This is a genomic window from Bradyrhizobium sp. Kon69, from assembly GCF_055807515.1.
Genome location: NZ_JBVVOS010000028.1, coordinates 1 through 57671, shown reverse-complemented (window position 1 = coordinate 57671; position 57671 = coordinate 1). Strand labels below are relative to the sequence as shown.

Annotated in this window: 44 protein-coding genes and 8 pseudogenes (1 of these 52 running past the window's edge); 21 read left to right on the top strand and 31 right to left on the bottom strand. The window is 57.9% G+C overall.

The genetic code is table 11. From position 1 onward, the window contains the following. The 5 genes from AC0L3U_RS30645 to AC0L3U_RS30625 all read right to left on the bottom strand — a co-directional run. Positions 1-1249, bottom strand: the 5' portion of a protein-coding gene (locus tag AC0L3U_RS30645; RefSeq protein WP_007606797.1) for a hypothetical protein. It extends 143 nt beyond the left edge of the window; the window shows 1249 of its 1392 coding nt (coding positions 1-1249); the start codon lies at positions 1247-1249; its stop codon lies off the left edge, out of view. Then, entirely contained in the window at positions 1246-2520 is a 1275-nt protein-coding gene (locus tag AC0L3U_RS30640) for a glycosyltransferase family 4 protein (protein ID WP_473294080.1), read from the bottom strand. The genes AC0L3U_RS30645 and AC0L3U_RS30640 overlap by 4 nt, the downstream gene beginning before the upstream one ends. A gap of 30 nt (positions 2521-2550) precedes the next feature. After that, complete coding sequence (locus tag AC0L3U_RS30635; protein WP_473294081.1) at positions 2551-3885, bottom strand: hypothetical protein; 1335 nt, start codon at positions 3883-3885, stop codon at positions 2551-2553. After that, positions 3885-5024 carry a glycosyltransferase gene (locus tag AC0L3U_RS30630; RefSeq protein WP_456765705.1) on the bottom strand — a complete coding sequence of 380 codons (1140 nt, stop codon included), beginning with the start codon at positions 5022-5024 and terminating at the stop codon, positions 3885-3887. Before AC0L3U_RS30630 ends, AC0L3U_RS30635 begins: the two co-directional genes overlap by 1 nt. 264 nt (positions 5025-5288) lie before the next feature. Beyond that, a complete protein-coding gene (locus AC0L3U_RS30625) occupies positions 5289-6392 on the bottom strand; it encodes a glycosyltransferase family 4 protein (RefSeq protein WP_473294082.1) in 1104 nt (367 codons plus the stop codon). Between the two features lie 170 nt (positions 6393-6562). Here AC0L3U_RS30625 and AC0L3U_RS30620 point away from each other — a divergent pair, with 170 nt between their 5' ends. Continuing rightward, entirely contained in the window at positions 6563-7456 is an 894-nt protein-coding gene (locus AC0L3U_RS30620; protein WP_473294083.1) for an aldose 1-epimerase family protein, read from the top strand. A gap of 10 nt (positions 7457-7466) precedes the next feature. Here AC0L3U_RS30620 and AC0L3U_RS30615 read toward each other — a convergent pair whose 3' ends face one another. Genes AC0L3U_RS30615 through AC0L3U_RS30600 form a run of 4 tightly spaced genes read right to left on the bottom strand, consistent with a single transcriptional unit; the run spans position 7467 to position 8851 of the window. Continuing rightward, entirely contained in the window at positions 7467-7691 is a 225-nt protein-coding gene (locus AC0L3U_RS30615; protein ID WP_007606806.1) for an MBL fold metallo-hydrolase, read from the bottom strand. 33 nt (positions 7692-7724) lie between these two features. Further along, a complete protein-coding gene (locus AC0L3U_RS30610; protein WP_007606807.1) occupies positions 7725-7946 on the bottom strand; it encodes a hypothetical protein in 222 nt (73 codons plus the stop codon). Continuing rightward, on the bottom strand, positions 7943-8587 hold the full coding sequence (locus AC0L3U_RS30605; RefSeq protein WP_473294085.1) for a hypothetical protein: 645 nt from the start codon (positions 8585-8587) through the stop codon (positions 7943-7945). Before AC0L3U_RS30605 ends, AC0L3U_RS30610 begins: the two co-directional genes overlap by 4 nt. A gap of 12 nt (positions 8588-8599) precedes the next feature. Next, entirely contained in the window at positions 8600-8851 is a 252-nt protein-coding gene (locus AC0L3U_RS30600; RefSeq protein WP_473364283.1) for a hypothetical protein, read from the bottom strand. Between AC0L3U_RS30600 and AC0L3U_RS30595 the strand changes: the two are divergent. Further along, positions 8850-9334 (top strand): annotated as a pseudogene (locus AC0L3U_RS30595) (winged helix-turn-helix domain-containing protein); the annotation flags it as partial. The gene AC0L3U_RS30600 and the pseudogene AC0L3U_RS30595 sit on opposite strands and share 2 nt — an antisense overlap. A gap of 4 nt (positions 9335-9338) precedes the next feature. Here AC0L3U_RS30595 and AC0L3U_RS30590 read toward each other — a convergent pair. The 5 genes and pseudogenes from AC0L3U_RS30590 to AC0L3U_RS30570 all read right to left on the bottom strand — a co-directional run. After that, positions 9339-9702, bottom strand: a pseudogene (locus AC0L3U_RS30590) (transglycosylase SLT domain-containing protein); the annotation flags it as partial. A gap of 16 nt (positions 9703-9718) precedes the next feature. After that, positions 9719-10471: pseudogene (locus AC0L3U_RS30585) on the bottom strand (IS5 family transposase); the annotation flags it as partial. A gap of 66 nt (positions 10472-10537) precedes the next feature. Beyond that, positions 10538-10744 (bottom strand): hypothetical protein, encoded by a 207-nt coding sequence (locus AC0L3U_RS30580; RefSeq protein WP_007606809.1) that lies wholly within the window; start codon positions 10742-10744, stop codon positions 10538-10540. 687 nt (positions 10745-11431) lie between these two features. Next, positions 11432-11746 (bottom strand): peptidoglycan-binding domain-containing protein, encoded by a 315-nt coding sequence (locus AC0L3U_RS30575; protein ID WP_456765701.1) that lies wholly within the window; start codon positions 11744-11746, stop codon positions 11432-11434. 311 nt (positions 11747-12057) lie between these two features. Continuing rightward, positions 12058-12618: pseudogene (locus AC0L3U_RS30570) on the bottom strand (caspase family protein). 1448 nt (positions 12619-14066) lie between these two features. Between AC0L3U_RS30570 and AC0L3U_RS30565 the strand changes: the two are divergent. Continuing rightward, positions 14067-15245 carry a glycosyltransferase family 4 protein gene (locus AC0L3U_RS30565; RefSeq protein ID WP_007606811.1) on the top strand — a complete coding sequence of 393 codons (1179 nt, stop codon included), beginning with the start codon at positions 14067-14069 and terminating at the stop codon, positions 15243-15245. Positions 15246-15312: 67 nt separating this feature from the next. Here AC0L3U_RS30565 and AC0L3U_RS30560 read toward each other — a convergent pair whose 3' ends face one another. Both AC0L3U_RS30560 and AC0L3U_RS30555 read right to left on the bottom strand, forming a co-directional pair. Further along, positions 15313-16170, bottom strand: coding sequence for a thioesterase domain-containing protein (locus AC0L3U_RS30560; protein WP_007606812.1), 858 nt, complete (start codon positions 16168-16170; stop codon positions 15313-15315). Between the two features lie 60 nt (positions 16171-16230). Continuing rightward, complete coding sequence (locus tag AC0L3U_RS30555; RefSeq protein ID WP_473294087.1) at positions 16231-17175, bottom strand: GNAT family N-acetyltransferase; 945 nt, start codon at positions 17173-17175, stop codon at positions 16231-16233. A gap of 663 nt (positions 17176-17838) precedes the next feature. Here AC0L3U_RS30555 and AC0L3U_RS30550 point away from each other — a divergent pair. Then, positions 17839-18609: a metallophosphoesterase family protein gene (locus AC0L3U_RS30550; protein WP_473294088.1), complete on the top strand. Its 771-nt coding sequence runs from the start codon at positions 17839-17841 to the stop codon at positions 18607-18609. 113 nt (positions 18610-18722) lie between these two features. Here AC0L3U_RS30550 and AC0L3U_RS30545 read toward each other — a convergent pair whose 3' ends face one another. Further along, entirely contained in the window at positions 18723-19061 is a 339-nt protein-coding gene (locus tag AC0L3U_RS30545; RefSeq protein ID WP_007606826.1) for an H-NS histone family protein, read from the bottom strand. A gap of 544 nt (positions 19062-19605) precedes the next feature. On the opposite strand from AC0L3U_RS30545, the gene AC0L3U_RS30540 reads away from it, so the two are divergent. After that, positions 19606-19809: a hypothetical protein gene (locus AC0L3U_RS30540; RefSeq protein ID WP_007606827.1), complete on the top strand. Its 204-nt coding sequence runs from the start codon at positions 19606-19608 to the stop codon at positions 19807-19809. Here the strand turns inward: AC0L3U_RS30540 and AC0L3U_RS30535 are convergent. From AC0L3U_RS30535 to AC0L3U_RS30505, 7 genes and pseudogenes are all read right to left on the bottom strand, one after another. Further along, a complete protein-coding gene (locus AC0L3U_RS30535; RefSeq protein WP_473294089.1) occupies positions 19806-21275 on the bottom strand; it encodes an undecaprenyl-phosphate glucose phosphotransferase in 1470 nt (489 codons plus the stop codon). The genes AC0L3U_RS30540 and AC0L3U_RS30535 overlap by 4 nt on opposite strands. A 253-nt stretch (positions 21276-21528) precedes the next feature. Next, positions 21529-23148, bottom strand: a pseudogene (gene tnpC, locus AC0L3U_RS30530) (IS66 family transposase). Between the two features lie 67 nt (positions 23149-23215). Then, positions 23216-23614 (bottom strand): IS66 family insertion sequence element accessory protein TnpB, encoded by a 399-nt coding sequence (gene tnpB, locus AC0L3U_RS30525; RefSeq protein WP_007606829.1) that lies wholly within the window; start codon positions 23612-23614, stop codon positions 23216-23218. Beyond that, the gene (locus AC0L3U_RS30520; protein WP_231171088.1) at positions 23556-23762 is read right to left on the bottom strand and encodes an IS66 family insertion sequence element accessory protein TnpB; all 207 of its coding nucleotides are present in this window, start codon (positions 23760-23762) and stop codon (positions 23556-23558) included. The genes tnpB and AC0L3U_RS30520 overlap by 59 nt, the downstream gene beginning before the upstream one ends. A 491-nt stretch (positions 23763-24253) precedes the next feature. Next, positions 24254-26251, bottom strand: a complete 1998-nt coding sequence (locus AC0L3U_RS30515; RefSeq protein ID WP_473294090.1) for a hypothetical protein — start codon at positions 26249-26251, stop codon at positions 24254-24256. Between the two features lie 111 nt (positions 26252-26362). Next, positions 26363-27568 (bottom strand): polysaccharide biosynthesis/export family protein, encoded by a 1206-nt coding sequence (locus AC0L3U_RS30510; RefSeq protein ID WP_035973828.1) that lies wholly within the window; start codon positions 27566-27568, stop codon positions 26363-26365. 185 nt (positions 27569-27753) lie between these two features. Next, complete coding sequence (locus tag AC0L3U_RS30505) at positions 27754-30069, bottom strand: polysaccharide biosynthesis tyrosine autokinase (protein WP_007606834.1); 2316 nt, start codon at positions 30067-30069, stop codon at positions 27754-27756. Positions 30070-30370: 301 nt separating this feature from the next. Here AC0L3U_RS30505 and AC0L3U_RS30500 point away from each other — a divergent pair, with 301 nt between their 5' ends. Beyond that, positions 30371-30616, top strand: coding sequence for a hypothetical protein (locus tag AC0L3U_RS30500; protein WP_007606836.1), 246 nt, complete (start codon positions 30371-30373; stop codon positions 30614-30616). Between the two features lie 202 nt (positions 30617-30818). On the opposite strand, the gene asnB is transcribed toward AC0L3U_RS30500, so the two are convergent. Beyond that, positions 30819-32567: an asparagine synthase B gene (gene asnB, locus AC0L3U_RS30495; protein ID WP_473294091.1), complete on the bottom strand. Its 1749-nt coding sequence runs from the start codon at positions 32565-32567 to the stop codon at positions 30819-30821. A 677-nt stretch (positions 32568-33244) separates the two neighbouring features. On the opposite strand from asnB, the gene AC0L3U_RS30490 reads away from it, so the two are divergent. Then, positions 33245-34396 carry an acyl-CoA dehydrogenase family protein gene (locus AC0L3U_RS30490; RefSeq protein WP_473294102.1) on the top strand — a complete coding sequence of 384 codons (1152 nt, stop codon included), beginning with the start codon at positions 33245-33247 and terminating at the stop codon, positions 34394-34396. Between the two features lie 152 nt (positions 34397-34548). On the opposite strand, the gene AC0L3U_RS30485 is transcribed toward AC0L3U_RS30490, so the two are convergent. Both AC0L3U_RS30485 and AC0L3U_RS30480 read right to left on the bottom strand, forming a co-directional pair. Beyond that, positions 34549-35472, bottom strand: coding sequence for a thioesterase domain-containing protein (locus AC0L3U_RS30485; RefSeq protein WP_007606839.1), 924 nt, complete (start codon positions 35470-35472; stop codon positions 34549-34551). Beyond that, positions 35472-37406 (bottom strand): non-ribosomal peptide synthetase, encoded by a 1935-nt coding sequence (locus tag AC0L3U_RS30480; RefSeq protein ID WP_473294093.1) that lies wholly within the window; start codon positions 37404-37406, stop codon positions 35472-35474. Before AC0L3U_RS30480 ends, AC0L3U_RS30485 begins: the two co-directional genes overlap by 1 nt. A 370-nt stretch (positions 37407-37776) precedes the next feature. Here AC0L3U_RS30480 and AC0L3U_RS30475 point away from each other — a divergent pair, with 370 nt between their 5' ends. From AC0L3U_RS30475 to AC0L3U_RS30465, 3 genes are all read left to right on the top strand, one after another. Continuing rightward, on the top strand, positions 37777-38613 hold the full coding sequence (locus AC0L3U_RS30475; protein ID WP_007606841.1) for a hypothetical protein: 837 nt from the start codon (positions 37777-37779) through the stop codon (positions 38611-38613). 4 nt (positions 38614-38617) lie between these two features. Next, positions 38618-39064: a hypothetical protein gene (locus tag AC0L3U_RS30470; RefSeq protein ID WP_035973830.1), complete on the top strand. Its 447-nt coding sequence runs from the start codon at positions 38618-38620 to the stop codon at positions 39062-39064. Between the two features lie 164 nt (positions 39065-39228). Continuing rightward, the gene (locus AC0L3U_RS30465) at positions 39229-40134 is read left to right on the top strand and encodes a polysaccharide deacetylase family protein (RefSeq protein WP_473294096.1); all 906 of its coding nucleotides are present in this window, start codon (positions 39229-39231) and stop codon (positions 40132-40134) included. Positions 40135-40192: 58 nt separating this feature from the next. Here AC0L3U_RS30465 and AC0L3U_RS30460 read toward each other — a convergent pair whose 3' ends face one another. Then, positions 40193-41230 (bottom strand): glycosyltransferase family 2 protein, encoded by a 1038-nt coding sequence (locus tag AC0L3U_RS30460; RefSeq protein WP_473364282.1) that lies wholly within the window; start codon positions 41228-41230, stop codon positions 40193-40195. A 458-nt stretch (positions 41231-41688) separates the two neighbouring features. Between AC0L3U_RS30460 and AC0L3U_RS30455 the strand changes: the two genes are divergently transcribed. Next, the gene (locus tag AC0L3U_RS30455) at positions 41689-42831 is read left to right on the top strand and encodes a hypothetical protein (RefSeq protein ID WP_473294098.1); all 1143 of its coding nucleotides are present in this window, start codon (positions 41689-41691) and stop codon (positions 42829-42831) included. Between the two features lie 19 nt (positions 42832-42850). Here AC0L3U_RS30455 and AC0L3U_RS30450 read toward each other — a convergent pair. The 3 genes and pseudogenes from AC0L3U_RS30450 to AC0L3U_RS30440 all read right to left on the bottom strand — a co-directional run. Then, positions 42851-42990 (bottom strand): annotated as a pseudogene (locus AC0L3U_RS30450) (IS481 family transposase); the annotation flags it as partial. Beyond that, positions 42991-43161: pseudogene (locus AC0L3U_RS30445) on the bottom strand (IS481 family transposase); the annotation flags it as partial. A 54-nt stretch (positions 43162-43215) separates the two neighbouring features. Beyond that, on the bottom strand, positions 43216-44178 hold the full coding sequence (locus tag AC0L3U_RS30440; RefSeq protein WP_456765690.1) for a glycosyltransferase family 2 protein: 963 nt from the start codon (positions 44176-44178) through the stop codon (positions 43216-43218). 139 nt (positions 44179-44317) lie between these two features. Between AC0L3U_RS30440 and AC0L3U_RS30435 the strand changes: the two genes are divergently transcribed. The 10 genes and pseudogenes from AC0L3U_RS30435 to AC0L3U_RS30390 all read left to right on the top strand — a co-directional run. Then, entirely contained in the window at positions 44318-45085 is a 768-nt protein-coding gene (locus AC0L3U_RS30435) for a WecB/TagA/CpsF family glycosyltransferase (protein WP_473294099.1), read from the top strand. A gap of 13 nt (positions 45086-45098) precedes the next feature. Continuing rightward, positions 45099-46217 carry a non-hydrolyzing UDP-N-acetylglucosamine 2-epimerase gene (gene wecB, locus AC0L3U_RS30430; protein ID WP_473364281.1) on the top strand — a complete coding sequence of 373 codons (1119 nt, stop codon included), beginning with the start codon at positions 45099-45101 and terminating at the stop codon, positions 46215-46217. Next, the gene (gene wecC, locus AC0L3U_RS30425; protein ID WP_007606849.1) at positions 46210-47487 is read left to right on the top strand and encodes a UDP-N-acetyl-D-mannosamine dehydrogenase; all 1278 of its coding nucleotides are present in this window, start codon (positions 46210-46212) and stop codon (positions 47485-47487) included. Before wecB ends, wecC begins: the two co-directional genes overlap by 8 nt. A 48-nt stretch (positions 47488-47535) precedes the next feature. Then, positions 47536-48993 (top strand): oligosaccharide flippase family protein, encoded by a 1458-nt coding sequence (locus AC0L3U_RS30420; protein ID WP_007606850.1) that lies wholly within the window; start codon positions 47536-47538, stop codon positions 48991-48993. An 86-nt stretch (positions 48994-49079) separates the two neighbouring features. Beyond that, a complete protein-coding gene (locus AC0L3U_RS30415; RefSeq protein ID WP_456765688.1) occupies positions 49080-50195 on the top strand; it encodes an acyltransferase family protein in 1116 nt (371 codons plus the stop codon). 31 nt (positions 50196-50226) lie between these two features. Then, entirely contained in the window at positions 50227-50889 is a 663-nt protein-coding gene (locus AC0L3U_RS30410) for a class I SAM-dependent methyltransferase (protein WP_007606852.1), read from the top strand. A gap of 223 nt (positions 50890-51112) precedes the next feature. Then, complete coding sequence (locus AC0L3U_RS30405) at positions 51113-52150, top strand: hypothetical protein (protein WP_473294100.1); 1038 nt, start codon at positions 51113-51115, stop codon at positions 52148-52150. A 640-nt stretch (positions 52151-52790) separates the two neighbouring features. Then, positions 52791-54071, top strand: coding sequence for a hypothetical protein (locus tag AC0L3U_RS30400; RefSeq protein WP_157234066.1), 1281 nt, complete (start codon positions 52791-52793; stop codon positions 54069-54071). A 72-nt stretch (positions 54072-54143) separates the two neighbouring features. After that, the gene (locus tag AC0L3U_RS30395) at positions 54144-54926 is read left to right on the top strand and encodes a YdcF family protein (RefSeq protein WP_473364280.1); all 783 of its coding nucleotides are present in this window, start codon (positions 54144-54146) and stop codon (positions 54924-54926) included. A gap of 678 nt (positions 54927-55604) precedes the next feature. Further along, positions 55605-57671: pseudogene (locus AC0L3U_RS30390) on the top strand (hypothetical protein); the annotation flags it as partial.

Here is a 57671-nt window from a genome sequence, read left to right as displayed (position 1 = left end):
CAAGGGCCTGCATGACCAACGACAAGCGCGGGAATGCCTCGAACCGCAGGGTCGGACCAAGCGCGATCAGGATCGTGGCGAGGGTAGCGAGCGCAGCGCAGCCGACGGCCTGCTGCGGCGACAGTCCGGCCCATACCGCCGCCAGCGCGACGGCCGCGACGATCGCGAGCTGACCGGCCGCGACGACCACAAGCCGGGTCGCGAGCTTCTCCAGGTGTGGAACCACTGCGACGGTCGCTTGGAGATGCGTGTGCAGGAAATAGAAGGCGGCCACCGCGGGGGCCGTCGCCAGGAACCCGTCAAGGCTCTCCCGCGGCACCAGGATACGGGCCGCATCCGGAATGAAGCCGACCAGGCCGCCGAGCAGCACGAGGGTCGTGCAGATCATGAATTCGAACATCCGCCGGGCCGATTGAACCGACTTCATGACGGTCCCGTGTTCGAAGTCCTTGACGACATCGGGATAGCTCACGGTGTGGATCGCGGCGTTGAGGACCCAGAACGGACGTTGCAGCAGGTCGAGCGCCATCGAAAATCCGGCACCTGCCCCGGTCGCGCCCAGGCGGCCGATGATGATGACACGGAGCAGCACAGGTACCGACAAATGGATGACGGAGGCGCCTGCCGCGAGCATGCCGTAGCCGGCGAAAGTCTTCCAGTCAGCCAGCATCGCCTGCAAAGAGGCGCGCTCCAGCGGCGTGCGGTATGCGACGAGCCCGGCGACGAGGCCCAGCAAGTGGCCCGACGCAATCCCGAGCAGCGCTGCTTCAGCCGTCCCCGAAATCACGCCTCCCGCCGCTGCCCCCGCCAGAAGTGCGGTGGCACGCAGCGCAAGGAGAGAGGATGCGACGCCGAGCCGGTCGGACAGACGGACCGACAGGAAGTAGAGATCTGCCAGGCCCTGAAGCACGGATATGCCCAGGCCCAACGCGATGATTCCTGCCGGGAGCGCACTCGCCAGGGACGCGCAGCTTCCGACCACAACGAGCGCGGCCGCGCTCGAAAGGCCTGCTGCAAACAGCGACCATCTCAGCCGCGCCGCCTCGTTGTCCCCGGCTGCGGCGAGAAAACGAAGTCCGGCCAGCTGCAGCCACTCGAACATCAGGACGCAGAGCAATTGGCTCGAGGCCAGCGCGAGCGAAAAGTTGGTGTAGTCGGCGGCGGGCAGCAGATGGCTGATCGCGAAGATCAGGATGACCGCCGCGGCGCTTTGATAGACATAGCCCGCCATCGCGAGGAGGCGTGTCATCTCGGAATGAGGCGCTCCTTGCCGACGGACCGCCCTTGTGGCGCGTCGGACGTTACAGCACGCACGCGCGACATTCGCTGCTCGCGCAATTGCTCATACAAGCTCTTGTATGAAGATAGCACGTCGGAGAAGATCCACTTGTTGGTATCGGCGATGAGCCGCCGGCTGATCTCGTCGATCTTGTGCGGATCTGCTGCGACCGCGAGCATGCTTTTGGCGAGGGCTTGCTGATCGGCTTCGGTCAGCCAGCCGGTCACTCCGTGCTCGATTACCTCGGGCATGCCGCCGAAGCGCGTTCCCAGCAGCGGCCTGCCGGCCGCCTTGGCATCTGCGACGACCAGCGGACCGGGATCGTGCCAGATGGAGGGCGCGACCACCACGTCGACCTGCTTGTAGAAATCGTCGGGCGCCACGAAGCCCATGAACTCTATTCGTGCATCCGGCGCGAGCGTCCTGAGGCGCCGTTGCTCCTCGTCACTGACCCGGCCGGCGATCAACATGCGGATGCGATCCCGGGGCAGCAGGGCCAGGGCCCGCATCAGGTTCTCGATGCCCTTTTCTTCCGTGAGGCGGCCGATGAATCCGAACGTCACCTCCGTGGTGCAGATCGGACGCGGATAGGGCTCGCGCGGCGGCTCGGTCGAGGCGTTGCGGATCACGGTGCGGATCGGCGTCTCCGAGAACATGCCCATGTCGGTATGAATCGACAGGACGCGCTCGCTGACGCCGACCACGGCACTGAGCCAGTGCGTGGCCCGCTTGCGATGAAAGCTCAGGATTCCGCAGCTCGTGCAGGTGTGCTCGCAGGACCGTCCGTTCTCGAAGCGCGAGCAGCGCGGACAGGTCAGGTAATAGTCGTGAAGCGTGTGGAGCACGGGAACCCCGAGCTGGGCGGCAACGCGCCAGACCGCGGTGGTGAGACCCGACAGATTGTTGGAGTGCAGCACGTCCGGCTTGAAGGCCCGGATGCGTTCCGCGATCAGGGGGGCCTGCATCTGCCAGTCGTCGACCGCGTGCCAGATGCTGCGCAATGCGACGTTTTTCTGCTCCGTGAAGGGCAGGTACACGTTCCGCACCGGCGCGGAATGGACGTTGATGCCGTCGCAGGTTTCCGGAGCTTGCCCGGGCGTAGATGCGGCCCGGATCACTTCCACCTCGTCACCGCGCTGCACCAGCCCTTCGGCGAAGCGTCGGGCGAAGATCTCGGCGCCGCCGACGATCTTTGGGGCCTGAGGCGTCGGATAAAGCGTGGACGTCAAAAGAACTTTCATCGCGTCAACCTCATGTCTGCAAAATCGCGTCTACCGCGCCGGCCTTATCTCCAGGGCGGGAACGGCACTGTCATTGGCTGCAATCAGGACCGGTGTGCTCGAGACGGGGATCCAGACCCCGGATGCAGGCTTTGCCGCCTGATCGCACGGCATCGCAAAGCTTGCGCCCTGTTGATCGCCCTTGAGCCGGATTTCGTAACGCCGGTCCGGGGCCTCGGACCAGACTGCAATTCTGCTGCCAGAATTCGTCGATGCATTGATCGACACGACGCCATTGGCGAGTTCGCGTCGCTCGGCACTCAGGGTGGGGCGAATGAAAACCCAGGCCCCCTGGACCGCGCAGGCGACGGGCTTGGGCGAATTGTCGAAACGATAGAGTCCGAAATTATCCTCCAGCTCCGACGGGTTCTTTCCACTGTCCTTGAGCTCGTAGAGCCACATGCCCTTGAACCAGCGCGTCGCAGTGGACGCCCACAGGATCAGCTGCGCGGTATTGTCGGCCTGGGCCTGCTCGCTGACGCCGCATTTGTTGCTGGCCGTGGTCCAGCCCGTCTCCGTGACATAGATCGGGAAGTCGGGGTTTCCGCTGGCCTGGGCGACGAGACGGTGAAACGCCGTGAGCCGGTCGATGATCTCGGCCGAGGTGCGTTTGCTCGGGCCCATGCAGAAATTGTAGAGATGGATCGAAGCGCCGTCGGCATATTGAAGGATGCCGGTCCGCAGCATCTTCTCCGTCCATGTCCAGCCCGGATCGTCGCCGAGCGCTCCGACCAGGAAAGGTGCATTCGGTGCAACCCGCTTCACCGCCGGTCGCGCGACTTGCGCGAGCGCCAGGTAGTTCTCCGGCGAGAACGCCGGATCCTTCTTCGCCGCCAGATTCCATTCGTTCCAGAGCTCGAAGACCGGGTGCTGCGCCACGACCGATTGCGCCGCCGCCGCGGCATAGTCTGCGAACCGCTGCCGCGCCTCATCGGTGGTCGGCGGCGAGGAATTCGGAACCAGATGATGACCGAAGGCCAGGATCAGGAGGGGGCGCGCGACGCCGGACCTGACCTGCGCTTCGAGCCTGCCGAGCCTGGGCGTGAAGCCCATCCGGCGTCCCCCGACCTCGAAATCGGACCAGGGAAAATCATCGCGGAAGGCATTGAGGCCGAGTTGCTTGATCTGCGCGACGTTCTCCGAAGGCACGTATCCGCGCGCGCTCACCGGGCCACCCAGCCCCTGATGGGTGCCGACCCCCAGCAGGAATCGGGCATCGAGCGGTTGAGCCTGCTGTGCGCAGACAGAGACCGGTAGAAAAATGGATGCGATGAGGCCCGCGAGGCGCAGGCCGCCGCGAACCAAGGTGCGTGGGAGCGGAGCCATCAGAAATTCTTGGAGAGGTCCGATTGCAGCCCCGCCTTCGCGTCGACCGGTGCCCGATCGTCCTGCAGGAGCTCGGCATAGACCTGCTGCAATTGCCCATGCGTCTTCTGGACGTCGTAAAACTGCTTGAACCGGTCGTAGCCGCGCTGTCCCAGCACCTTGAGATCGAGATCGAGTGCTCGGCGGAAGCCGTCGACGAGCGGCTGGACCGCAACGGGCTCGCAAAGCACGCCGGTCACGCCATCGACGACGATCTCGGGCAATGCTCCGCTGCGGAACGCCAAGATGGGTTTGGCCGCGCGCATCGCCTCGAGCGCAACGAGGCCGAAGGCTTCCCATCGTGACGGGATCACGACGAGGTCGGCGGCCTCGAGCTGAGTCTCGATGGTCGGCCGGTCGAGCCAGCCCAGCAGGGACACGTTGGGCGGGACGCTCGGGCCTTCGTATTTGTTGACGACGGAGGCGCCGATCATGCGGATATCAAGCACATCCTCGAGCGAGCGTGCCGCTTCGATCAGGAGGTCGAAGCCCTTCTGGCGGTCCAGGCGTCCGATGAACAGGACCTTGACCTTCTTGGACGTCCAGTCGGCCGCGACAGGCTGCGGTGTGCGGCTCTTCGAGATGCCATTGTGGACGAGGGTGAGGCGCTCGGCGGGAATCCCGGCGCGGACGGCTTCGTTGAACTCGTCGCCGGAGATGCAGATGATTCGGTCCGACGTGCGCGCAAGGAGGTTCTCCGCCGCCTTCGTCACGAGATGACTGAGGCGGCCGGTCTCGCGTGAAAACGCCCAGCCGTGCGGGCAATAGACGACGCGCGGACCGTCCGAGCGGGCCGCCAGCGCCGGGCGCAGCACGAGGCCGGCAAACGAGGAATGCAGGTGGACGACGTCCGGACGGAAGGCATCCAGCGCTTGCATGCTTGCGCGCAACATCTGGAACAGTCCGGCAACGCCGCGGCCGGAGCGTTCGAACGTCGTAATCTGGTTGTCATCGATCGCTGGAAGATCGCGACGATGATCCGACGGCACGACGTAATGCACGTTCCCGGTGCCGAAGCTCGCCTGTTGCTGTGGGTGCAACTCGTTCAGGTAGCTCGCAATCCCGCCGCGGATCGTCTCGGCGATGTGCAACACTTTCATCGTTTGCCTTCCGTAGGACCGCGTTGGAGAGCCGGACATCGTGAGTCCCTGCTCCGAGTTCGCTAGTGCGAAACACAGTTCCTCGAATCCGTAGCGATATTGGGGCAGCGATGTGGTGATGTTGCGCCAAGCTCTTTGCGCGCACGATTGTCACTCGAAGAACAGAAAGGTTTGGCGGAACCATGCGCATGTGCGCGCGTTGCAGCCAGTTGCAAATTGTTTGTGCGAAAACCGATGCGCGCAATGAGCGAACTGCATCGAACTTCAAGCAGCGCTGGCAATGTTTGCCGGTGGTGCAAGATGATCGAGCAACGACTTCGCCGACTTCTGCCACGAAAAGAACGCAACGCGTTCCTGCTGCCGCTGGCGTTCCTGATCGGAGATGGCGCCGATTGCCAATCTTTCGAGCATGAGTTGCTGCAATGCTTCGGCATCATTGGCGTCAAAATACGCAGCGGCGTCGGCGCACGTCTCGACGACCGCTTCGGCTGTCGAGGCAATGACCGGGCAGCCGAAGATCATGGCTTCGAGCGGCGGCACGCCGAAGCCTTCATAGAGCGAGGGAAATACGAATGCCGATGCATGCGCGTAGAGCGCTGCGATCTCGCTGTCCGTCAGACGCCCGGCCAGCAACAGGCCGGAAACCCCTTCGCTCGAATTGTCTTGGAAGACCTTGCTGTTGTCGCCGCCGACGATGACCAGGGGAACGTCAGTTCTGTTGAGCAGCTCGATCGCCCGGATCGCGACGGAAAGATTCTTGTTCTTGGTCCTGGAGCCGACATAGAGGAAAAATTGCTGCGGCTGAATCCCGAGACGGGCAATGATGCCGGGATCCGGCTTCGTCCTGGCGAAGTGTTCTGCGCTATTGGGGAAGATCGGGATCGCTGTTGCCGACAGATTCAGCACCTCGGTAAGCTCTTTGCGCGAAAAGCCCGAAACGGTTGCGATACTTGCGTGCCGGGCGAGCAGCCGGCCCATGGTTCGGTGAACCGCCAGATAGCGCCAGTTGAAGAAGTCGGGCCTGCGAAAGACCTGTGCGTCGTGGATCACGACAATGTGGTCGTGATGGAACACCGGGCCGGAATTGGCGAGACTGATCAAGCGGCCTCCCGCAGCGGCGCGCGCCAGGTCGATTTGATCCCAGGCGTGCCCGCGCAAGCGGCCGACGGCGCGAATATTGATTCGCTCCAGCTGAAGCTGCTCGCTTGCATCCACGGGCGTCAGCAACTGCCAGTCTGCGTTCCGCAGCGAGGCGGGCGTTTGCTCCGACGCCAAAAGCACGTCGATCGCCTTGACGATCTCGGCAGCATAACGCTGAACGCCGGTGAGCTTTTGCGACAGAAAGCGGCCGTTGATGAAGAATTTCAATTGGCTACCACGATGGTTGATCGGAGTCCGGGCCGACCCGGCGGGGGACGAAACGCAAAGGAGCAACCATTAGGTACGGAAATATGACGCAGCCCTGCACGGTGGAGGAGCTCTACCTGCATGGCTGGCGCTGCCTTGCTGCGTGTGAGGTCGCGGTGTAGATGTCGGCCATGAGTGACGATACCCACTCCCTTCGCAGCGGCTCCCTCACCGCGACGGTCAAAGCGCACGGCGCCGAGCTCTGCTCGCTCAGGGACGATGCCGGCACCGAATTCGTCTGGCAGGCCGGGCCGGAATGGCCGCGCCATGCGCCGCTGCTGTTTCCGATCGTGGGGCGCCTTGCCGGGGACGAATTGCGGCACCGGGGCGAGACATACCGGATGACCCAGCACGGCTTTGCGCGCGACAGCCGCTTTGCATGGGCGGAGCGCGGCGAGAGCCGCTGCAAGCTGGTGCTCGAAGACAGCGAGGCGACCCGCGCGCTCTATCCGTTCGCGTTCCGTCTGACAGCGATCTTCGCGCTTGACGCCGCCGGCCTCGATCTGACGCTCACGATCGCCAACACCGGCAAGGAGACATTGCCGGCTTCGACCGGCGGCCATCCGGCGTTCAACTGGCCGCTCAAACCCGAAAGCGCGAAAGAGGATTACGCGCTGACCTTTGCGAAGGCGGAAGCCTCTCCTGTCCGCCGTCTCGATGGCGGGCTGCTGCGCGCCGCCGCGGAGCCTTGTCCCGTCAAGGGCATGCAGCTCCCCTTGTCCGAATCCCTGTTCGCCGATGACGCCATCATCTTCGACCGGATCGAGAGCGATGCGGTCCGCTATGCTGCGTCCACCGGCCCCTGGCTGAAAATGTCATGGCGCGGCTTTCGCGAGCTCGGGGTCTGGTCGAAGCCGTCGGGCGCGCCGTTCCTCTGCATCGAGCCCTGGCGCGGCTACGCCAGTCCTGCCGGTTTCGACGGCGAGTTCACGGACAAGCCGGGCCTGATGCATGTCGCGCCGGGTGCGGAAGAGCGACTGTCGTTCCGGATCGAGGTCGGATCGTCCCCAGTCGGAGGCGACTGATCGTTGGCGCTTAGACCTCGATGCGCGTGAGATCCTCGCCGAGCACAACCGGCCCCGCATAATCCTGCCTGACATCCGCAAGTACCATGACGCCGCGGCCTGCGTCGAACAGGATGTTCTCGTCGCGGAGCCTGATCAGCGTGGTCGTTGCCATGCGGCGCGGGTCCGGGCGCGGGCCGCCGGTGCCGAGCAGTATGACCTCGATGGTGCCGACTCCAGCGTCAGGAGTCTCCACAGTAGAGATTAAAACGGCAATGAAGCAAGCCGGTCAGCGCATGCCGGCCGCGGTGGCAGTAATGGCCGGCTGGAGGGTCGACCGGTCCGATCCCGCGGATGTCAGGCGGTGCGCCAGGTCCTGTGCGCGCCGTTCGACCAGATGCCATGTCGCGCGTGCGACGAGATAGCTCAGCGCGGCAGTGACGACATAGGCGATGAACAGCGAGACCAGTCCCTCGGCGACCGGCCAGAGCTGACGCAGGCCGTAGATCACCGCGAAGTGACAGGTACATCGAATAGGAATTGCGGCCGAGCGCTTCGAGCGGCTGGAAGCGGATCGCAAGCTTGATGCAGCCGGCAACCAGCGCGCCGAGCACGAGGTTGATCATCAGATAGTTGAATTCGTGCGAGCCGGTGACGCGATTGGCGACAAAGGACAGCGCGATGAAGACCGCATAGATCGCAGCGTCCGACTTGGCAAATCCGTCGCGCAGCGAGAAGAACAGCGCGCATCCGACCAGGAAGACCGGCAACTGATTCAGGAAGCTGATGTGCAGCGTGGTCCAGACAAATGCCGGGGCCGTAATAGGCGGAGAACAGCGCGAAGGCCCACGGCTTGAACAGGCAGACATTGACGAGATGCAGCACGATCGCCAGCGCGACATAGAGATGGCGGCGCGATCCGAACGCGGTGATCAGAAGCGGAAAGACGAGATAGAAGGTCATCTCGGCCGCGATCGACCAGTCGCCGGGCACCACGCTGTTGACGCTGTCCGGCCAGAAGCCGTGCAGGAACGTCGCGGTCAGGATCACTTGAACAGGGCCGATGCCGTTGGGCGCGTTGTCGCTCGGCCCGGCGCCGTTGATGACCAGGTAAACCGGGATCGCGAGCCAGAACAGTGGCGCGATGCGCAAGGCACGGCGGATCTAGAACTTGCGCGTCGGACCGGTTTCGACGCGCTTCGTCCACATCAGGCACATCGTCATGGCGCTGACGAAGTAGAACACGTTGACGCCGGTCCATCCGCACATGAAGGCATAGTCGACGGCGTGGATATGCGACGGAAAAAATTGCGAGACGTGGATCGCCATCACGCCGGCGATGGCGAGGCCGCGCAGGACATCGAGCGTGTGCGAACGGCCGAATGGCGTTGTGCCTTGCTCGCTTCGACCGGGCAACGCGGGCATCATCTTCGTGACGCGCCGCGACACCGACGTCGATCGCATCCTCGGTCTCGAGATCGCCGGCGACCATTACGTCACCAAGCCGATCAATCTGCGCGACCTGCTCGCGCGCGCCCGCAGTGTGCTGCGGCGGCGTTCGCTCGACCGCAAGGCGGCCCGCAACCACAATTCGATCGCCTTCGGCGACTGGATCATCGACCTGACCCGGCGCGAATTGCTCGGCGGCGACGGCAAGCCGGTGGCGCTGACGCGCGCCGAATTCGATCTGCTCGCGGCGCTGGTCGGCGCCGATGGTCGGCCGCTCAGCCGCGACTATCTGATCGAGGTCGTCAGCAACCGCCAGGCCACGAGGTCGACATCCGCACCGTCGATGCGCTGGTAGCGCGGCTGCGGCGCAAGCTCGTCGGCAGCGGCACGCCCGTGATTACGACGGTCACCGGCGTCGGCTACAAGCTCGCGCTCAGCGAACGGCTGTAAAGAATCAACGCGACGCCATGCGCTTCCATCGTGCTTCGATGCGCGCCTTGATCTGGCTGACCCTGGCCTCGTGCGCGGCCCAAAAGGCGCGGCTGGCGGCCGCGGTGCCCTGACGATTGTGGGCATAGACCGTTTTCGGCTGCGCCGACAGCTTCGGGCGGCTCGCCGGTTTGGCCGGAGCTACAGCCGCAACCGCGAGGCGCCGGATCCGGAACAGCCGCCACTTCAGTCCCCACCGAGGTCGAGTTCATGGCGACAAGACGGTTACGGGCGCGGTTGCAATAGACCTGCGACCGCGGGGTCATCGTGTCCTCGCCATGACCCGCCCGGTATTTCATGACGGCGCGGCAGATGTCCCCGCCGCCTATAGGCCGTGGACTCAAACCTAGCCCATAGGCGTGTTGCAGCCAAAAGGACGGCTGCGAGGAAGTTTTGGGCGGTCTTTTCATAGCGGGTGGCGACGCGGCGGAAGTGTTTTAGCTTGTTGAAGAAGCGTTCGACGAGATTGCGTTGTCGATAGATGGCGAGGTCGACCGAACGCTGAACCTTGCGGTCTCTGCTGGTGGGGATGTGGGCCCGGCCGCCACGACGTTCAACCAGATCGACAATAACGCAGGCGTCATAGCCGCGGTCGGCGACGAGGTCGCGATCCGGCTTGAGCCCTTCGATCAGCATCGGCGCGATAGTTTTGTCGGCTGATTGGCCCTGCAACAGCACGATCCGTACCGGTAGTCCCTGGTGGTCAACAACGGCATTGATCTTGGTGCTTAGTCCTCTACGAGAACGGCCAATGGCGTGATCCGGACCCCCTTTTTACCACATGCGGCGAGCTGGTGGGCGCGGATGATGAAACTATCGATCAGTTGCAGCGACTGGGGTGATTTCGCTGCCAAGCCTCGAATATCCGAAGCCAAACTCCAGCCTTCGCCCAGCGATTGAACCGATTATAGACCGTGGTGTAGGGGCCGTAGCGCTCTGGCAAGTCGCGCCACGGCGTGCCGGTACGCAATACAAAGAAGATGCCGTTGAGTACTTTGCGATCGTCCGGCCGCGGCCGGCCGTTCTTTTGCCTTCCGCTCCCGGCAACAGCGGACAGATGATTGACCACTCGGCGTCTGTCAAATCGAAGCGTGCCATCAAAGCCTCCATTTGGGGCCTTGAATCACTCCGCGTCTTCAACCTCAAGGGGTTTGGGCACAGAACCTAGGAGTTTCGGAAACGGCGATAACGCTGCTGGCGTTCTTCTTGCTTCTGCAGGCTCTCATTCCCGAGAATTAGCGGGACTAGTTCGTCCTTGACGACACGCTCCATCAGCAGTCGAACGAGCCTTGTGCGTGACACCCCACGATGTTTGGCGGCCTGTTGGAGATACTCAATTTCCAAAGGTATCACGATGTTCTTAATTGTCATCCGATCGTTTCCGCTCCCTATCCTTTCACTACCTGAGTCGTCTCAAAGTTTGTTGAGAATTAGTTCCGCGCGCGGCTTAGCCCGTCAAAGGTGAGGCGATTTGTGGCCTCTTGGACTTAAAGAATCAAACCGTATTAATTGGCGCCTGCCGGTCTGCTCCAACGGACGTGGAAAAAATGACGCTGGCAAAATGGTGCTGCAATGGCCATCGGAGACCATGACGATTTCCCTGGATCGCATTCGCGTCGAAGCCGATGATCCGTATTCGATCAGCTCGGCCTACCGTATAAACACGGGCGATGCAGTTGCGGATCTTGTGGTGGGCCGCGGGTCGCGTAGCTCCTTGGAGTGAGTCCCTTCACTGCGGTGACTTGCAGCCGGTCTCGACGCTACCCTGGACGTGACGCCTTACACGACCGAATCATCGCGCAAGCGATGGTTCTGGTACCTTGCTCAAACTGGCTTAGCGGAAGAGCTGCGCTAGGCATCCGTATGCCTTGTTGCGCGTCGAGTATCTATCGCGCTGTCCAACTCGGATTCGACACGGATGATCCTCTCGCCTCGTTGTTGGGGTTTTTGCGCCAACACTATTTGAATTTCACGACGCAGGTGCAGAACCTCTCGCAGAGATAGTTTGTCTACATCAATCATCATGGCCCAACCTCTCTTTTTGGCTTTTCGGACACTTCAACGGCGACCGAACATGCCGCCCATCATGTTACCGAAGAAGGCGTCGGGGCCACCCATGCCGCCACCGCCGCCATGAGCACGGCGTCCGCCACCGCCGGAGGAGCGGCGACGTGCGGGCTCGTCCGACTCGTCGGAAGCGACGCGGGTGGAAACGATCTCGGACTGCAGCGCCTTTTGCTGGAGCTTGTTGAGGTAGCCGGCCGCAGGATGGCCGCGGACAGCCTGCCAGCGCATGATGGCCGAGCGGATGTCCTCGTCGAACTTACCGGTCGCCTCAACGTCGAAGCCAAGGCCGGTCAGGCGGCGCTGCACGTCGCGGCGCTGGCTCTTGTCGAGACCGATCTGGTCCTCGGTGGTCTGGTCGGCGGTATCAGTGAAGGACCTGGGATCGACGCCGGCCGTGGAGTTACGGGTCGTCGTGGAGGGACCGTCCTGGATCGCGGCGATTCGGGCCAGCGCCAGCGACTTGAAGGTGCCATTCGGATAGTTGATGAGATAGGCGTTGAGTTCCTCGACCTTGTTGGAGTCCTTGATCGAGCGCCAGAACTCGAGCTCGACCTCGCCAGCCTGGGCAACGACGGGAGTGGAAACAACAGCGTCCGTCCCGGTCGCAGCGGCCGGGTTCAGGTAAACCGGGCCGAGAGATTGGTGTGGCCCCAGGGCAGGTGCGCCGTGTTGGTCTCATCGTTGACCTGGGCGCGAACCCTGGTCATCGCCTGCTGAATCTCGAGGCCCGGCTGCGCAACGTCGGCGACGAGTGCGCGGGTAAACGGGCTGTTGGTCCGGCTTCGCCGTCGAGCGCGGTCAGGCCGGGCCGGTGGCGAACGCGATCAGCGTGCCCTCGCCCGATTTCATCTCGGCAAGACCGCTCGTAACGGTCACCGACCGTATCGCCTTGGCCGAACGGATCCTGGCCACGAGGGATTGTCACGGCAGGCATCGAGGAACACCAGCTTCACCTTGGCGTCGGCCATGGTCTGTTCGAGCGTGAGATCGACATTGATCGCCGCGCCGAGCTTGACGTCCATCTCGGCATCGACAAGCAGCAGGTAATTGGTGCCGTTCACCCCGATGCCGTGGCCGGCATGGAAGAACAGCGCGACATCGGCGCCCTCGCTCTTCTTTCCGAACTCGAGCAGCTTCGCCGTCATGGCGTCGCGGGTGAGATTGGCACCCTCGACCATCTCGAAGCCGACATCGCGCAGCACCCGCGTCATCGTATGCGCTCTCAATGTGAACGGGCAGGTGGGAGAAGCGCTGGAAGTCAAATGTGACGCGCGTCACATTTCCATCGATTATCGCGAGCGACCAGCGCCTTGAGCGGCAACCGACGTCTTTTGAACCCAAAAACAAGGCCGGTTTAATGCTCCCCGAGTTAGGTTGGAAAATAAAGTAAATTAAATAAAATCAAAGGGAAGGCGCGCGGGCCCCAGTGGGTAAAACTGTGGCCCTACTGGACTTTGATGCCAGCGACGGGCGACTAGCCAAACCGAACAAAATGGTTAATATATACCCGCTTTCCAACAAAGCCTTAGGTAGGCTGCACCCATTATTTCAGGGAGCGCCGTGGTTGTCGCCAACGCGGTTGAGTGGAGTTCTTTACGGGTTGCGTATGGATTATTCAGATTTCACAACGCCGAGCCTTCTGATGATGTACGAGGCCGCTCGCGGCGCTCTTGCAGCAGAGGAGCAAGGCAAGGAGCCAAAATTCAAAGTGCGTACGACGATGGGCTGGAAACAACATTCACAGAGGGTCGAACTCGAGCTGTCGAGGCGTCGTATCGTGTTTCAGCCGATCAGTCTAAGCGAAAGTCAGTGGTAGCAAAAAGCCGGTCGCGGGACGTTCGGCTCGGCTCCAATGAATGTTCGTCGTTGAATTCTCGCCACCGCGGTGGCGCACGGCACGACCATCTCCGTGTCTTGTTCCAATTCATTCGAGATTTGATTTCGCGCGGGCTACGGCTAACGACGAGCGTTTGCGAGAAGAACAGTCCCGCTGCATGGCTCGCTCGTCGGCCGTGGCGGTTTGGGGCGAGGCGTCTCAAGACGTAAACTGTTTGATTTGGCCGCTCGATTGCGCCGCCGCTGTCGTCACGAACCGCGCTGTCCATCAATCGCTGGTTTGTCGGTAACCGATATCGAACGCACCAAGCAGATACTCTTCACTTACCGACATCTCGGTTGGCACCCGCGCGACTAAAGTGAAAACAGCGTTCGGCCATTATAGGCTTGAGTGATCGTCACAAAGCCAAATGTGTACGTGTATCAGCCCGGTTTGGTGACATAGCCAATCTTGTCCCAAGTAGCTTTGTTGACGCGCAATTTGATTGCTTTCCATAATAAAGGGAGATTTGCAGTTGCTTTGCGCTAATTTAAACAGAAGCGTGGGGGTGTCACGCTCAAATCCATGGTCGCAGGTCCATTCTGAAGCACTGGAATCCTGTTGGTGCATAGTGGTGAAATATTGATGGTTATCGCCCAGCTCGGCGAACGGAGGTTGCCTTGCCAGAGGTGCGATTCACGAACAGATACGCCAAGACTATTGTTATCTAAGTAAACGCACCAGAGTAATTTTCGCTGCTGGGCAGATCAACTAAAAGTTTATTGAAAGAATAGGCAAGGGGATTTGGGTATGGCCTGCACGAAGTATTCGCGCCTTCCGTCATTGCGAATCCTCCACTACATGCCGACGAATTTCGGGATGACCGGCGTGGAGACATTCATACTCCAACTTTGCGTTGCGCAAAAGAGGTTAGGATTTCTGTCCACTATTGCAATTGATCTTCGCTCCCGGGAGGAAGTGGGCAGGATCGCCAATGAGAATGGAATAGCTGTCTTTGATCTCTCGGAGGGCGAGACATTGACGAGTGGCCGGCAGGGAAAATGGACGCAACTATTGACGCGCCTGCGTCGTGTACGGGCTCTTGGGAAATTGCAGCGGCTCCATGACGTCATGCATATTCACGCTGTCGGGATAGCAGGCCTTGAAGGGTTTCTCGCCAGTTGGTCCTCTCCACTTATAATCACGCATCACGCGACGCTAAGCTGGTATTCGAAATATTGGAATTTGGTGTCCTCCATTACCTTCTGGCTGGAAAGGCGATACGCGGATCGAGTTGTATTCCCTTATTCGACTGCAGCCGAGGAAATGATCGGGCGCGGTATTTCAAGAAGCCAAATGACTGTCATTCCGTTCTGCGTCGATGAAGCTGCGTTCGAGGGCGTCGCACTGAAGCCCCTGCCGGGACAGTTAACGTTGATCATGTCGGCGCGCATGTTTGGAGGCAAAGGCCATATGGAATTGCTGGGCGCCATGGGGCAGCTCCATTCCCAATACCCAATGCTTCGCGCAATCCTGATCGGTGACGGGCCGACGCGGCCAGAAATTGAGGCGGAGATCCTTCGCTTGGATTTGAGCGAGGTGGTCGAGTGTCTAGGACGGGTCGACCATCGGCAAGTTCCGGCGGTTATGCGGTCGGGACACGTGGTGGTATTGCCAAGTTATATGGAGGGAGAAATGTTTCCGCTTTGCCTGTTGGAAGGCATGGCGCTTGGTCTTCCCGCAATCGGCACTCGGATTGCCGGAATTCCGGACATCATCGCTGACGGCGAAACCGGAATTTTGGTCGAGCCACGTGATCTGACGGGCCTCGCACGCGCCATCGAGAAATTTATCGTTGACACCGACTTTCTTGAGCGCGCACGAATGAGTGCCCAAGTTCGATTCCGATCGCGCTATGGTGCGGGTGCAGTGGCTCGTGCCTACGCCGAAGCATACAAGTTGGCGCAAATGGGCTCAAAACGGATCTAACAAGATCCATTTGTTGCACGCGGTGAAGCGAAGCGAACTCTCCGGGTGATCGGCAGCGGTGCCAGCCTTAGTGCAAACTTCTAATTTCTTGGACCAGGTGAACGTCTAGCTTTTCGGCCACGGAAGATATTGATGGTTCTCTCATCATGTCGACGTGTCTTCCTGGAACGAGGTGAATAGCGACGCCAGCTGTCGCGCACGTACCCCATCCCATGGTCGGATCAAGATCGTGTTCCGGGCCACGATCTTGGGCGCGAAAGCAGACGACGCTCATCGGATGGGGCTTCGGAACGTAAGCGTGCCAAGCATTTATAAAGCCAGGATCGTCGCCTCTCAGCTTGGTGGGCAGCGGCCTTCCGATAGTCCGAAATGCTTTCTTGATCCAGGGTGTTAGCAATCCTCTGCTGCGGGAGCTAAGAAAGACGAGCCCGCGGTTGAGGAAGGTCTTGATATTGCCCTTTATCAAGTCACGGCCGTACTTTGTGAGCCGGTCATTTACATAGGTTTTTCGATAAGCCGTCGCATCCGCTTCCGGTAAGGCGGCAAGTTGGGCGGGATTCGGCGCGTCGAGCAGAGCCACCAGGCTCGCTCTGTCGCCCTCTATTGCTAATTGCGAGGCCATTTCATAGGCGACTAGCCCACCAAACGAGTACCCGCAGAACTGGTATGGACCGCTCGGTTGAACGGCTTTGACAGCACGAAGGTAGAAGGAAGCGATCTGCTCTACGGAGAAATGTTCCGTAAGATCGCATAACCATTCCATGTCGAGCCCGTAAACGGGCTGCGCTTGCGGTAACGCTGCAGCCAGGTCCCGGAAAATCCTCACATCGCCGCCTGAACCAGGAAGGCAGAACAAGGGCGGCCTGGCGCCGGAAGCTCGCAGCGATATAAGATATTGGCGGGGATTTTCGGCGCCGTCGAACATTCCGTAGCCTTACCTAGCGTCGCTTAAGACGACTTTCAGCGCTGCACGCGAAGAATATCATCAAGTGAAAAAATTGCTCTCGTTGCCGGAATACTGCGCCTTCACGTATTGGAGCGCGCTGTAGGGCATCCGGCTGCGCCGGACGACGAGACGCGTTTTCAGCTTGCCACCAAAGTTGGCCAAGAAGCGAGCGGTTCCGCTTGAGTAGATGCCGTCGAGGTCGAGAAAGAGCCCTAGCTCGTGTGCCCTCTTGATTGCTGACCATAACAACAGACTGATTGCGCCGGAGTCATGGGAATGACGGGAGCGCGTAGAGAGCAGGTAGTACATGGTGCCGTGGCCCCACACCAAAAAAGTCATTGCGATGGGCTCATCGTTTTCATTGAACAGCGACAGAATAATTCCACACTCGCGGGCGCGGCACTCTGAGAAAAGGACCGGAAAATTGTCAAAACCTATCCGGCTGGTCCGGCCGAAGGCGGTGAGATTCTTCAAGTAGAAATCGATAAAGACTTCCGGTTGGTCCAGTGAACGAACGTGATAGGCCTTTTCGGCGCGGCGTATGTGCTGCCGGGTCTTCAGATCCAGAGCGGCCAGGAGATCGTCCAGGCTTCGCCGGCAGTCGATTTCGAAGGTAAACTGAGGCGCAACCGAACACTTGCGGTCCTGGAAGGCAAGACCGTCAATCTTCGCCAAACCATCATCCAAAGATGGATCCAAGCAGAATTTGAGCTCTGATGTTGACGGCAATTGGTCGATTAGCTGCTGGGTAATTGCCAGTCGTCTGGTGAGACGCGTTTGCGGCTTTCCGTCTCCGGAATCGACGACGGGGCCAAGCACATGTGTGAATGCTGGCATGCGAAGCAGACGAAAGGGGCCCTTGCGCGCGAAGACGTAAGGCAATCGGCCAACCACATCGTTCCCGCGTTTGACAACGGATTCGTGAACGAGGCCGCCACTCACAGCGGACAACCACCACGGTTCGTGAAATACTGTGATCTTCAAAGTGAGTTCTTATTTGTTGCTGAAAAAAGTACGTGCCGACATCTGCCAATAATGCAGGAAGATTATAGCATCCCCGGTGTTTTTTTGACGCGTAGCGACGTTGCGCGACTTTTCGACGCAGGAATATCCTGTTTGGGCTGTTAACCAAACGATTGTCTATTTAGTTGCTCGCGCGCTTGTGAGGTCGACGTCCAGCCTAAAATGGGGGCGCAAGTTGCATGTTCTTCCCGTCACGCGTTGGGCCGGGCAATTTGGCGGGATAGATATTGGCTTTTCGCTGTGTTATGGCTCGTTTTCGCCGTGGTGTGGCTCGTTGGCAAGTCTAAGGTGAATGCGAGGTAAATCATGTCGGCGCTCAACTTTGCTAGATGGCTTGTGAGGGGAGCATTCGTGGGAGCGGTTGCCGCCGCATCTATCCCTGAACCGATACGGGCTGCGGACGCAGCTCTCCCAATTCGGACGTCGAGGGTCGATCGTGTTGCTGGATACGAAGTACGGTATCCGGCCGGTAGGCACCGTCACGGGTGTCCTGACGGATACTCTTGCTACGCCCTTTATGGCGCCTATGGACCTTATGGCGGGCCGGCATTCTGGGGTGCGTACTCAGGCTCATTTCGCTAACGCCCCAGTGCGACCGGCATCTGAGCGGTTCGATAAGCTTCCATGTTGCTGACGACTTTTTTTTCTCGTTTCGATAGGCGCGCGCGCCTGCCAAAAGGGGTCCGCATCTACGCAGTGGGCGATCTTCACGGCTGCGCTGATCTGCTGGCCGGTGCATTTGATCTCATCGATGCTGACTTGGCTCGTTCCAGGCCAGAACAGGCAATCCAAGTCTTTCTCGGAGACTATATCGATCGAGGCCCCGATGCGAAGCGCACAATCGACCTTCTCATTGACCGAGGGCAGCGGCACGAGACCGTTTTTGTTAGAGGCAATCACGAGGCCCTATTGTTAAGGCTGCTGGACGACCCAAAGATGCTTCCTAACTGGATTAAACTGGGGGGCATGACGACGCTGATGTCCTACGGAATAACGATCTCCGCCAGAGACGTGCTGCAGAGAGGACGGGAAGTTAGCGTCGCCTTGGCCGCCGCAATTCCTTCCGCTCACACTGACTTCCTGGCGAACCTCGTTCCTTTTTTCAGCTGCGGAGATTACTTCTTTGTTCATGCTGGCGTGCGGCCTGGCGTTCCGCTCGATAAGCAAAGCGAAGAGGATCTGATGTGGATTCGCGAGCCGTTTCTCAGTAGCGACCGAGATTTCGGCAAGGTAGTGGTTCATGGCCATACTCCAAGCCTGGAACCCGAGATTAGAAGCCATCGCATCAACATCGACACAGGAGCGTACGCAACAGGGTTACTCACGGTGTTGTCGATCCAAGATGATAAAGTCGAATTCCATTCGAGCAGTCGGTCGCGCCCGCCAAGATCTTAATAGTACGATTATTTTGCGATTGTACGCTCTGCCTGCCGGCCTCTCGGCATCGTGCAACAACCGTTGCAACGTGCACATTTTGTCAGCTGGCCAACTGATGCCGCCTGAACGATTCAGCTATCAGACTTCTCGGCGGCTTCGATCCTGAAGTCCTCAAGTTTCCGGCCGGCTTGAAGCGCGGCGACCAACCATCGAGGCATTTTGCCTCTGCCCGACCATTTCTCGTTAGGAGCTGACGGATTGTAGTATTTCGGCAAGACCTTGGGATACTTCCGCCGCCGCGGTTGCGTCTCCTGGCTCTCGCCAAGATCCGCACCATTGAGCTGCGCCAATCTTTTGTCCAGTTCCAGCTTTTCTGAAGTGATCTTGTCCGAGAGGATCTTTGTGAGCCGCTCGTGCAAGATCCAGAGCTCGTCAAAATTCATCGCTTCCAAAAAAGCCAGCTTGGTCATGCGATCTGAATCCAGCAAAGATGCGCCCTGTGTCAAAAAATTTGCTTTCCCGAAGAAACAGAGGTTTGGGCGACTTTTAAAACAGAACCAAAATCAAAGAGATTTTACTTAATTTTTTGCACATTAAAAGGTCTTAGTTTTATTTAATCGGCAATTTTTGCGCGCGATTTCAATTAGGATAAGGATTAAACGTCCGGCCATCCGCACGTAAAGGTAGTCCTTTGATTGATTCTAGCGCAACTTAAGGGCGGCCCAGATAATATCCTCCTGAACCTGGGGCACCGATGACGTCGCTCGGGCCACATCTGACTTTCGACAAGCGCGATGCTGTCGGGCCGGCACCGGCCGAAAGCGGCGCGCTTGCGTAACTTAAGTTCTGGGAGTGCGGCGGAAGCCGCATAATGCGCCCTGGTCTTCGGCCCGGCGAGATAAGGATAGGGAACTCGCGGGGGGTTATTTGGTCCTTAACCACGCGACCGACTTTGTTTTTCAAAGGTCGATAGGCCGGAGTAGCTTCATTACCGATGCATATCGGGAAATTGCTATGAGCCAGGATTGGGAACGCATCGAGCGAGAGTTGGCCGAGGCGATGCCGGGCGTCGCCCCTTCGATCGATCAGTTGAATTTTCTCACCGACAAAAACTCAATGAGAGACGCGCGTTGCCCGTCTCTGCAGGCTAGAGAAGCAGTGCTAGAGCACATCGCACAGGCTCTTGAGGATGGAAGGATCGAGGCGCGGGTCGATTAGTAGGCGTTCCGGCCACGTAACACTTCGTACGGAGTTCGAAGAAGGATCCAGATATCCAACTTGAAACTCCAATTCTCTATATACCAAAGATCACATTCCACCCTGCGCTCGATCAACTCGGTTGTGGGCGTTGGTCCGCGGTAACCGTGTATCTGAGCCCAGCCGGTCAACCCAGGTTTGACGCACTGGCGAAAGCCATAGTTCCTTACGAGCTTGTCAAATTGATTGTCGTGCGCGACCGCGTGCGGCCGGGGACCAATAAGCGACATGCTACCATGCAGCACGTTGAAGAGCTGCGGTAGCTCGTCAAGACTTGTGCGGCGAAGCCACTTTCCAACACCTGTAACTCTGTTATCGACGGCGCGCGCCTGGATCACCGCGGGTCCGTCTTCGAGCACTGTCATCGTTCGGAATTTGCAGATCTGGAAGGTTCGGCCGTTGAATCCCATCCTGTGCTGTCTGAACAGAATTGGGCCCCGCGAGGTAAGCTTGATCGCCACCGCGATGAAGACAAGCATCGGCGCTATGAGGATCAGCATCAATCCCGCACCAAAGAGGTCAACGCACCGCTTTGCGGTACATTCGGCGGCACTGAGGGGGCCTCGTTGCAGCTCAATGCTCACCAAGTCGCCAAGATCCCTGGAGGGACGCTTGAAAGCCTCAGCGGCCGGGCCGGTTGGAACGAATGTTACGGGAAAGGGCAGTACCCTGAGCTCAGCCGCGAAGTCGCGGAGTTCGGGCCATTGGTTCGTATCGGCCGCAACGACCACCGCTTCGATGTCAGAGCCCCTGATACGCTCAATCACGTTGGCAGCAAGCCTTCGGCGAATGTTCGAGTTCACGCCTGGTCGAGGCAGCGCAAAGCTTTCCTTGATGTCGAGACCAACCGCGGCCAAGGTATCGAAAAAATCAAGACCAGAAGCTTCGTGCCCGGAGATCAACACAACCTTGAGCCCGGAGAAACGTCGCTCGGCGAGCCCCTTTGTAAGGAGGCCTTTTGCGAGCATTCGATTGGCCAGCAGTGCCACAAGGCCTAGTCCCGCGAAAAGCATGCTTGTGCCGCGCGACAGCTCACTACCAATTTTCAGCGCGAAAACTATGCCGGACAGAAGCAGAAAAACGCCCGCCCACGTGGCAAAAATCATTCGGGCCTGGCGACGCCAGGCGAGAAGCGCTGTGGGCTCGTAGAGGCCCTGCGATTTCAGGCACAACGTAAAAAGCGTTGCGACAAGAATGGCAGAACCGATCGGCTGCCCCAGGTCGACGCGCATGCCTTCATGGACATGATGTGCACAGGTCGCCAAGACGCTCGCCAAGGCAATCGTTGCGACATCGAACAGGATCGTTGCTGCCTCGATGGAATGATAGCGAATGGGCCATTTCCGAATCGGAACCGGGGGAACGTCGCGGCCCTGAAAGGCCGAGCTCCGTAGTTCGGCATGGAGGCGTTGGTCAATGAAATTCATTGGATTAAAGCCTTCCAACTAGATTAATTAACCAAAAATTAATGAATGAAGGAAATAACTCATACTGGCGCGGCAGTCAAATTAATTAAACTGGGAACGAAGACCCGAGCTAGGCTAATCAACCAGCTTTGGGGATTTCGAATCCGCGAGAATACTCTGAAATTGCCCGAGCAGAGATGCAATTATAAGTTGCTCATGTCCTCATCGGATTGGTAGCAGGGTAAGCATTCGGTGAGAACCACGGCAGGACCACTCAGGCGGCCTGATCGACGCGCCGGATCGTGTCGCACCAATTCCACGGCAGGAGTTCGTCGAGCCGGTGGCGGGATGCTCTGCGATGCGGTCCAGAACGAAACCCAACCAGGTTTGCGGGCCGATGTCATTCATCTTGGCGGTGACGATCAGGCTGTACATCAGCGCGGCGCGATCGCCGCCGCGGTCGAGCCGCGGAAAAGCCAGGACTTCCTGCCGAGCGCGATGCCGCGGAGTGCCCGTTCTGCTGCGTTGTTGGATAGACAGATACGGCCGTCGTCGAGGAAGCGGGTGAACGCGCTCCAACGCTTGAGCATGGAGTCCATCGCCTTGGCGACGTCGTTGCCGCGCGACAGCTTGGCACGTTGCTCACGCATCCAGCGTTCCAGATCGGCAACAAGCGGTGCGCTCAGCTCCTGCCGCACGGCCCGGCGCCGTTCCTGCGTCTCGCCATTCTTCCGCGCTCGATCTCGAACAGAGCATCGATCCGGCGCACGGCTTCAAGCGCCAGGGGAGAGATCACCGCCGGCTTCTTGCCGCCTTGCGCCTTGCGGCGTGCGTTCTCGGCCAGGTCGGCCAGCACGAACAACGGCCGCCGAGCGTGGACCCAGCAGGCGGCTTCCAGTATTGGACCCGCATTGCGGCAGCCTGCCATAGCCGCCATAGGCGTCGGCCTGGAAGATCCCGCTGTAGCTCGCCAGATGCGCCTGCGGATGCTCGCCGGCGCGATCGCGTGAGTAGTAAAACACAGCCCCTGGCGGGGCCTGTCCGCCGAACGGCTTGTCGTCCCGGACATAGACCCAGATCCGGCCAGTCGAGGTCTTGCCCTTGGCCAGAACCGGCACCGTGGTGTCGTCGCCGTGCAAGCGCTCGGCGGCGAGCACATGGGCTTCGAGGCGATTGAACAGCGGCATCAGCGCGAGCGTGCAGCCGCCGGCCTGGTCGGCAAGCGTCGAAGGCTGACTGGCACGTCTTCCCGGGCGCAGCGCTCGGCCTGCCGGTTCAGCGGCTGGTGCTGGCCAAACTTCTCGAACAGCACCATCGCCAGGAAGCTCGGGCCGGCCCAGCCGCGGGCGATGACGTGGAACGGCGCCGGCGCCTGGCTGATCTTCTCGCAGTCCCGGCAGCTGAACTTCTCCCGGACGTGCTGGATCCCCTTCCAGGATTTCGGAACCACCTCCAGCGTCTCGGTAATGTCTTCGCCGAGCTTCGACAGCCGCATCCCGCCGCAGCAGGCGCACGCCATGGGTCCCGGTACGACCACGCGTTCGCGAGGCAGATGATCGGGGAACGGCTTGCGCGATGGCGCTTGCGGCTGAACGACGCCACAGTCGTCGTCCCGTTCGCAGTCTTTGTCGCGGCCATTTCGTCTGTCAGTTCGTCCTCGGTCGCAGAGGTCTCGAGTTCCTCCAGCGTCAGCTCAAACTGATCCAGCAGACGTGCGGTGCGCTCCGAGCGTGAACCATGCCGATCGCGGTTCAGCCTTTCGATCTGCAGCTTCAGATGCGCGATCAGCGCCAGGTCGTCCGCGCGCACGATGGCGAGTTCGGCGCGCGCCGCAAAGCAACGCCGCGTGCAGCGCTTCGATGTCGTCCGGCAGCTTTTCGAGGCCGTCTTCCATGCCTCAATGGAATCATAAAAGCTGCTTGGCGCCGGCTTTTTACAATCTCAGAGGATTTTTGCGCAGCCTATCCAGCGCTCTGCGGACGCCAGCTGTGTTGCGGATTGGGCCAGTCGATCGCTTCCAACAGATAGCCCAGCTGGGCCGCGGTCAACGCCACCACGCCGTCCACCGCCGATGGCCAGATGAAGCGACCTCGGTCCGGCCGCTTGGCGCAAAGCGACAAACCGATCCCGTCGTGCCACAACGCCTTAATCAAAGTGCAGGCGCGACCGAACACGAAGACGTCCCCGGCAAACGGATCACGCCCGAAGCCTTCCTGCACCAGGAGCGCCAGCCCTGCATACCTTTGCACATGTCGGTATGCCCGGTCGCGATCCAGATCCGCGCGCCTGCTGCGACCGGGATCATCGGCGCTCCAAAATGCCGAGCACCCGCGACAACGCGGCCGCGTCGACGTCAACATCGACGATGATCCGGCGATCATTGCCCAGCTCGATCACCATCCGGCCGCTCGCCCGCGTGGCAACTTGTATCGGCAGCGCATTCGGCGATGCTGCCGCGCTCACCACGACCGCTGGCACAAACGCCGGCTTGGGCTGCTCGGTAGCCACACCACTACCCCAGCGAACAGCCGACGCCACGTCAGCAGCAACGACCGCGATATCCCGCGCCGCCGCGCCGTCGACGAAATCGCCCGCGGCGCGTGCATGCTCTCAAGCAATCTTCAGCTTCTCGTCGTCCGTCCAATGACGGCGACGGCCGGTCTCGACCATCTCGAGACGCTCAACCTGAGTACTGAACTTATGGCTGTCCATAAATGCTGTTACAAAGCAATCCGCTCAGCCCCACAAGACCGCCCCCACCGGAGGCAGACGTAGCAGGGCTATGTTTCCGCGTTGAGACGCTCCTGCTTTTGGCGTTGTTCACGTTCGCAGAAGCGCTTTGTTGGGGCGCGTCGAACGGCGTCTATGCTGCTTTTCTCTGGGGATTAGCCGCGGAGGCCTTCCTTCAAATTGGCTATGTCACCGGGATGTGTGTTCGAGCCAAACTCCAGCGCGCAGGGCTCGTGCACGTTGAGCCCTCGAGGAGAGAGGCATAACGTTCACCGCGGCCGCATTTCCTTCAGAAAGACCGGGTCAGTCTCGGCGATTTGTCGTTCGGCAAGGCGCCGTCCGTCAACACTTGCCGAAGCATAAGCTTCGACGAGTGTCGGCCTCAGAGCCGGCAGTCGGCTTACAATGAGACTGACGTCCCGCTTGATCATGTCCTGAAGCTCGAGATCGGCAACCGCGCCGCTCAAGCGCAGCGCAAGCTTAATCCTCGCTGGTACGAGTTCAACGTCGTTGGGAGCCGTGTAGTACGCCATCTTAAGCAGTGCGCCTGGATCATAGGCGCCCCACTTATGCTGGTCCGCCAGCAACGCGAATGTCAGCCAAACATCACTTCGGTATGGAGAAAATCTCAAGGCTTTGAGAAGATCATGACGCACAGCTTCATCAGAAGTTCGTGTCGGCGTCCCTTGCAACAGCGCCGCGCCTGCAAAACCGTATTCTGCCCACAGATCGCCACGAGCGATGGCAATCGATGCAGCATTCGCAAGGCTATTCTTTTCACGGACCGAGACCGGCGGATACGTCGCTCCAAAGGCGACCGTCTTGGTTCCCAACAGGAAGTACGTTGGAAGCAATACCCAGGTTGCCTGCGCTGCCAGCAATAGTCCGAACAGGGCGCAGCATGACCGCATCAAGGGTCTATCAACGGTCAGCCCGGCAACAACTGGATGCGTTCTGTCGACGTCGCGAGTTCGCAGCGATGAAACGACGTTCTCAATTGCGCTTCGGCTTTGGGCATACGACAGGCCGATGCATGCGCTGATGATCAGCAGCGCTGAAAAGCTCAAGGCGTCGCTGTTAATGAACGCCGTCATCGCGGTCGTCACTAAGACGCCAGCGCCCGCAGCGGCGTAAACGTAATCCCTGCTGCGAGCCAACGACCCCTTCGCAAGAACAATGGCCGCTGCAGCCATAACGAGGATCGCAGCGAGCAGGAAGGTCCGGCCCATCTCTACCGCGACGATCGTCGCCGCGGTTTCGGAGACGTGGCGAGTAACGTCGCCAACGTCACGGTAGACCGGAAGTATGTCCTCGAAGGCGCCCGCTCCATAGCCAAATGGCCTTGCATCTGACAGCAGCAGGTCTGTCGCACTCCAGCTTTTTTGGGGGGACATCAATTTTGTGATGTCCACGTCCGTTTTGAGCGGCGCGATGGCCACGAAACCAAGAAGAGCAACCACGCCGGTGGTCAAAACCCCCGCCTTGCCCCATCTTCCCCAGCGCCATTTTCGAACGATATAGATGCTGACCGGGGCGCTCATCCCAAAAATCGCTGCGAAAGCCAGCGTCAGCTCTCCCAGCATCATCATTGAAAATGTCCCCAGGGCGAATGCTGCGGTCGCTACCCCAAGGCCCACGACCGCGTGCAACCTGGATTTTGGCTGGCGACGTTTGCTGGAATATTGTTCCCGGACGTTAAGTACCGAAGCGCACGACAGGATGATCCCGATCGTAGAAACGAGGACGGCTCCCGCGGCGTCGGTATCGAGGCTGTGAACGTAGCCGAGCTCGGAAGCGAGCTGCAGTCCTGCGACAAACGCTGCAATGGCAGTCAGGAGGTAGAGAAAATTCTCCGCAGATTGTCGATCCACGGTTGCGGCGCTGACCGCAATCCCTGTTGCGATGACAACGCAATACCGGGCAAATGACAGGAGTGTCGCTCCGGTGTCGATCGATATCGTCCCGTCGATCGGCATTCTCAGCGCGCTGGATGCTGTTGACCAGATGGCGTCAGACGGCCAAGGTGAGGGAGCCGGTACGACTTGGAGCAATATCCATAAGCCCGGGACGATCAGCGCAATGAGCGCAGCCGGGCGCATGTTGCGGCACAACCTGTCGATGGCACCCAAGCGTGAACTTAAGGCGAGGCGGATAAGAGCGACCGCCATCATGGCGCAACCGAAGCCAGTTGCACCTTCGGCTCGAACCGCACTGAACGCCACGGCGAAGGCAACGAAAATTGCCGAGAAGTAAAGCCAAATGAACATACTGCTGCCTCGAGAGCCGGAGGCCGACATCGCCTCCCTGCGATCAATGTCGCAGGAAAAGGGCCTCGTGGCTGTGCTCGATGAGATCCGTCGCCATCACAATGGCCAACTTCAGTGAATCGGTGTGGGCGTTGTGATGACCGTTGCCGAGCCAGTACCCTGAATGGTGTTCCTGAGGATAAGTCCGTTCGTCGCGTAGGTGATGGGGTCGTTCGCGGTAGCCATGATGGTCCGCAGGAAAGTCAGGAATTTCGTCGTCTCAACCGACGCGGCGTTCGATGTGTAAATCACGTCCTTGTTCCTCATTTCGAAATTTTGTGCGAGGAAATACCCCGACGGATCGCGAAGATTGACATTATAAACGATAGGTATGATTGGGCCGGCAAACTTCGTACAATCCACGCCAAGTCGCGCCGCAACTTCGCGCGTTTCGCCTCTATACAAAAACACCCAGCTTGGATCGGCGAGGGAGTCGTTAAGGCCGCCCTGCTTGCCGACAGCTTCCGCGAGCGAAAGTCTCCACGCGTCAAACTTGTAGAGGCCCTGACCGGCAGAGGCCGATGCGCCAGCAGCACCCACCGCGACGAATGTCTGTGGCTGGCCGAACACATAGATCACGTCGCTCGGGAGCACGTAGATGTTGTTCGTGGGTTCGTACAAGAGAGCGCCAAAAGGCACGCTGGCGCGATGACCCGATCGCTCAAGCGAGACCCACATATCGTAGCCTTGAGTGCCTGGACCGCCGGCTCTCGCAATTGCGTCAAGGATGCGTTCACCCGAAGGGCTTGCAGGGAAGCGGCCAGCTGTGCGCACATCCCCCAGAACGCTGATAAGTGATGTGTTTTGCTGGGCGACTGAGACCACCACCTGCGGTTCAAGCGCACGTGCCTTGAGCTTGCCGACAATGTCCGCTTGAACCTCGGTAGGCGAGCGGCCTTTTGCCCGCACCTCTCCGGCGTACGGAACAGCGATGTTCCCGTTCTCGTCGACCGCCTGATTGGGGACTGTCACAAAGTTTCCAGCCCGCACGCCATTCTCGGACGTGAACAGCCCACCGGCCGCGGCCTCGAAAATAGTCACGCTGACGATATCACCGATGCCGAAGCGAAATGCCTTCGGCGGCGACCGGTCGGCAAATGCCGTCGACAACCTCGGTATATATTGACCGAGCGTCTGAACGACTTCGGGGGTGACCTTTACAAGCGCGTAAGGAACGCTAACTGGCTGTCCGCCCTCTGATTTGTTGAGTACATCGACCCCCTGCGGTCCAGTCGTCGGCACGATCGAACACCCGGCGCAAAACAGCACTAGGAGCATGGCAGTTCGTTTCACCGTCATTTGCGCAATGGTAAACAGGAGATCCCCCGCACGCTCGTCGGAAAGTCAGCGCTGGGGAGAATGCCATTTTGTATGGAATCTGGACAGGCCGTCGTGACAGCCCCAGCAACTCGGTGCGAGAATGTTGCCAAAATGCAACAAACGCAAAGCGCGCAAAAATAGTGTTAAGCGTCGGTAAGACCGTAGTGCACGTAGTGGTCGTCGCTATAGTAGTCGCTTCTGTGGGAATCGTACTGGAGCATCGCCCGAATGTCTGTCTTGTTGAGAACGACGCCAATCAGGTTCTCATAGACATTTGGTGCCGTGTGCAGGGCGTGTTGCACCACATCGATTTTGGTTTTCCCCCACTCGACGACAAGCATAAAGCAGTCGACCAGCGTCGCCGTGGCGCGGACGTCGACGATGGGCGTCAGAGGGGGCAGGTCGACAATCACATAGTCATAGGTAGTTCGTAAGCGAGCGAACAACTTGCGCATGTGTTCGGTTGCCAGAAGCTCGCTGCTATGAAGCAGCGGCCGAATCTTAACCACCGGCAAAAAGGCCAAATTCGTCTTTGGCTCCTGCCAGATCGCCTCTTCCAAAGAGCATTTTTCGAAAATGACCTCAAGCAAACCGACGCTCGCATCCGGCGCGAGGGCCTTTGATAGAGACGGGTTTCTGAGATCACAGTCGACGAGGATTACGCTCTTTCCCCCCTGTCCGATCAGTTGGGCAAGAGACGCCGCGATCGTCGACTTGCCCTCATGGGGCAGTGAAGACGTTATGCCAATGACCTTGTTTGTCGTTTGCGTCGGATTGAGGTCAATGCCCAATTTGATTGAGCGAATCGATTCCGCAAACCGCGACAGCGGCATATTCATCACGGCCCAATGCAAAGGCGAATGCGTGGAAACCGTCCTCCTGCCGGTTTCCCGATCCGGCAGTAGGCTGGCTTTCAGTTTCCGAAGCCTGGCCGCTTGCAGAAGTGGAACGACGGAAAGGCAGGGGAGGCGCAGAGCTGCCTCGAGCTGATCCGGCGTCCGGAACACCCGGTCCATCGTTTCTCTGAGCAAGCCCAGTCCAACGCCAAGACCAAGACCTCCGAACAAGGCGATCGCAAGTATGATTGTCGTCTTGGGCTTGCTTTTGCTCTGAGGAATGGAGGCGGGATAGATGACCCTGGCATCCGAAATAGGGAAGGATTCTTGCTGCGCCGATCCCATATATCGCTGCAGGAACGTGTCGTAGAGCGTTCGATAGCCTTTGGCTCGGCTTTCGAGCTCCCGCAGAGTGACTTCCGCCGAATTCGTCGCCCGTGACACCGAAACGGCCTCTGACAACTGCTTTTCGAGATCTTGCTGGCGTTGCTTGGAAACCTCGTAGTCGCTCCGGCTCGTTTCTGCCAGGCGGCGGACTTCGTCGAGTACGGACGCTCGAATTTCGCGCATTCGAGCGCGCAGGTTGACGACACTGAGGTGGTCCTTGCCGAACCGCGCCGACCATTCGCTTTCCCGCCTGACCAGCTCGAGGTATTGTTGGCGCAGACTGTTGATAATAGGGCTCGCCAGCGCATCCGATCCAGAGGCGTCGAGTGTGCCGATTGACTCCCCCTTAGAGGGATTCTCCTTGAGAATACTTTCATAGCGGTTTAGGCGCGCGAGCAATTCCGCCGTTTGAGCCCGGGCCGCTACGATGCGGCTATTCACCTGAGTGACTTGCTGCTCGTCGATAGGTTTTCCTTCCGTCGAGAAAATGTTGTTTTGAGATCTGTAGGCGTTGACCGCGCGCTCAGCGGTTTCAGCCTGATCTCCCAGCGCCTTTATTCTTTGTTGCAGCCAGAGAGTTGCCGTTCGATTGGCCTCGAATTTTGCATTGAGCTGATCTGCGATGTACGCGTCGGCAATTGCGTTGGCGATCTGGGCCGCACGCGCCGCATCATTCCAGCTGAAAGTCAGTTCGATCACGTTGCTCAAGTTCACGCGCGCTGCTGTAAGCCGCTCTTGGAACGCCGTCATAACGTCGCCAGCCAGTCGCGCCTGTGACTCGCTTTCATCGGGGCCTGGTGTGCCACCAAACCACTTGCGAAGGCGGCGTCCCATTAATGTCAATGGAGAGTCCGTGTTCCTCGTCAGGTCGGCCGTGAGGTCGAGTTTGTCGATGACATCGCTTGCGATAGCCTTGGATCTGAGAATTTGCAGCTGGGTTTCTATTTCCCTCGGGTCAAAGGACGGTTCGGCAACGGCAGACTGTTGCTGAATGAACTGCGCCTTTTGATTTCCCAACAGGATGCGCACTTGAGCTGTGTAAGTTGGTGGCGTGATGCGAAGGTAGATCAGACCAGCAGCCAGGGCGAGGACCGCGCCAAAAATTACGATGGCGTACTGACGACGCAAAAATCCACGTGCCAAATTCACCAGCGGACCGATTCCGGTCGCGCCCCCCGGCGGCGGGCCGTCGGCATTGCCGAGCGCAGTCCTCGATCTGTCGGTGTTCTGCAGCATCCGGTCTTTCCCGCGTTCCGTGACAGGCCGGCCAAGACACCCGCAAGTTTAAAGCTTGCGCGAAATCCGGACAGGCCCGTTCAAACCATATCGATAAGTTAGTGCACGTCAAAATTTAAATCGACGAGAGGCGAAATTAATCGTGAATCAAGTGGTCGGATTATGAAAAACTGGAACCCTAAGTCACGGATTGCATTTGATAATAAATGCGATCAAATGCCGCGGTGTGTTTAATTTTCAGGTGTCGGATGTATATTTGTGTTAGAAGATCAGAATTATAACAGGTGACGGGAAGCTGAACATGTCCGCAATTTTGAAGATTGTCTTAGTTCTGTTAGCCGTGTCGGGTACCGCAACCAGCGGCTATGTTTTCTACAACGCTGCTCTTTCGTCTAACGACTGGGTCTACGGCGGAAGATCTCCCACCAATTGGGCCAATGGTGGGGTGCATGGCGCTCCGGGGCCCATCGCCGGTGCGGGTATTCCGCTCGCGGCCGCGGCATACGGCGTTTATTGGCTGATGAAGCGACGTCGCAAGCAGGACTGAGCAACCAAAGTCGCTCGGTACTCGAACGCGAACGGTTCATTGGAATCAGCACGATCATCGCTGTTTAGCCCTTGACGAAAGGGAGACCGAAGGCAGATGCATTCGGTTTCCCCATTTCGACATTGCCGATCCTTTAGCGGTCTCCTAAGCCACTCTCGTCGAGCCTCCGGGCGGTAATTTTGCCGCGACGCTCCAGGGACAATCAGACCGACTCTGTTGCCTGAAGGTGCACGCTCCGCACAGCCCTTCCTGAAGGATCATCCATTTTCGCAAATTCCTGCGACCAGCGAAATGCGGTGGGCGTCGAACAAGCGATCGACGGGCCTACCGGAACCGTGAGGCAGGCGGTCGGATTTTGGAAAATGCGATCGAAGATGGTCCTGTACAGATAGCCCTCCTTCGAAGTTGGCGTCTGGTTCGGAAATGTCCGCTCCACGATTGACATCATTTCATCAGTGACCTTGCTGTTCGCGTAGTCCTTCAGGGAATCGATCCAGCCATAGCCGACACCGTCCGAAAACTGCTCCTTTTGACGCCACAGAATCTCATCGGGTAGAAGGTCGGGAAAGGCTTCTCGCAAAATGCTTTTTTCGATTTTTTTTCCCGGGCACATCTTGTCCGCGGGGTCTATTGACATGGCGTAGTCCAGAAATTCCTTGTCCAGAAATGGTACGCGCGTCTCGAGCCCCCAGGCGGCTGTGGCCTTGTTAGCGCGACAGCAGTCGTATTTGCTCAAGGCGAACAGCTTTCGAACAGTCTCTTCGTGAAATTCTTGTGCATTCGGGGCCATGTGAAAATACAGATATCCGCCGAACACTTCATCCGCGCCTTCTCCCGAAAGCACCATCTTGATGCCCGTCGACCGTATCTTACGCGCCATCAGATACATGGGCGTTGCCGCTCGAATTGACGTAACGTCAAACGTCTCGAGATGACGGATGACATCCGCCACTGCATCAAGCCCTTCTTGGATCGTGAAGACAATCTCGTGGTGAACCGTTCCGATGTGCTCGGCCACCTTACGCGCGAAGCGCATATCCGGAGCGCCTTCAAGCCCGACGGAAAAGGAGTGAAGGCGAGGCCACCAAGCTTCCTCGGTATCGCCTGATTCTATTCGTTTGAACCGGTGTTGCGCGGCGATGGCGGCGATGAGAGACGAATCCAGGCCGCCGGATATCAAAACGCCGTAGGGAACGTCGCACATGAGTTGCTGCTTGACCGCAGTCTCAAGTGCCGTCCGGAGTTTCTGAAGCGAAACCTTTTCCGTCGGCGCTTGGTGCTCCCAGGATGGATTGTACCATTTGACGAAAGTCCTGTCCCGCCCAGTATAGTAATGGCCTGGCGGAAATTCCTGGATCGTTTCGCAGGTGGCGTCCAGAGCCTTCATCTCGCTCGCGACGTAGGTTGCCCCGGCACGATCCCACCCGATGTAAAGCGGAATGATGCCGATGTGGTCTCGCGCGACAAAAAAGTCACGCTTCTTTTCATCGAACAAAGCAAACGCAAAAATCCCGCTGAGCATATTGCACACGGCGGGGCCATATTCGTCATAAAGATAGAGGATGACCTCGCAGTCGGATTTCGTTTTCCAGGCGTGATGTTGCTTCAGCTTCTCTCGAAGCGAAACATGGTTGTAGATCTCGCCATTTACGGCCAGCGCCCGACCCGCCATTTCGTCTATCAGGGGTTGGGCCCCGTGCTCCACATCGACGATTGAAAGTCGCTCATGAGCAAGCACTGCGCCTTCATTCGAGTAGACGCCGCTCCAATCTGGTCCGCGATGTCTGATCATCTTGGACATTTCCAAAGCGCGGTTACGCGCCGTTTCGAGTGGTTCCTTGAACTCGAAAATGCCAACAAAGCCGCACAATGCAATTACTCCACTATGGAAAATGCCTGCCGTGGTGGTGTAAAATTCACTATCAGCCGCAAGCAGGAAACGGCGGGTCATATTAAATCGGGTTTATTTTATTATATATAAAACAAAAATTTGCAATATGATTTATTATTTTGCTTTGCGTTATGCGTTAAAGTCATTGGCCATTCGGAGCACTTCGATACGGGTCGCTGCGACGGGGGCGGACCGCTTTTACTGCTCGCTCCGAGCGAATAGGGGCGCACTACCAGTTTCGTTAATGACAATCCTGGCGCCGAGCCCCTTTTTGCCAAGTCGGTCGACCTGGGATTCTGTCCCGGCCTCGCAGGAGACCGAAAGATAGGGGTTCGGGTTGACCAAACCGGCGGTCTACCGAATGCCGTTGCCGTCGGTTGGAGGTCGGACGGCCGCACTCACGCGACGGACGTGCTCGGCACAATGCAATCGTCTGTCTTGCTTGAAGACGCATGCCTGTCACGGAACGCAAGTGGGTCGAGGTTGACCGAATGTGTCGATCGGAATGATCGCAATGCGTGATTTGGCAAAGGGCCATGCGATTACGTCGGGCCAGTCTTAAATCCCCGATCAGGAGGCAAGCCATCGTCCCGCCACGCGGCGTCTTGCTCCGAATTGGCTCTCTCTGTTGTTACTATCTGCCTTGACCGATTCAAGAAATGGCGCCTGCGCCCCTTGCCAAACGCTTGGCCGATGCTGCATCGTTGGTGTGCACGATCCGAATGTGAGTTGAGATGATGATGCCGACACGTCCTGAATCGCCTTGGATGAGCGATGAGACAAGGATCTTTCAGAACTCGGTTCGACAGTTTATCGAAGCGGAGCTTGTCCCAAACCATGCGCGTTGGTCCGAACGTGGCTTCCCCGACGCTTCGGCTTGGCTCAAGGCAGGTCAGGTTGGATTGTTACTTCCGGACGTACCTGAGAAGTATGGAGGGGGAGGTGGGACCTTCGCCTATGAGGCCGTTATCATCGAACAGCTTGCTCGGAGCGGTGTCCACTTCGGCTTCAACATTCAGAGCATAGTTGCACATTATATCCTCGCCTATGGAAACGAAGAGCAGAAACTTCGATGGCTGCCGCGAATGGCCGCTGGCGAACTTGTTGGTGCGGTCGGATTGACGGAACCCAGTTCGGGATCGGATCTCCAGAGCACCAGAACCACAGCGCAAAGAGATGGCGATCATTATGTGATCAATGGATCAAAGACGTTCATCACAAACGGCTGGCAGGCCGGTCTTGTTTGTCTCGCGGTCCGGACTGATCCCAGAGTGTCCGGGCCGAGGGCCCTCTCACTGCTTGTGATTGAGACCAAAGATCTCCCGGGATATCGGGTAGGCGAGCCACTCGAGAAGGTCGGTCGGCACGCTCAAGACACTTGTGAATTGTTTTTCGACGAAGTGCGTGTTCCCGTCGGTAGCCTGCTTGGCCCGAGCGAGGGGCGCGGCCTGTTTCAAATGATGGATCAGTTTCGATACGAGCGGCTGTCGATCGGACTGAGCGCGGTCGCGGCAGCGGAGCGCGCCATCGAAATCACCACCGCATACGTAAAGGAACGTAAGGCATTCGGCAAACCTCTGCTGGACCTGCAGAACACGCGCTTCAAGCTCGCCGAATGCAGGACCGAGGCGCATGTCGGTCGGGTGTTCGTGGATAATTGCATCCAGCAGTTTATCAATGGTCAGTTCGATACCGTTACCGCGGCCATGGCCAAATACTGGCTCACTGATAGCCAGTGTCGGATCATAGACGAGTGCGTGCAGTTGCACGGCGGCTACGGCTACATGCAGGAATCCGCAATTGCGCGCTTGTGGACCGATAGCCGGGTCCAGCGCATATACGGAGGTGCGAACGAGGTGTTAAAGGAAGTGATCGGCTCCTCGCTTTGAGCCAAATCGGGCCGTTCGACGCGGGTGGCATCCAGGCTGCCATCACAATCGTCTTGACCTGGTGCTGCCGTTGCCAAATTCTTGCAGTGCGCCCGGAATGGGGATCGGCCGGGACCTTGGCGGCTTCTCGCCGCCAAGCGCGTATCGGAGCCTCAGGCGCCGATCTGGTTTAGCCGCTCTTGCATTGCGCCGGCGAGGACGCCGACGTGCTCGCCGATCAATAGATCATTGACCTCAAACTTCTCAAGATGGTGTTCGCTGACCGAACGAGCAAACGGCTTCCAAAGGTGTGCGCGATGCCACCAGTCGGCTGTAATGAAGAGGTCGACATGGCCGTCATAAACCCGCGGCGTATAGTTGTGGACCGCCGCGACTGTTGCATTCTCTACCCGGCTTCTGGCGGCGAGATTGCTGGCTCCCACGAGTTCCACGCCCTTCTGTCGTTCGAGCCTCAATTGAAGGCGGCGTTTGAACGCGCTCGGGGTCAGCACTTTCAGGTAGCTGGAAAGGCGTACGAGCAACAGCGATGTTGGATTGAACATCGTCGGATACGCACTGCCTATGAGCGCAAGCAGGGCCACTTTCTGTCCCATTGCTGTGAGCTGTTGCGCGACCTCGAAGGCTAAAGCTCCGCCTGCACAGTGCCCTGCAATCAGATAGGGGCCTTCCGGACGGTACTTGCGGATTTGCTGGACTTCATAACGTGCGAGATCTTGGACCGTTGAGAGCGGCTCACTGCCATCGAGACCAGGCGGTTGAATGCCGACCATCGGCTGCTCCGCGTGCAGGTGTCGCGCTAACGGAAGCATACAAAAGATGTCGCCGCCGTGGCCAGAAACTGCAAATATCGGAGGCCTCGATCCATCTGGCTTGATAGGCACGATCGAGGTTCGTTCGATATTCCGGGCTTCGGCTTGCCGGAGAATTGTCATGATCGATTGCTTGCGGCTGGCAAGCGCCTGCTTTAGCTCATCATCCAACGCCCCTACCGGGGCGCTGCACTTCAATTGCGTATCCTCGATCCACAGGCGGACGTCGCGGGCGCGAAGCGTCGAAAGGAGGGCTGCATCATCCATCACAGATTGAACTCTTCACGAGCGCCTGGAGAAGTACTGGTGCTCTGGTTGGTGATCACGAGCATATCGATCGCCTCCGAAAGTCCGGCGATCGTCGGTCGCTCGAACAGAACAGCAATCTCGAGGTTGATATTGAAGAGCGCGCGCAGTCTCGCAACAAGACCGACGGCAGTCATAGACTGCCCGCCAAGATCAAAGAAATCATCCTGAATGCCGATCCCTTCCGTCCGCAACAGCTCGTGCCAGACAGCGGCAATGGCCTTTTGAGTCTCGGTTCGTGGGGGGCCGCCCTCGCCCCTGCTGGCAGCAAGAGGCGCGGGGAGAGCCTTTCGGTCGACCTTCCCGTTCTGGGTGAGCGGGAGGGCTTCGAGCAGCATGAATTGCGAAGGGACCATGTATTCGGGCAGGCGGGTTCCCAACGATTCCTTTAGCTCGTTCATGTCCAGCGCACCGAAACGGGGGACGATGTATCCCACGAGCTGACGGTTTCCTGGCTCGTCCTCGCGAGCAATCACGGCGCACGCTTGCACGTTGGGTTCGGCCGCGAGATTGGCTTCGATCTCACCGAGCTCGATGCGGTAGCCGCGAATTTTCACCTGATCATCCGCTCGGCCGAGATACTCCAGGATGCCGTCGTTGCGAAAACGAGCCAGGTCTCCGCTTCGATAGAGGCGCGCGTCTGTTTCAGTGCTGAATGGGTCCGACAGGAATCGTTCCGCGGTCAATTCGGCCCGGTTCAAGTAACCGAGGCCAACGCCAGTCCCACCGATAAACAGCTCGCCCGCCACTCCGGGCGCGACCGGCTTCATGTTCTCCTCCAGAACGTAGAGCTGTGTATTGGCGATTGGACGTCCGATGCAGACAGAGCCGCTTGTCGGATCACCAATTTGAACCTCGTGCACGCAGCAGCCGACGACTGTTTCGGTCGGACCGTACTCGTTGAACAAACGCGTCGCAGGCGCATGTTCGCGCCAGAGGCGGAGAGTTTCGGCAACGAGGTTTTCCCCGCCGATCACAAATGCGCTGGCTGCATCTGCGGCCTGCTCGGGCGCGATTTGTGCGTTAAGCAACTCGAGATGCGCGGGCGTGATCTTGACGAGACCTCGCTTTCCGGGGGCTTTGAGGGCTGCCATGAGCCCTTGAGCGCCAACATCCTCTGGCAAAAGTTCAACGGTCCCGCCGCCCAAAAGGGTGGTGTAGAGACTTGTAACCGTCAAATCGAACGATATCGATGTGTGAACCGGTACGGCAAACCCTGCAGCCACGGGGTAAGTCTTGATCGCCCACCACAGGTAATTGACCAGGCCCCGATGCACGATCATCGCCCCCTTCGGCCTGCCCGTCGAGCCGGACGTGTACATGACGTAGGCCAGATTTGAGGGGATCGTTGCCGACGGGGGATTAGCCTTGGACTCGCCGCTCAAGATTGGCGAATCGACATCCAGGCAGATGACCTTGTCTACAGGCGTCGTTAAGAGCGACAGGCACCCTTGTTGCGTTAGAAGGACGAGCGGGTTCGCGTCCTCGATCATGAAGGACAACCGCTCCTTAGGATAGGCCGGATCAAGGGGAACGTATGCTCCGCCTGCTTTCCAAACGGCCAACAAGGCCACGATCAGTTCGGGAGAGCGCTCGAAGCAAACACCCACCAGAGTGTTGGGACCAACCCCACGCTTGCGGAGATAGTGAGCGACACTGTTGGCTCGCTCGTTTAGATCGCTATAGCTTAAGCGGCGCTCTCCGAATGTAAGCGCAATTGCGTCCGGCGTGCGCTCGACCTGAGCCTCGAACAATTCTTGCGCGCAAACTTGCGGAAAATCAGCCTGAGTGTCGTTCCACGCGCGCAGTTGCGCTCGCTCCTTGTCGGACAAGGTGCCCCAAATGTCGGAGCGATATTCCTTCGATGGATTTGGCAACGCTTCTATCAATGACACAAATCGCCTCCCGGTAGTTCGCAACCGTACAAACTGTTTGCCCGCGTAAAAAGCTTCCCAGCTGTGCCCGCGTCCCGGAAACGCGTCCGCCAGGTCCCTAAATAATCATAGAGCGTTTCCAAATTTAATTAAATAGCATTGCTATGGTAAATTATTTCAAGGGGGAAAAGAGCAATAAAATCAGTATGGAGAAGCGCTGCATGAGCGTCACGCTTTTTTGTCGCTATTTAATTTTATTGTTTTGAAGTGGGTCTTTCAGCTATTCTGGAAGTCGGACTTGGTCCGCAACTGGCACTCGGAAGCAAGATGAGTTTCCTTGGCCGCGGGGCGCGCCTGGAATTTGAAGTCCAGGAGCAGGTCATCGAGCGAAATGGCTGAAGATATGACCGCCATCTTGAAATATTGCCCGACCCGCGGCGAGCTCTATGCGGGGGTATTCATAATCGGTTGCATCAACGGCTTGGCCGCGAAAGCCATTTCGTCGGTGCATCGGATCGGATGGCAGGATGCCGTTTTGGGCACGTTCGATGTGAGCGCCGTGGTTATCGCGGCATGCTTTGCAGGAATTTCGCTGGTCCTGTCCGACAGAACTGAGCTGGCGCGTGCCGTCGACGTTGCCCTTGCGGCCATTCTCTTGCTGGTCATCGCACTTCCCATTGGCGCGGCTAGTTGGATCGCTGTTGCCATGCTGAGCATCTACGTGTTGTCGACCCAGCAGGTATCCGAACCATTGCGTCGCGGGGCAGTCATTCTCCTGGCCACCACGGTTCCTATGCTGTGGAGCCGCCTCATCTTTGATATGTTCGCAAAATATGTGCTGGCAATCGATGCGTGGCTTGTCGGATGGATGCTGGGAACGGATCGGCACGCCAATATGGTCGAGTTTGCTGATCACTCGGGAACACTCGCGATCTTCCCGTCGTGTTCGTCGCTCGCAAATGTATCGCTCGGCCTGCTGTGTTGGATCGCGATCAGCGAAATGACAGGCCACAGAAGGCGCCCGCAAGACATCCTCTGGTGCGGACTTGTATGCGCATGCGTCATCGCAGTGAACGTCCTTCGTATGAGCCTCATGGGGCTGAGCTACGCGCATTACGCGATGCTTCACAGCCCGCTATCCGAGTTGGCTGTGAACGTCATTATTCTGATCCTCGTCGCTGCAATCAGCATGCTAGGCGTTAGACGTGACATATTCTCCCGCGCTTAAGTGGATGCTCATCGTTTTGATCCCGCTGACGATCGGGTGGAAATTGATGTTGAAGCCGGAAGATCCGGTCGAGATACAAAATGCGATTGCTGTGTTTCTGGCCGAGCAGAAGTTTGAAGTCGTCGTCAGCGACGAGAACCTCGAATACATGCATATCGTGGATGCAAGATCACCCTCGTGCCATTTGCGGGTAGCCAGGGTCTCGCCGCTTGGCCACGAGGCGGATCTCATTCGCAGGTTGAACGAGCTGAACGGTCGTACGTATTTTGTGTTCAGAAGAGTGGTCTACTCGGACCAACCAGTCTACCTGACGGTTGTCAACTATATCTGGTTCAGGTTTCTTCGCGAACTCGGCTTCGTGTCCCGGGTTCCCCCCGTCCTCGCTGTCGTTGCCTCTTGTGAGACGGACCAATTGCCATGGAGCATGCTGCGTTCGCTCGAGCCGACCTGAGGTATGAGCGTCAGATGCCTCGGTTTGACGGCCCCTCCGGCGCGCGCGGCTGAAGAGTGTTAAAGCTTACTTCCAGGACAATTGACCTCCCTTATTTTTTGACTCGGAGCCTAATTCCAGGCGGTTGGAGCAATCTTTTTACTGATCTCATGATATGGAGTAGCATGAACTTTCATCAATTTCTTAAGTGCCGCACGATGAGAGCGATAGAATTTCGCCGGTACGTGAAGATCCTGATCAGCCTGAGTTATTATGCTGGTCGCACGATCTTGCGTTTCATCTTGGGGCGGTCGTCCGCGCAGCGCCTTACCGTACTTTACTACCACGGTATCTCGGCTGAAGACCGGCCAGCGTTCGAGCGTCAGATTGATGCTCTTCACCGCAGAGCCCAGGTGGTGCCGGCCTCACACCGCGGCCCCCTCCCTGAAGGCAAGAAATGCGTTGCAATCACGTTCGACGACGCGTTCGTCAGCGTCGCCCAAAATGCCCTTCCCAAGCTTGCTGAGTATGCGTTCCACTCCACCATATTCGTACCCGTGGGCTGGCTTGGGCGCGCGCCGGGATGGGTTATGAACGAGATCGAAGGCGCAATCGGTACCGGCGGAAGTTCGGAGGCCCAGGAGGTGGTTATGTCCCGCGAGCAATTGCAGGCTCTTAGTGCCTCGCTGGTCTCGCTCGGGTCACATACGATAAGCCATCCGTTAATGCCATCTCTCGGTCGGAAGCAGCTGCGGGAGGAGCTTGAGGACTCGAAAGTTCGATTGATGCAATTGAACAGGGGACCAATTCTCGATTTCTCATTTCCCTACGGAGAGTATGACGTTGGTATGCTCGCCGATTGTAGGGCGGCCGGCTATGAAACGGTGTACTCAATATCTTCGCAAGAGATCGATACAACGGCTCCTGATATGTTGCGTGGACGGACAAAGGTGGATCCGTCCGATGGCCCGCTGGAGTTCTTTTTGAAGTTCAACGGCGCCTATCAGTGGACGAGATTGACAACCCCACTCAAGCGGTTCTTGGGATCAATGAAGGGTGGGGGGGCGCGCGACCAAGTCACGTCCCGATGAATGGGGCGCCGAAACCCGTGTCCCTCTCATATCGCTGCAGCGAACGTGGCGAACGTATTCACTTATCGTGAAACTGCGGCTGGCCTGTTTCGCCTCGTATCCCCGCGAACAAACCTCTCGCAGCCGCTTCGAAGTTTCTTGGCGAGCGCGCGACGAGATACATCATCGCGTGAATGCAACCAAACAATCCTGCTAGCAAAACGTAGCGGGGCCAGTGCATCCGGACGAAAGTGAGATTATTGCGGCTTTCAAGGTAGACCGAAAGGTAGGATCTTTGTGCTCGACGACGGGCCGATCCGATTGTCGTGCCCCCTTTGTGCGGTACAATCGAGTCCGGCGCGTATCCAAGACCGTGCTTTTTTGCTCGCTTTGACCAATCGGCGTCCTCGTAGAATAGGAAGAAGCGTTCATCCATGGGGCCAATGTCCTCGAGGCAGCGCCTCGTAACATACATCGATCCACCCGCGATGCAGTCGAGATCAGCCTCTATCGACTTGAGGTCCACAGGAGTGTTGATGGGCTCTCCGAGGCCGATCAGCGCGAGATCTGCTCGAAACTTGCGCCATCGATGACCGGCGCGGCAATGAACATACGTGCTGTGGACATCAGGCACGATAGTGCTGCCGACCATCCCCTTGTTGCCAGCCGAAGAGCGATCCACCAGAGCTTTTAAAGCGTCCGGTTCGGGTTCCGAGTCCGGATTGAGCACCCATACTCCATCCCACTCTGGATTTGGCAACACGCGATGAATCCAGACGTTGGTGCCTCCGGCGTACCCCAAGTTTTGCGTTGCGCAGCCAACCCACACACGGGTGCTGCGCCCCTTGAGCGCAAACCGGGCGATCTCGATCTGTCGGGAAGGAACGGCCGGCGGTGCTTCCGGGGGCGGATCCGAGCCTCTGGTGCAGGGCCCTCCCGGCCCGATCAGTGTGTCGCACAGCAGAACGAACGCTTCATCTCCGCCGTTCTCGCAAATGAAGACGTCAAAGTGCGGTTCATCCGTCGAGCGCGACAGCGCGGCGAGGCAAGCCCGTACGTCTTCGGGGTTGCGGAAGCCTACAATGATGATCGCAATGCGGTGCTGATCCAGGGCCATTTACCTTCACTCAAAGAATCCTATCGAGAACAGATTGATGCGTTAGAGCCAATGCAAGCCGATGCCAGGAACGCCGGATGGAGACATCTGGGCGTCTGGATCATCGGCATTAGAGAGATATTTCACCGAACTGCAACTCCTGTTCCGACTCTTTGCGGCGTCCCGCGCAGGGGGTGAACTGGCTTTGTAGGACCGCGCCGTGCCGTGAACAATCTTTGCGTCGCGCTTGCTTGAAGTGCTGGTAAACGTACGTTCGGGACTTGCCCCCTCGCCCACAGCATGACCAACCGGCTCCTGTGGGCATCGCGCCAGAACGGCGGGGCGCCGATACGAGCCTGAGCAATTGCGATGTATCAGTAAAATGCCTCGCTTGATTTGCCTTTTCGGATAAGTCGGCTAAATAATCGATGTGCAAGAGGTCGACGCAATCAATATCGTTAATTTTTAGCGGGTCCATTATGAATGTCCGAGATGCTTTGACACCGGCAAATTCTCCGCTGGTGGATTATGCCCTGAAAGGTCTGGATCGATGCTGGTTCGGCGAAAGCGGTCGCTGGTCTCATATCTATCATTTGGACGGGCGCAGCGAGCCAAATGAATCGGTTCCTCAAAGCGATGTATTCTATACTCTCAATGTGCTCCTTGGGATGACGCGAGTACCATCAGTCCCCGCTCACGTTAACCTGCGCGAGATCTTCTTGCGCAATGCGCGACAGTTGAAGGCGCTCCCCGTTTCCAAATACGCGTTAGGCGTGGCACTCTGGACTTCAGCGGAGCTAGGCGTGGCGTTGCCCGACGATATTCTTCGCCATATTGAAGGGCTCGTTGCCGACCGGAACCAGTGGCGGTCCTTTCGTGCGCAAGATCTTGGCATGATCATCGCCGGTGTGGTGGCGCAAGCGAAGATCGATAGAAAGTGGACGTCGAGGGCTGCTGAGCTGGTTCAATTTTTGCGTGATCGATACCATTCGCCATCAGGTCTATTTTTCGACGCGGCTCAGGGACCAAGGCGTCGGTTTGCGTCTTTTGCGACCCAAACTTATCTGCTTCTTGCTTGCTACACTTATGGCGAGCTGACAAATGACAGCCGGCTCATAGAGATCGCCAACGCGACCACCCGAAAGCTGATCGGCCTTCAGGGCCCAGCTGGCGAATGGCCGTGGTTCTTCGATGCAGCAAGCGGAAGGGTGCTCGACTTCTACGAGGTGTACTCGGTTCACCAATACGGTATGGCTCCGGCGTTTCTTGAAATGGCCGAGCAACACGGCGTACAAGAGGCGCGCGATGCGATCTGCAAGGGATTTCGGTGGGTCCTGGGCCAAAACCAGCTCTCCAAGTCGATGCTTGTGCCCGACTTGCACTTGAGCATCCGCTCGCAAGTTCGACGAGGGGAACTGAAATCAAAGGGGCCGAGAGTCATGCGTTCGATTAGCAATGCGTTACTCCAGCACGACGCCTCGCTGATTGATCCTTCAGAAATTGAACTTCGCCTCGAGTGTCGAAGCTATGAGCTTGGTTGGATTCTCTGGTCGTTTGGAAGTCGTTCTGACCTGCCGGAATTGACACATCATGCAGCTTTCACACGGGCTAACCAGACCTAATATGCCTGTCGTTCTAGGACTAGGTGTTCAGTTCCGAGGTCAAGTGGATGGGATCGAGCCGAAAGCGGTCTGGCTCGTTACCCAAGCTGTACAGATGGCCTCGTAGGGTGTGAGGCCGCGTAGTGTCTTCAGCCGCTTGGCGAGGTTGTAGCCGTCGATCTTCGGACCCATCGGCGCATCGTGAACAAAGGTCCGCTTGCGCCACTTGGAGACTGTTTTCTGATTAAGGGCGTGCCGGGCGGCTAGATCTTTGAGCGGAGCTTTCGATAGCTGTATTGCCGCTCGGTTGGCGTGCGTGGTCGTGGCGCTGCCGTGAAGTATCTGTCCCATAACTCCTCCCGGAATGAGGGATCAGCTTGGCTGGTTTCCCCCACGACCAGACACCTAGCCATGGTGGGGCTTGCGATTCCATTCGACCTCTCTGCGCGAAATCAGGAGGTGGAGCATCTTGTACGCCCGGTATGCCCGCACGATTACCAGCACCAGTAGAGCCTTCGCCTTCGCCATTACACCGTCGACGCGGTCGCTGGCAAAAATCTTGACCCAATCGAGGGCGGGGGAGAGCAGTACGGCTGCAGCTCGCAACAGCCATAAAGCTTGCCATTTTGCTGTGTGTCTTCCGGCGTTTACCGCGTGCTGGATATGCCGATCCCATTTGACAAGCAGTTCGTGCAGAGTTTCTCGGGCCGGATGAAAGACAATCATACCGGAAACGTAGTTGAACGTGTACCCGGCAGAACAGGCGCGTTGTCCCCAGTCGATATCTTCGGCGATATCAATTCCACGAAACGGGCCGATCCGCCCAAAATCCGATCTTCTGACGACCAAATTGCCGGTGCCGCAAAACCCGTGCTGCTCGATGTAGAGCTTGAAGCGGTACGCGAACACGCTTTCATACGCTTCGAGAGCGGTAATCGGCAGATTTGGCTCTCGCCATATCCTCACGTCGCCGCCTAAAATTGTTTGCGCTGGCGCCCGGTCCAAGGTTTCGAAGGCGCACCCGAGCCAATCCTTGTGCGCGCGGCAATCAGCATCAATGAAAGCAAGTATCTCGCCGCTGGCGGCGTCAACCCCCCTATTGCGAGCCGGTCCGGGACCGGGTTTGGCTTCTTGTAGAAGAAGAGTTCCCGGATATCGCTCGATGACCTGCCAAGGAAGCGAGGCGGAGCCGTTATCGACGACGATGATTTCGAATGAGGTTCGATCCAGGCTTTGCGCACTCAGGCTTGCAAGACATGCCGCCAGTTGGTCAGGCTGGTTGAGGTGAGGAATGATGACGGAGATAGAGGGTTTAGGGGGCTTCATCGTCTGCTTTCTCCGGGCACCATCCAAAACGTGGGCATTCAAGGCCTGCTATCAATTTTAACCGAAAAATTATTATCGCTGTTGACAAGATAATAATATAATTAAATAAATGAGCACGGATTATTATTGAAATCAGTTGGTGCGCCAACGGCGCGTTTTTTAATCGATTTAGGAGCCTAGCATGCGGGCAGATCTGCTGGGATGTTCCGTCGACATTTTAACCATGACCGAAACCGTCGAGCGAGTGCAGGAGGCAATGCGCGATCGGCGGCGCCTCCATCATGTCGCGTTGAACGTCGCAAAATTCGTAAATATGCGTTCGGATAACATCCTCCGTTCAGACGTGCTGGGCAGCGACCTGATCGGCATCGACGGCATGGGCATCGTCCTCGCGCTCCGGATGCTCGGGGTTCCGGTCCAGGAGCGTGTCACCGGCATCGATCTATGCTGGCAGGTGCTCTCGGTTTGCGCGCGCGACGGGTTCCGGCCATTCCTGCTGGGTGCGACCCCTGATGTCTTGCATCGTGCTGCCGGTGTCATTGAGAAGCAGTTTCCGTCGCTCCAGATCGCCGGCTCGAGGGATGGCTACTTCCGTACCGATCAAGAGGAAGAGGTCGTCCAGCAGATTATCGACAGCAAGGCCGACTGTCTGTTCATCGCTATGCCGACGCCACGCAAGGAGCGGTTTCTTTCCGCACATAAGGACCGGCTCTCTGTGCCGTTTATTATGGGCGTTGGGGGCTCGCTCGACGTCATCGCGGGACATGTGCGGCGAGCCCCGCCTCTCATGCAGTCAATGGGACTTGAATGGCTCTATCGGGTCTATCAGGAGCCGCGTCGAATGTGGTGGCGATACACCAAGACCAACGTCATGTTCGCGGCAATACTGGTTCGCGCCTTCCTCAGCCAGCAAAGCATTGGCCCTGGTCGACTGTCTCGTTCTGGTTGAGGAGGCGTCGCGCGTGACGAAGCGAATATTTGTCTTGTTTGGGACGCGGCCTGAAGCCATCAAACTCTTTCCCGTCGTAAAGGAGCTTCAGGCCCTCGGCGCGATTGATGTGACGGTGTGCGTGACGGCCCAGCATCGCGAGATGCTGGACCAGGTGTTGCGCCTCGTGAAGATCGTTCCCGACATCGACCTCGATCTGATGAAGAAAAATCAGACCTTGGACGAGTTGAGCAGCAGGATCTTGCTTTCCGTTGGCGAAGCGCTCGACCGGGTCCGCCCCGATCGGGTGGTCGTGCAGGGGGATACGGCCACCGCAATGATGGGTTCCCTGGCGGCCTACTATCGGCGCATTCCCGTTGCGCATGTCGAAGCGGGTCTTCGCAGCGGTAACATTTATGCTCCTTGGCCCGAAGAGGTGAACCGAAAGATCATCGGAACGATCGCGGATCAGCATTTCGCCCCGACTAGGCTCGCTGCCGACGTGTTGCTAAAGGAGAATATTCCTGCGGACAGGATCCACGTTACGGGCAATACGATTGTCGATGCGCTGGTGGCGACCAAGGCATTCGTCGAGGCCGATCCGCAGCTGTCGCGACGTTGGGATGATCTCAAAAAGCGGCGAGGCAGCCGACGTATCGTTCTCGTGACCACGCACCGGCGCGAGAATTTTGGCCAGGGGATGGATTGCATCGCTGATGCTCTTGAGCGAATTCTCGAGCGAGAAGACGTGATGCTGATTCTGCCCATGCATCTCAACCCGAATGTTCGAAATGTTCTGCAGGGCCGATTGTCGGGGCATCCACGCGCCGAAATCATCGAGCCGCAGGAGTACGCCGACTTTGTCGGTCTGCTTTCCATGGCTCATATCGTGTTGACAGACTCCGGTGGTATCCAGGAGGAGGCCCCCTCGCTCGGAAAACCGGTCCTCGTCATGCGCGATACTACGGAGCGCCCAGAGGGTGTGCTGGCCGGGACCGCCCGGCTCGTCGGGACCAGCCGCGACCGGATTGTCGCCGAGACATTCTCACTACTTGATGATCCGTCCCACTATTCGGAAATGTCGCGTGCGCATAATCCGTTCGGGGATGGTCACGCCAGCACGCGAATTGTGAAGGTAATGCTAAATGGCTGAGTTTCAGAATATTGTCGTGGTCGGGTTGGGATATATCGGTTTGCCCACGGCCGCTGTCATTGCCAGCCGTGGCATGCAGGTCGTGGGTGTCGACGTCAACGAGCGTGTGGTCAAGACCGTCGCCTCGGGTTCGATCCACATCGCAGAGCCCGACCTGGAAGGTCTCGTTCAAAAGGTTGTGACGGCGGGATCTCTAAGGGTTGCAAAAGATCCGCCAAACGCAGACGTCTTCATGATCGCGGTCCCCACACCCATCGACGAGGAAAAGCGAGCAGACCTCAAAAGCGTGATGAGCGCTGTGGAGAGTATTGCCGGAGTTATACGCCCTGGCAATCTGGTGATTCTGGAATCAACCGTGCCGATCGGGACAACCGAAGCCGTTGCAAAGCGGATCACCGATCTTCGGCCCGACCTGAAAATCGGTTTGGCCGATGGGGACGAACAGGCAATCTCGGTGGCCTATTGCCCGGAGCGCGTCTTGCCCGGACGAATCCTAACCGAACTGGTCCACAATGATCGATGCATTGGAGGCGTGACGCCTCATTGCGCCCGAAGAGCGCAGCGGTTCTACAAAACGTTCGTGAGAGGTGCGTGCGTTCCGACCAGTGCCCGTGCCGCAGAAATGGTCAAACTGACTGAAAATGCGTTCCGCGATACGAATATTGCGTTTGCAAACGAGCTCTCCCTGATCTGTGATCGTTACAAAATTAATGTTTGGGAGGTCATCGATCTCGCCAATCGCCATCCCCGCGTTAATGTCCTGCGCCCCGGTCCTGGAGTGGGCGGGCACTGCATCGCGATCGATCCCTGGTTCATCGTCGACTCGGCGCCCGATCTCGCGCGCCTCATTAAGACGAGCCGTGAAGTCAATGATTCAAAGATCTCATGGACCGTGGAGCGAGCCATGGCCCTGATCGAGGAGCATCCTTACGCGAACGTGGCGTGTTGCGGCTTGGCATTCAAGGCGAACGTAGACGATCTCAGGGAAAGCCCGGCCCTGGAAGTGGCGCATCAGCTCGCCGAGCGTTATGGAGGTCGCGTGAAAATCGTCGAACCGAATATTCGCGAACTGCCCGCGAGTATTTCCAAGCACGGTGCCACCCTGACCGACCTCAATGAAGCCATCAAGACGTGCGATGTAGCGATCGTCCTGGTCGATCACGACGATTTCAAGCTCGTTCCTCTCGCTGAGCGCCGCCACCTCGCAGTTATCGATATGCGCGGGATTTGGCAGGATATGCCCGATAGGAGCTCGGGTGCGTCTCGGTGAAACGAAGCGTTCACCGCGCACCGAATCGCAGGGTATGGAAAGACGCGCGTGACATTGCTTAGGACGTGGACGGAACGTGTCTTCGTCGGTGGCCTGGCGCCGCTAGTCGTGTTCGGCTCGCGGTTTGTCGGCAATATTATCCTATCGAGATTGCTTGCGCCGGACGAGTTCGGGACGGCGATTGCGATTGGCGTCGTCTTGAGTCTTGGCGGCCTTGCGACCGACGTTGCGCTGGACCGTTTCGTCATGATCAATGGATCGGCGCGAGCGCTGGCGACGGCACACCTGTTGTCGTTAACCAATGGCGTCTTGCTTACAATCTTGCTCGTGGTCTGTTCGCCATTATCCGCTCGGCTGTTCGGGGTGCCCGATTTCTCATCGAGTTTTGCCTGGGCAGCCTGCATCTCGATGATTGGGTCGTTTGGTCACTTGAGTACCAAACAAATTCAGCGGACCTATAATTATGGCCCGGACACCATTGCCCAAGTCGTGGCCAACCTCACCTCGGTTGTCGTTCTACTTTTCGCTGCGGCAACGCTGCGCAATCATTGGGCGATCATCGTAAGCATGGCGTTCCAATGGACGGTTTATGTTGGCCTGTCTCATGCGCTTGCGCGTTCTCCATACCGGGTTCGCTTTAACAAGACCAAGCTACGACAAGCTCTCGCGTTCGGACTCCCTCTGACGCTCAATGGGATTGGTCTCGCCATCATGTCCCAACTCGACCGCGTCCTGGTCGGATATTGGTTCGGTGTGAGGGAGCTAGGCACATACGCTGTCATGTTCAGTATGAGCGTGATTCCGACGCACTTGATCGTGAACGTTCTCGGCGGGCCTGGGTTTTCATTTCTGCTCGCCGATAATGCTAATGTGGCACTCCGGCAGGAACGCTATCGCGTCTTACAAGGCGTCTATTCAGTTATAACAAGTCTTTACGCGCTCTGGATGGTGCTAACTCTCGACGGAATTATCCCGCTCATATACGGGAAGTCCTTTGCGATCAGCGCGCTGGCTCATGTCCTCTTCGTGCTGATCGCTTGCCTGAGACTTCAGCGCTCGGGCGCACCAACTTCACTTCTCTTGGCGGGTGGCCGTACGAAGCAGCTCGCGGTCTTGAACTTGTCGTCTGGCTTCGGATTGCTTTTCGCGGCAGGCTGCATAGCTATTTGGCCGCGTCTGGAGTCCATGCTCGTGGGCATAGCAATCGGGGAGTTCATCTCTTTCTTGGTCTTCTTTGCATCACTGGGCGACAAGCAGTCTCGCCGAGGGCCGGCGGTGGTCATGCGGGACGTGATATCAGCCATCTTTGTGCCAGCCACGCTTGCCGCTTTTCTTGCGCTTGAACCGGATCCGACGTGGCCGGCGCGCGGAATGCTCTTTCTGCTGGGGCTCGGACTTATTGGTTCGCAAGTGTGGTTCGAATTGCACACCAACCGCAGTCTTCGCGGGGCGCTTTCTAACGCTATTGGCGACTGGCTCGTGCGGCGCCGGTCTGTTCAAACATAGAGGATCGGCGTTGGATTAAGCATTCGAATCCCTAATCTTTGCGGATGATCGGTACTCCGCGTAAGGTACCATGAGGCCATCAATCGATGTTGTTGCAGTCAAGCGTCACCGAAGGCAGGGACAACAGCTTCAACGTTCTGAGAATGATCGCCGCCGGTGCGGTCTTGATCTCGCACGCCTATCCGCTCTCGTTCGGTCCCGGGACGTCGGAGCCTCTTGAGACAGCCCTTCGAATGACGTTGGGCACGCTCGCTGTACTGACGTTCTTTGCTATTTCCGGATATTTTATTTCCCTGAGCTTCCACAATCGGCGAAGTTTCGTACACTTCGCGACCGCGAGGGCATTGCGAATTTACCCGGGTCTGCTTTGCGTGCTGGTACTCACCGCGCTTATACTCGGTCCAGCAACCACCAAGATTGGATTAGCCCGGTATCTGTCGGATCAAGAGACGTTCCTGTACATACCGAGAAATCTTGCTCTCTGGCCGCTGCAATTCGGTTTGCCCGGCGTATTCGTAGAGAATCCGTATCCCGTAGCGATCAACGGGTCGCTTTGGACGCTTGTCTACGAGGTGCTTTGCTACATCATGCTCACGGTCGTGGGTCTCGCGGGCCTCACCTCCAATTGGCGTCGCTATGCGCTGTTTCTGGCCGTTTACGCCTTCTGGTATATTGCGAGCATCCCACTAATCCGGGAAGACTACCCGCACATCACAATCCTTCGAAATCTGCATCTGCTGTCCTTACCCTTCGTCGCGGGCATGACGATCTTCCAGTTTCGTGATCGAATGCAGTTGCGGCTTCTCATCGTCACTTTATTGGCGTTGGTGACGGCCATCTCCTACGGTCGACCGTGGTTTCACGAGTTGTTTGTCGTGTCGTGGTCGTACACCATTTTCTACATCGGCTTTCTGAAATGCCGACTATTGTTTGCATATAACCGACTAGGTGATTACTCCTACGGTATGTATATTTACGCTTTTCCCGTCGAGCAGATCATTGCGTCTCTTTACGTCAAGAGCACGCCGGTCATGATGGTCGCGATGTCCATGCCGATAACGGTAGTCCTGGCCGTTGTTTCCTGGCATTTCGTGGAGGAGAGAGCTCTCGCGCAAAAGGGGGCCGTGGCCGTTTGGCTGACGCGAGGCATCAACGCGACCTATGTGAGGCTCTCGCAGCAGAGGCAAATCGATGAGCATTAGTCCTGGTGCCCTCGTAAGGCGAGTTTGAAGCATGGATTACTATCACTTTGTTCGGCGTGAGATTGAACCGCTATTGCCACCTAATCCGACTAGGATACTCGAGGTGGGCGCGGGGGCGGGGGGCACGCTGAAGTGGCTAAAGGCCCAGTATCCAGGCGCAGAGACTACGGCGGTCGAACTAAATTCGGATCTGCGCGACGAGCTGACACAGAACGTGGATGTCGCACTTATCGGTCCGATTGAAGATGTCCTGCCCGCACTGAAAACTTACGATCTGATCTTGCTCCTTGACGTGCTCGAACATCTGACCGACTCGGTCGGAGTGCTTCGGAAGCTCTCGAGCCTTCTGGTCCCCGGAGGGCATATCATCGTTTCAGTGCCAAATATTGCGCATCTGAGTGTCTCGCTGCCACTCCTGCTGACGCGACGTTTCACCTATCAGGATTCCGGTATCCTCGACCGTACGCATCTCAGGTTCTTCGTCGAGAGTTCGGCGGTGAAGCTTCTCAACGATGCAAGTTTGACGGTGATCGCAGGTTTGATGTCCGGAATGCAAGGCCCGCGGGCGAGGTTGATGAATATGCTTTCCCTGGGCGGTTTGCAGCATCATTTGGCAAAGCAATACATCATGCTTGGTCAGCAAACCGCCGGTCAGATTTCGCAACCGCCGGTGGCTTGGAAGCCCGCAAGGTAAGGTCTGCGCTAGGCTTCGTTGTTTGATTTGCGTTTGATCGTTCGTTCTGCTCCGAGAAGCTATGGCAGCGTCTCTTTCACTAACGCTTGAGTTGCCACCTGCGATCTGGCAGAGAGCAACTCCGTCGGTCATCGGGTTATCGCTCTGGCCCGGTCAGGATAGCGAACATTGGCTTTGAAGGATCCCCGTTATGGACGGTTCGCGTATCATTAGACGAAGCGTCTTGACGGGTTTGATCAACCTGATCGCGGCACCTGCAATCGTGCGAGCTGCGACTGCCTTATCGTCGAATGAAACGGCTGTCCCATCGGTCGCGGATTCTGGCAGCCAGGATGCGCCGGCCGGGGTAGCGCAATATCCAACATATTTCACCAGCTTGAACGGAATTTCGCCGTATCCGGTCCGTCCACCCTGGCCCGTCGCCGGGGTGGATTATCGCGTGGGGGTAAGTGCTGGTGTCAAGTTGAAGGATCCGGCAAGCATCATGCCGAATGTAGCCTCTCGTTCGGGAACGAACCCGATCGTGCTGCGGCTCGAAGCTGACGACGTTGTCCTCGATGGTTACGATTTTACGATGGGAGGTTGGTGGCAAATTCGAAGCAACGGCCATGCCAATCTAACGATCTCGAACTCCAGGCTTCAAAACCTCTGTATCGACATAGATACCGGCCCGTTGACAGTTAAATATTGCGAGATCGACGGGCTGGGCTCGGCAGGGGAAACAGTCTTCGGTTGCCTGGCCTTTTTGCGAACCGGCGTAACGTCCTTCTGGAGGTATAACTGGTTACATAGTGCGCAGAATGATTTCATCGACTTGGCGACGTCCGATATCGATGCGCGCTTCAATCTATTCGACACCATGGGCTATGAAGCCGGCGCTCACGCCGATGCGATACAATTCGCGGGTGACGGCAGGGCCAACAACATAAAGATCCTATTCAACACCTACGTTCATATGGTTGCGACCAAAGCGAGTCCGAGCAGTTTCATCGACCTGGAGACGCAACTCGGGTCAGGCACGCAAGTGATGAATGGACCGGAAGTTGCGTACAATACCGCGTCGAATACAGCCGTCGGGGGACTTAGGGGGAGCACCTTTTTCCGGGTATCTCAGGTCAAAGGCACGATAGCGGACGCCTATGTCCACGATAACTTTGCGGATCTGACGAATATGATCGGGGTCATTTCGACGACCCCGTCGCCGGGCCAAGGGTACCGTAAGAGCGGCAACACCCTCTTGAGATCCGGACAACGCTTCTAGAGCGCCATAGAGTTGCCCACGCGTTGTACAAAGGCGCTGGGTTACGGCCTCACGATTGGCACTAATCTGCCAATCGGGCCGCCGGTTGCAAATCCTGCTGCCGAAACCCGGAGGCCGGGCTCCTGCAGTGGTTCTCTCGACGGGAGCGGGTAGGCGTCTCGACGGAAGTAACGTTACAGTTTCACCGCGGCAATGATCCCGAAGCGATCGTTGAACCTGAGGAGGGCTGTCAGCGGTTAGCGTGTATTGCCAGCGGTCATGCGGGATCCATTTAGCGGGATAGTCGCGCGGCAAAGACATTATGTTCGTGGACAAGGGCGTTGGCAAAGCAGCTCCAGGATCGGCAGATACTTGGATGCAAGGTCTCCGGCGGCCGGATGGAAAACGCCTATTTAACACGTCGGAACATGTTTTTCCGGGCCACGCTCGACAGTTTGCGCGCTCATTGGCGCCGACTGCTTCGAGGCTCCTTGGAGGCAAACACATTGTCGGCTGGAGAAGCAGTATTAATGATATTATTTAAACGACTCTACCGATTAAATTTGACGATGTCGTCCCCTCACGTGATATTCTAGGGCTACGAGGGGGATACCGTTAACCGCGGATATCGAGTGAAATGAGACCGTCGGCGTCCGCAGTCGTGACCCATCTTCCGGGCAGGCAACCGGCCTCGATTTCGGGGCGCGCGTCTGCGCTTCCGTTCATGGTCACTGCAATTGTCGTCGGCCTGTTCCTGCCTGAGGAACTTTCTTTCTATATATTCGGGCTGAGGCTGACTGTCGTTAGGCTGCTCTGTCTGTTGCTGGCGCCGATCCTGATTGTGAAGGGACTACAGAAGGCATCGGCTGGACGCTACAGATTCGTGCTATCGGATCTTCTTGTCCTCCTAGCCGGGTTCTGGCTGGTCTATGGACCCGCCAACGTCGACGATCCGGTATCGGCGCTCAATCATGCCGGCCCCACAATTCTTGAGTTTGGCGTCGCCTACATGGCGACCAGAATTCTGTTGTCTGAGCGCGGTCATGCGCTGGCTTTAGCCAACCTGCTTTGTCGAGCAATTGCAGTGGTTGCGCTCGTCGGGGCGCTCGATCCTGTGACTAACCATCGGTTCGCGCACGATCTGGCCGCCGCAATCGCAGGCCCGATGCATAGCATCGATTCCTGGGACGACGCCTATCGCCTTGGTTTGCTGAGGGCGACAGGAACAATCGAGCATCCTATTCTGTTTGGCTTTATCTCCACGATCGGCATACTTATCGCGGCCTCGGTCCCTGTCCCCGGGCGGTTCTTCGTCATTGGGGCGTGCGGGCTCGGAGCCGTCCTGGCCTTTTCGTCGGCACCGCTTCAGGTGATGATTATCGGGTTCATTCTGCTTGCCTACAATTCGATGTTTTCACGTATGGCTGGCCGCTGGCTGGTTCTGGTCGCGATAGGTATACTTGCGGTTAGCGCTGCGTTCGTGATCAGCAATAATCCCGTCGGGTTCATAATCTCGAACCTGACCTTCTCGCCCGAGTCCGGCTATTACCGCGAATGGACTTGGCACATGGTCACTCTTTACGTGTCACAATCGCCCTGGTTCGGGCTTGGGTTTGGTAAGCTCCCGGATGAGATAGACCATTCCATCGATTCTTTATGGCTCGTGCTGTCGATCCAGTCTGGCTATCCTGGGGCTGTGCTGGTCGGGCTTTCGTTGATGGGGGCCGCTCCAATTGGGAGTCGTGGGCAACACCTGACGCCGACCGAGAAGAAGCTCGCAACGATCGTTGGGATCGTGCTTTTTCTCACTCTCTACATTGCATTCACCGTGCACATATGGGGATCCGGTTGGATTTTGACCGGCCTCCTGATTGGCCTGAAGGCGCATTTGACTGAATTGAATCGCTTGATTGATCCTCGCCGCTCCGGTTTGGCGTCCTGAGAACTCTCGTACAAGTCAGATCGTTGCGAGCTTCGTGAGGGTGCGCCCGCAATGGTTTGAAAGGATGTCGCGATGCACTTTACGTTCTCGAAGTTGATTGGCTTCTTTCTTGTCCCTTCTAATGTCATTGCCTCCTTCGCAGTGCTGGCGCTGATCCTGCTTACTTTTCGCCGCCGAAGCGCGATGCTGTTTGCCGCACTGTCTCTGGCTGTCTTGGCGGCCGGAGGCTTGTCACCGATCGGAAATATGCTCCTGACGCCTCTCGAGCAGCGATTCCCGGAGATGACGCTTCCTCGCGAGCAGGTCGATGGGATCATTGTGCTTGGCGGATCGTATGACTCACAAAGCCACGGCTATCTCAGCACCATCGTTCTCCGAGACGATACAGAGCCGATGGCGGTCATGGTTGCCTTGGCCAAAAGATACCCAGCGGCTAAGATCATCTTCTCTGGCGGGACAGATGGCGTCGACGGCCCAAGTGAGGCATCGGTCGTCAAGCAGTACTTCATTTCGTTCGGAATTGCGGCGGATCGCATTCTGGTCGAAGGGAATTCGCTGACGACAGCGGAGAACGCGCGGTATACGGCGCACCTCATCAATCCACGGCCTGGATCGAATTGGCTCCTTGTAACCTCCTCCTACCATATGCCACGAGCGATCGGTGCCTTCCGAAAGGTTGGCTTTGATGTGTTCGCCTTCTCGGTGGGGTCGCGGACCCATGGCTGGCAGGAGATGTGGGTGCCGGAAGACACGGCCACGGACAATTTGCGACGTGTCGATATCGCCGTCCACGAATGGTTGGGATTGCTGATCTATCGGTTGTCAGGTCGGTCCGATGAGTGGTTTGCACGATGAGGGCCAATCCGTGCAATTAGGGGGGCGCCCAGGCTGGGGCTGGCTCTCACGCTTAGTCGGGCCGGCGCTGGTTGAGGCGTCTGTTTGTGTGTTTGGCGCCTTCCTCGTCCACCGCATCACTTGGGCGATCTCCATATTGAGCGTCAACAAGGGGCGGCGCGTCGAGATCTATAAAATCAATGATTGCCCTCTCGGCAGCTCCCATGAAGAGCGTTGGATGCCTGCGACGATTTGAATCATCAACATTGACCAATCACCTGTGCGAGCGCCCGTATGCTCTGATTCGTGATGGGGCTGAATCGAGGCATTTTCCACTAGTCGGCCGATTTCTCAGCGGACGACACCTTCAAGCAGCTGTCTTATTTAAAGTAGATTTAAAAACCCATTTAATTCGGCCGTTCTGTAAAAAAGAACCTATTTCGCTTAGGCGCTTTTAGCAAGCGTGGCGGATTGGCGGCGTTGTTGTCCTTTTTTACTTCGTTCAATGATTCAGTTGTGCGAAATATTCACCGGCACGTTTCGTAGGAAGTCCTAGAAATCGTCTTAAAAAAGACCAGACCGAGGATCAGTCGAGGAGTTGGGTTTGGGGTAACAGCTCATCAGGTTTAAAGCGCAGGGGTGCGCAACTTGAGCGGCTGAGGCGGGAATTCCAAACGTGCGTGAACAAAGGGGCCAAATTTGACTCGCAAAACGCATCCATCCGTGCAGTTTGATCATGCCGAGCGCCACAGCTCTTCAGATATCATCGCGTCGATTGAAGCCGCGGCGGCTGACGCATTGATGGCCATCCGATCGACGGGTGCTGCATCTCGGATGGCAATCGCCCAGTCTCTTCATCGCGACGTGTTTCATCACGGGCATACGGCCGAGCTTGACCAAGGGGTAGGTTTGCGGTCGGACGCGAATAGCGAGGTGGGCTCGGGTTCGCCGAGCGATGTCACGATCGTCGATACGCCCGCTCATTCCTTGGCCCCGACGGTGGAGGTCGCTGGTAGCGGAGGTGCGTCCGCGGATGCCGGCGCTCAGCTTGCCGTGGTCTCGGACGGTGGCACTCTGGAGCTCTCGTCTTCATTCTCGGGTGCCGTCGCATTCGACGGAGCGACCGGCACCCTCAAGATCGACGATTCCTCGACATTCAGCGGCAAAATTGCCGGTCAACTTGCTATCGGCGATGTCATTGATCTTGCGGACGTCACAGCTGGCGCAAACGCGCAGATCAGTTACACCGGCAACAACTCGCCTGGCATACTCACGGTCAGCGACGGCACGCATACCGCCAGTATTGAGTTGCTGGGCAACTATTCGCTGGCGAACTTCGCGGCATCGAGCGACGGTCACGGTGGCACGTTGATCGTCGATCCTCCGCTGGTTGGCGATGGTTCTGCTGGAGCGCCTGGCGGAGGCCCGCAATTGGCTGGAATATTGGACGGCTACACTGTGCGCCCTTCCTGGGAAGTGGCCGGCGTCGACTATGCCGTCGGCATTACCGCGGGCACCGTCCTGAAGGACCCTTCAACAATAAAAATGGCTGGGGTTTCAGTTAACTCCTCGCTCCATCAGGTCACGGTCACGGGGGGCAACGTCACGCTTGACGGTTACGACTTCTCGCTCGCCGGCGGTTGGTCCGTCATCACGCAGGCTGCGAATACGACGATTTCCAATTCCAACTTCAAGATTGGATCAAACAGCAATTTCACGATCTACGGAGACAACGGCTCTTCAAATCTGACGGTCAAGAATTGCGTCATCGACGGCAATATGCAGTCGGATCAGCTCAACAACGGTCTCATTTACACAAGTACGTCGGGCCTCACCGTTGAGTATACGCTGCTCAAGAATGCCTATTCCGATTTTATCCAGGCACAGGGTGGTGGGCAGGTCACCATCAAGTACAATGTGCTGAATGACAACGGGAACGTTAATGCGCATCCCGATTGGCTTCAGACAATGGGGAGCAATCCCTTCACTGAAACCATCATGTACAACACTGTGTACCAAACCGTCGTGTCAAATTCGGACGGTACACAGGGCTTCATGCTCAATGACAACGGTTCGACGGTCACGAGCGCGGAACTGGCTTATAATACGATCATAGCCCTTCCGGGCTCCAACGTCGGCGTCATGACGACGGTCAATGGGGGATCGAGTCTGGCTGGAACCGTGCTGATCCACGATAATTTCGCCGATACGCGAGGGGGCACTTTCGGCAACGAAAGCTTCTTCTCCGATCCGACTTATTCCCCCAATGCCAAGTACTACAACAACACCAATATGGAGACGGGTGGGCTGTATTTCCAGAACATCACACCTTCGCCAACCGCACCTGTCGGGGCTCAGACGAACTCCGCAAGACCTGTTGTGACACATTCGACGTTGGTGCCGACCGTAACTGTCACGAGTGAGACAGTGAGTGGGGACGCAGTCACGCTAAAGGGGCAGGCGAGCTCTGGTTCCTGGATTAGCGGTTATACCATACAGATTTTTGATGGCGCGACGCAGATCGGTCTGATCGACACCGATTCATCCGGTGCCTGGACTTTTACGGCGACGCTATCTGCCGGGACGCATAGCCTGACGGCAAAGGCAAACAACTTTTTCGGCTATGTCAGCGCGCCTTCTCAGGCGGTGAGCGCGGTCATTGCCGGATCCGGAACCTCGAGCCCGACCCCGCCTGCGGCGCCGACGATCGCTTCGTTCACGACCGACAGCGGTGTTGTCGGCGACCACATCACCAACGACAACACG

What these genes read in the sequence shown, in the direction of transcription:
- AC0L3U_RS30515 (WP_473294090.1), bottom strand. Translation starts at nt 26,251, where the DNA reads ATGTTCATTTGGCTTTACTTCTCGGCAATTTTCGTTGCCTTCGCCGTG.
- AC0L3U_RS30410 (WP_007606852.1), top strand. Translation starts at nt 50,227, where the DNA reads ATGGATTACTATCACTTTGTTCGGCGTGAGATTGAACCGCTATTGCCA.
- AC0L3U_RS30505 (WP_007606834.1), bottom strand. Translation starts at nt 30,069, where the DNA reads ATGCTGCAGAACACCGACAGATCGAGGACTGCGCTCGGCAATGCCGAC.
- AC0L3U_RS30580 (WP_007606809.1), bottom strand. Translation starts at nt 10,744, where the DNA reads ATGACAATTAAGAACATCGTGATACCTTTGGAAATTGAGTATCTCCAA.
- AC0L3U_RS30395 (WP_473364280.1), top strand. Translation starts at nt 54,144, where the DNA reads ATGCACTTTACGTTCTCGAAGTTGATTGGCTTCTTTCTTGTCCCTTCT.
- AC0L3U_RS30565 (WP_007606811.1), top strand. Translation starts at nt 14,067, where the DNA reads ATGGCCTGCACGAAGTATTCGCGCCTTCCGTCATTGCGAATCCTCCAC.
- AC0L3U_RS30545 (WP_007606826.1), bottom strand. Translation starts at nt 19,061, where the DNA reads ATGACCAAGCTGGCTTTTTTGGAAGCGATGAATTTTGACGAGCTCTGG.
- AC0L3U_RS30560 (WP_007606812.1), bottom strand. Translation starts at nt 16,170, where the DNA reads ATGTTCGACGGCGCCGAAAATCCCCGCCAATATCTTATATCGCTGCGA.
- AC0L3U_RS30500 (WP_007606836.1), top strand. Translation starts at nt 30,371, where the DNA reads ATGTCCGCAATTTTGAAGATTGTCTTAGTTCTGTTAGCCGTGTCGGGT.
- AC0L3U_RS30475 (WP_007606841.1), top strand. Translation starts at nt 37,777, where the DNA reads ATGGCTGAAGATATGACCGCCATCTTGAAATATTGCCCGACCCGCGGC.
- AC0L3U_RS30485 (WP_007606839.1), bottom strand. Translation starts at nt 35,472, where the DNA reads ATGGATGATGCAGCCCTCCTTTCGACGCTTCGCGCCCGCGACGTCCGC.
- AC0L3U_RS30470 (WP_035973830.1), top strand. Translation starts at nt 38,618, where the DNA reads ATGCTCATCGTTTTGATCCCGCTGACGATCGGGTGGAAATTGATGTTG.
- AC0L3U_RS30460 (WP_473364282.1), bottom strand. Translation starts at nt 41,230, where the DNA reads ATGGCCCTGGATCAGCACCGCATTGCGATCATCATTGTAGGCTTCCGC.
- AC0L3U_RS30640 (WP_473294080.1), bottom strand. Translation starts at nt 2,520, where the DNA reads ATGAAAGTTCTTTTGACGTCCACGCTTTATCCGACGCCTCAGGCCCCA.
- AC0L3U_RS30465 (WP_473294096.1), top strand. Translation starts at nt 39,229, where the DNA reads ATGAACTTTCATCAATTTCTTAAGTGCCGCACGATGAGAGCGATAGAA.
- wecC (WP_007606849.1), top strand. Translation starts at nt 46,210, where the DNA reads ATGGCTGAGTTTCAGAATATTGTCGTGGTCGGGTTGGGATATATCGGT.
- AC0L3U_RS30635 (WP_473294081.1), bottom strand. Translation starts at nt 3,885, where the DNA reads ATGGCTCCGCTCCCACGCACCTTGGTTCGCGGCGGCCTGCGCCTCGCG.
- AC0L3U_RS30540 (WP_007606827.1), top strand. Translation starts at nt 19,606, where the DNA reads ATGAGCCAGGATTGGGAACGCATCGAGCGAGAGTTGGCCGAGGCGATG.
- AC0L3U_RS30455 (WP_473294098.1), top strand. Translation starts at nt 41,689, where the DNA reads ATGAATGTCCGAGATGCTTTGACACCGGCAAATTCTCCGCTGGTGGAT.
- AC0L3U_RS30535 (WP_473294089.1), bottom strand. Translation starts at nt 21,275, where the DNA reads ATGAATTTCATTGACCAACGCCTCCATGCCGAACTACGGAGCTCGGCC.
- tnpB (WP_007606829.1), bottom strand. Translation starts at nt 23,614, where the DNA reads ATGTTGACGTCGACGCGGCCGCGTTGTCGCGGGTGCTCGGCATTTTGG.
- AC0L3U_RS30630 (WP_456765705.1), bottom strand. Translation starts at nt 5,024, where the DNA reads ATGAAAGTGTTGCACATCGCCGAGACGATCCGCGGCGGGATTGCGAGC.
- AC0L3U_RS30620 (WP_473294083.1), top strand. Translation starts at nt 6,563, where the DNA reads ATGAGTGACGATACCCACTCCCTTCGCAGCGGCTCCCTCACCGCGACG.
- AC0L3U_RS30435 (WP_473294099.1), top strand. Translation starts at nt 44,318, where the DNA reads ATGCGGGCAGATCTGCTGGGATGTTCCGTCGACATTTTAACCATGACC.
- AC0L3U_RS30550 (WP_473294088.1), top strand. Translation starts at nt 17,839, where the DNA reads ATGTTGCTGACGACTTTTTTTTCTCGTTTCGATAGGCGCGCGCGCCTG.
- AC0L3U_RS30490 (WP_473294102.1), top strand. Translation starts at nt 33,245, where the DNA reads ATGATGCCGACACGTCCTGAATCGCCTTGGATGAGCGATGAGACAAGG.
- asnB (WP_473294091.1), bottom strand. Translation starts at nt 32,567, where the DNA reads ATGACCCGCCGTTTCCTGCTTGCGGCTGATAGTGAATTTTACACCACC.
- AC0L3U_RS30415 (WP_456765688.1), top strand. Translation starts at nt 49,080, where the DNA reads ATGTTGTTGCAGTCAAGCGTCACCGAAGGCAGGGACAACAGCTTCAAC.
- AC0L3U_RS30510 (WP_035973828.1), bottom strand. Translation starts at nt 27,568, where the DNA reads ATGCTCCTAGTGCTGTTTTGCGCCGGGTGTTCGATCGTGCCGACGACT.